At 61.5% G+C, this 57,671-nt stretch carries 42 protein-coding genes, 1 tRNA gene and 1 pseudogene (2 of these 44 running past the window's edge); 26 read left to right on the plus strand and 18 right to left on the minus strand.

What is annotated here, in order from left to right:
• Together AB4N73_RS08890 and AB4N73_RS08895 are read left to right on the plus strand one after the other, a co-directional pair.
• Positions 1 to 892, plus strand: the 3' portion of a protein-coding gene (locus AB4N73_RS08890; protein WP_122880591.1) for an alkene reductase. It extends 230 nt beyond the left edge of the window; only the last 892 of its 1,122 coding nucleotides appear in the window; its start codon lies beyond the left edge, outside the window; its stop codon occupies positions 890 to 892.
• A 195-nt stretch (positions 893 to 1,087) separates the two neighbouring features.
• Entirely contained in the window at positions 1,088 to 2,626 is a 1,539-nt protein-coding gene (locus tag AB4N73_RS08895) for a cryptochrome/photolyase family protein (protein WP_460143284.1), read from the plus strand.
• Between the two features lie 6 nt (positions 2,627 to 2,632).
• Here AB4N73_RS08895 and AB4N73_RS08900 read toward each other — a convergent pair whose 3' ends face one another.
• The 3 genes from AB4N73_RS08900 to AB4N73_RS08910 form a co-directional block, all read right to left on the minus strand.
• Entirely contained in the window at positions 2,633 to 4,135 is a 1,503-nt protein-coding gene (locus AB4N73_RS08900; RefSeq protein ID WP_256809843.1) for a sensor domain-containing diguanylate cyclase, read from the minus strand.
• Positions 4,136 to 4,265: 130 nt separating this feature from the next.
• Positions 4,266 to 5,180 (minus strand): LysR family transcriptional regulator, encoded by a 915-nt coding sequence (locus AB4N73_RS08905; RefSeq protein WP_041480316.1) that lies wholly within the window; start codon positions 5,178 to 5,180, stop codon positions 4,266 to 4,268.
• 94 nt (positions 5,181 to 5,274) lie between these two features.
• Complete coding sequence (locus AB4N73_RS08910) at positions 5,275 to 6,474, minus strand: MFS transporter (protein ID WP_076562840.1); 1,200 nt, start codon at positions 6,472 to 6,474, stop codon at positions 5,275 to 5,277.
• Positions 6,475 to 6,772: 298 nt separating this feature from the next.
• Here AB4N73_RS08910 and AB4N73_RS08915 point away from each other — a divergent pair, with 298 nt between their 5' ends.
• The 4 genes and pseudogenes from AB4N73_RS08915 (at position 6,773) to AB4N73_RS08930 (ending at position 12,026) form a co-directional block, all read left to right on the plus strand.
• Entirely contained in the window at positions 6,773 to 8,041 is a 1,269-nt protein-coding gene (locus AB4N73_RS08915; protein WP_460143285.1) for a c-type cytochrome, read from the plus strand.
• A pseudogene (locus tag AB4N73_RS08920) lies at positions 8,038 to 8,510 on the plus strand ((2Fe-2S)-binding protein). The gene AB4N73_RS08915 and the pseudogene AB4N73_RS08920 overlap by 4 nt, the downstream one beginning before the upstream one ends.
• Positions 8,507 to 10,741 carry a xanthine dehydrogenase family protein molybdopterin-binding subunit gene (locus tag AB4N73_RS08925; RefSeq protein ID WP_460143286.1) on the plus strand — a complete coding sequence of 745 codons (2,235 nt, stop codon included), beginning with the start codon at positions 8,507 to 8,509 and terminating at the stop codon, positions 10,739 to 10,741. Before AB4N73_RS08920 ends, AB4N73_RS08925 begins: the two are co-directional and overlap by 4 nt.
• 172 nt (positions 10,742 to 10,913) lie before the next feature.
• The gene (locus tag AB4N73_RS08930) at positions 10,914 to 12,026 is read left to right on the plus strand and encodes an alkene reductase (protein ID WP_431077998.1); all 1,113 of its coding nucleotides are present in this window, start codon (positions 10,914 to 10,916) and stop codon (positions 12,024 to 12,026) included.
• A gap of 180 nt (positions 12,027 to 12,206) precedes the next feature.
• On the opposite strand, the gene AB4N73_RS08935 is transcribed toward AB4N73_RS08930, so the two are convergent.
• Positions 12,207 to 12,794: a TetR/AcrR family transcriptional regulator gene (locus AB4N73_RS08935; RefSeq protein WP_095180066.1), complete on the minus strand. Its 588-nt coding sequence runs from the start codon at positions 12,792 to 12,794 to the stop codon at positions 12,207 to 12,209.
• Between the two features lie 138 nt (positions 12,795 to 12,932).
• Here AB4N73_RS08935 and AB4N73_RS08940 point away from each other — a divergent pair, with 138 nt between their 5' ends.
• The 14 genes from AB4N73_RS08940 (at position 12,933) to AB4N73_RS09005 (ending at position 30,566) form a co-directional block, all read left to right on the plus strand.
• The gene (locus AB4N73_RS08940) at positions 12,933 to 13,721 is read left to right on the plus strand and encodes an SDR family NAD(P)-dependent oxidoreductase (protein WP_460143287.1); all 789 of its coding nucleotides are present in this window, start codon (positions 12,933 to 12,935) and stop codon (positions 13,719 to 13,721) included.
• Positions 13,722 to 13,776: 55 nt separating this feature from the next.
• Positions 13,777 to 14,793 (plus strand): NADP-dependent oxidoreductase, encoded by a 1,017-nt coding sequence (locus tag AB4N73_RS08945; protein ID WP_460061443.1) that lies wholly within the window; start codon positions 13,777 to 13,779, stop codon positions 14,791 to 14,793.
• Positions 14,794 to 15,260: 467 nt separating this feature from the next.
• Positions 15,261 to 17,666 (plus strand): glucose/quinate/shikimate family membrane-bound PQQ-dependent dehydrogenase, encoded by a 2,406-nt coding sequence (locus AB4N73_RS08950; protein ID WP_431078001.1) that lies wholly within the window; start codon positions 15,261 to 15,263, stop codon positions 17,664 to 17,666.
• 97 nt (positions 17,667 to 17,763) lie between these two features.
• Complete coding sequence (locus AB4N73_RS08955; protein ID WP_375123746.1) at positions 17,764 to 19,062, plus strand: carbohydrate porin; 1,299 nt, start codon at positions 17,764 to 17,766, stop codon at positions 19,060 to 19,062.
• Between the two features lie 382 nt (positions 19,063 to 19,444).
• Positions 19,445 to 20,950 (plus strand): glycine betaine/L-proline transporter ProP, encoded by a 1,506-nt coding sequence (proP, locus tag AB4N73_RS08960; RefSeq protein ID WP_041480305.1) that lies wholly within the window; start codon positions 19,445 to 19,447, stop codon positions 20,948 to 20,950.
• Between the two features lie 165 nt (positions 20,951 to 21,115).
• Positions 21,116 to 22,819 (plus strand): amidase, encoded by a 1,704-nt coding sequence (locus tag AB4N73_RS08965; protein WP_460143288.1) that lies wholly within the window; start codon positions 21,116 to 21,118, stop codon positions 22,817 to 22,819.
• 200 nt (positions 22,820 to 23,019) lie between these two features.
• The gene (locus tag AB4N73_RS08970; RefSeq protein ID WP_460143289.1) at positions 23,020 to 24,315 is read left to right on the plus strand and encodes an OprD family porin; all 1,296 of its coding nucleotides are present in this window, start codon (positions 23,020 to 23,022) and stop codon (positions 24,313 to 24,315) included.
• A gap of 302 nt (positions 24,316 to 24,617) precedes the next feature.
• Positions 24,618 to 25,271, plus strand: a complete 654-nt coding sequence (locus tag AB4N73_RS08975; RefSeq protein WP_056786867.1) for a hypothetical protein — start codon at positions 24,618 to 24,620, stop codon at positions 25,269 to 25,271.
• On the plus strand, positions 25,268 to 25,783 hold the full coding sequence (locus tag AB4N73_RS08980) for a hypothetical protein (protein WP_460143290.1): 516 nt from the start codon (positions 25,268 to 25,270) through the stop codon (positions 25,781 to 25,783). The genes AB4N73_RS08975 and AB4N73_RS08980 overlap by 4 nt, the downstream gene beginning before the upstream one ends.
• Before the next feature lie 8 nt (positions 25,784 to 25,791).
• A complete protein-coding gene (locus AB4N73_RS08985; RefSeq protein ID WP_256584154.1) occupies positions 25,792 to 26,301 on the plus strand; it encodes a hypothetical protein in 510 nt (169 codons plus the stop codon).
• Positions 26,302 to 26,759: 458 nt separating this feature from the next.
• Positions 26,760 to 27,119 (plus strand): DUF6124 family protein, encoded by a 360-nt coding sequence (locus tag AB4N73_RS08990; protein WP_073476221.1) that lies wholly within the window; start codon positions 26,760 to 26,762, stop codon positions 27,117 to 27,119.
• Positions 27,120 to 27,459: 340 nt separating this feature from the next.
• Entirely contained in the window at positions 27,460 to 27,705 is a 246-nt protein-coding gene (locus AB4N73_RS08995; protein ID WP_016770738.1) for a type II toxin-antitoxin system ParD family antitoxin, read from the plus strand.
• Positions 27,698 to 27,988 (plus strand): type II toxin-antitoxin system RelE/ParE family toxin, encoded by a 291-nt coding sequence (locus AB4N73_RS09000; RefSeq protein ID WP_016770737.1) that lies wholly within the window; start codon positions 27,698 to 27,700, stop codon positions 27,986 to 27,988. Before AB4N73_RS08995 ends, AB4N73_RS09000 begins: the two co-directional genes overlap by 8 nt.
• A gap of 340 nt (positions 27,989 to 28,328) precedes the next feature.
• The gene (locus tag AB4N73_RS09005; RefSeq protein WP_460143291.1) at positions 28,329 to 30,566 is read left to right on the plus strand and encodes a hypothetical protein; all 2,238 of its coding nucleotides are present in this window, start codon (positions 28,329 to 28,331) and stop codon (positions 30,564 to 30,566) included.
• A 77-nt stretch (positions 30,567 to 30,643) separates the two neighbouring features.
• Here the strand turns inward: AB4N73_RS09005 and AB4N73_RS09010 are convergent.
• The 7 genes from AB4N73_RS09010 to fdnG form a co-directional block, all read right to left on the minus strand.
• Positions 30,644 to 30,739 (minus strand) — tRNA-Sec (locus tag AB4N73_RS09010).
• A gap of 5 nt (positions 30,740 to 30,744) precedes the next feature.
• Complete coding sequence (gene selB, locus AB4N73_RS09015) at positions 30,745 to 32,661, minus strand: selenocysteine-specific translation elongation factor (RefSeq protein WP_460143584.1); 1,917 nt, start codon at positions 32,659 to 32,661, stop codon at positions 30,745 to 30,747.
• Positions 32,658 to 34,070, minus strand: a complete 1,413-nt coding sequence (gene selA, locus AB4N73_RS09020) for an L-seryl-tRNA(Sec) selenium transferase (protein ID WP_460143292.1) — start codon at positions 34,068 to 34,070, stop codon at positions 32,658 to 32,660. The genes selB and selA overlap by 4 nt, the downstream gene beginning before the upstream one ends.
• 648 nt (positions 34,071 to 34,718) lie before the next feature.
• Positions 34,719 to 35,645 carry a formate dehydrogenase accessory protein FdhE gene (gene fdhE, locus AB4N73_RS09025; protein ID WP_460143293.1) on the minus strand — a complete coding sequence of 309 codons (927 nt, stop codon included), beginning with the start codon at positions 35,643 to 35,645 and terminating at the stop codon, positions 34,719 to 34,721.
• A gap of 3 nt (positions 35,646 to 35,648) precedes the next feature.
• Positions 35,649 to 36,314, minus strand: a complete 666-nt coding sequence (locus AB4N73_RS09030; protein WP_041480299.1) for a formate dehydrogenase subunit gamma — start codon at positions 36,312 to 36,314, stop codon at positions 35,649 to 35,651.
• The gene (gene fdxH, locus AB4N73_RS09035) at positions 36,311 to 37,246 is read right to left on the minus strand and encodes a formate dehydrogenase subunit beta (protein ID WP_353188567.1); all 936 of its coding nucleotides are present in this window, start codon (positions 37,244 to 37,246) and stop codon (positions 36,311 to 36,313) included. The genes AB4N73_RS09030 and fdxH overlap by 4 nt, the downstream gene beginning before the upstream one ends.
• Positions 37,247 to 40,312 (minus strand): formate dehydrogenase-N subunit alpha, encoded by a 3,066-nt coding sequence (gene fdnG, locus AB4N73_RS09040; protein WP_315435092.1) that lies wholly within the window; start codon positions 40,310 to 40,312, stop codon positions 37,247 to 37,249.
• Positions 40,313 to 40,630: 318 nt separating this feature from the next.
• Between fdnG and AB4N73_RS09045 the strand changes: the two genes are divergently transcribed.
• From AB4N73_RS09045 to AB4N73_RS09065, 5 genes are all read left to right on the plus strand, one after another.
• Entirely contained in the window at positions 40,631 to 41,785 is a 1,155-nt protein-coding gene (locus AB4N73_RS09045) for a MalY/PatB family protein (protein WP_353188570.1), read from the plus strand.
• A 230-nt stretch (positions 41,786 to 42,015) separates the two neighbouring features.
• Positions 42,016 to 42,873, plus strand: coding sequence for a glucose 1-dehydrogenase (locus AB4N73_RS09050; protein WP_016774822.1), 858 nt, complete (start codon positions 42,016 to 42,018; stop codon positions 42,871 to 42,873).
• An 87-nt stretch (positions 42,874 to 42,960) separates the two neighbouring features.
• A complete protein-coding gene (locus AB4N73_RS09055; protein ID WP_056786193.1) occupies positions 42,961 to 43,572 on the plus strand; it encodes a Yip1 family protein in 612 nt (203 codons plus the stop codon).
• A gap of 42 nt (positions 43,573 to 43,614) precedes the next feature.
• Positions 43,615 to 44,958: a cation:proton antiporter gene (locus AB4N73_RS09060; RefSeq protein WP_252886258.1), complete on the plus strand. Its 1,344-nt coding sequence runs from the start codon at positions 43,615 to 43,617 to the stop codon at positions 44,956 to 44,958.
• Positions 44,959 to 45,142: 184 nt separating this feature from the next.
• Entirely contained in the window at positions 45,143 to 45,436 is a 294-nt protein-coding gene (locus AB4N73_RS09065) for a hypothetical protein (RefSeq protein WP_039761510.1), read from the plus strand.
• Positions 45,437 to 45,669: 233 nt separating this feature from the next.
• Here AB4N73_RS09065 and AB4N73_RS09070 read toward each other — a convergent pair whose 3' ends face one another.
• The 4 genes from AB4N73_RS09070 to AB4N73_RS09085 form a co-directional block, all read right to left on the minus strand.
• Positions 45,670 to 46,203 (minus strand): hypothetical protein, encoded by a 534-nt coding sequence (locus AB4N73_RS09070; RefSeq protein WP_016774826.1) that lies wholly within the window; start codon positions 46,201 to 46,203, stop codon positions 45,670 to 45,672.
• Positions 46,204 to 46,281: 78 nt separating this feature from the next.
• Positions 46,282 to 48,201, minus strand: a complete 1,920-nt coding sequence (locus AB4N73_RS09075; protein WP_460143294.1) for a hybrid sensor histidine kinase/response regulator — start codon at positions 48,199 to 48,201, stop codon at positions 46,282 to 46,284.
• Positions 48,194 to 50,524 carry an ATP-dependent DNA helicase gene (locus tag AB4N73_RS09080; protein ID WP_460143295.1) on the minus strand — a complete coding sequence of 777 codons (2,331 nt, stop codon included), beginning with the start codon at positions 50,522 to 50,524 and terminating at the stop codon, positions 48,194 to 48,196. Before AB4N73_RS09080 ends, AB4N73_RS09075 begins: the two co-directional genes overlap by 8 nt.
• Positions 50,521 to 52,173: a VRR-NUC domain-containing protein gene (locus tag AB4N73_RS09085; RefSeq protein ID WP_256809956.1), complete on the minus strand. Its 1,653-nt coding sequence runs from the start codon at positions 52,171 to 52,173 to the stop codon at positions 50,521 to 50,523. The genes AB4N73_RS09080 and AB4N73_RS09085 overlap by 4 nt, the downstream gene beginning before the upstream one ends.
• A 195-nt stretch (positions 52,174 to 52,368) precedes the next feature.
• On the opposite strand from AB4N73_RS09085, the gene AB4N73_RS09090 reads away from it, so the two are divergent.
• Complete coding sequence (locus AB4N73_RS09090; protein WP_256809957.1) at positions 52,369 to 52,593, plus strand: YgdI/YgdR family lipoprotein; 225 nt, start codon at positions 52,369 to 52,371, stop codon at positions 52,591 to 52,593.
• Positions 52,594 to 52,715: 122 nt separating this feature from the next.
• Here the strand turns inward: AB4N73_RS09090 and AB4N73_RS09095 are convergent, their stop codons facing one another.
• From AB4N73_RS09095 to AB4N73_RS09105, 3 genes are all read right to left on the minus strand, one after another.
• A complete protein-coding gene (locus AB4N73_RS09095; RefSeq protein ID WP_460143585.1) occupies positions 52,716 to 54,569 on the minus strand; it encodes a polyurethane esterase in 1,854 nt (617 codons plus the stop codon).
• A gap of 303 nt (positions 54,570 to 54,872) precedes the next feature.
• Positions 54,873 to 56,561, minus strand: a complete 1,689-nt coding sequence (locus AB4N73_RS09100; protein ID WP_256809958.1) for a polyurethane esterase — start codon at positions 56,559 to 56,561, stop codon at positions 54,873 to 54,875.
• A 58-nt stretch (positions 56,562 to 56,619) separates the two neighbouring features.
• Positions 56,620 to 57,671: the 3' portion of an autotransporter domain-containing protein gene (locus AB4N73_RS09105; protein WP_460143296.1), read on the minus strand. 2,026 nt of this gene lie beyond the right edge of the window; the window shows 1,052 of its 3,078 coding nt (coding positions 2,027–3,078); the start codon falls outside the window, past its right edge; its stop codon occupies positions 56,620 to 56,622.

Genomic DNA, 57,671 nt, shown 5'->3' on the forward strand with positions numbered 1-57,671 from the left:
GGAGCAGATCGCCGGTTGGCGCAAAGTCACCGAGGCGGTGCATGCCGTGGATGGCGTAATCTTCGCCCAGCTCTGGCACGTCGGTCGGGTCTCGCACACGGCGTTGCAGCCTAATGGTGATGCGCCGGTGTCGGCCTCTGCGGTGGCGACGGACCGCGTCAGCGTGTTCATCGAAACCGCGCCTGGTGTCGGTGAACTGGTGCCACCGTCTGCTCCGCGCGCGCTGAGCACCGATGAAGTGCAGGAACTGATTCAGCTGTATATCCAGGCCGCGCGCAACGCGATGGATGCGGGTTTCGATGGCATCGAACTGCACTGCGCCAACGGTTATCTGGTCAACCAGTTCATCTCCGCCCACAGCAACCTGCGCACCGATCAGTACGGTGGCTCGCTGGACAATCGCTTGCGCTTCTTGCGCGAAGTGGTGGCCGGTGTTGCCGAATGCATCGGCAAGGACAAGGTCGGTGTGCGTTTCGCGCCGTTGTTCACTACAACCGATGAAGCGCGGACGTATCTGGGCCTGGTCGAGGAAGATCCGCACACAACTTACATTGCGGCGATCAAGATTCTTGAAGACGTCGGCATCGCCTACCTGTCGATCGCCGAAGCCGACTGGGACAACGCGCCAGCGATGCCGCAGACCTTTCGCCAGGCCGTGCGCGACACCTTCAGCGGCGCGATCATTTATGCCGGTCGCTACACCGCCAAAACCGGCGCGCAATTGCTTGAGTCAGGGCTGGCCGATCTCGTTGCGTTTGGCCGACCGTTCATGGCCAACCCGGACCTGCCGGCGCGGATTGCTCATGACTGGCCGTTGAACCAGTTGAATCCGGCGACAGTGTATGGCGGCGGTGCCGAGGGTTATATCGATTACCCGACCTACCCCGCCTAAGAACCCAAAACAAGTTCCTGTGGGAGCGAGCCTGCTCGCGAAGGCGGTGGGTCAGTCAGCACTTGTATTGACTGACAGGACGCTTTCGCGAGCAGGCTCGCTCCCACAATAGGATGTCAGTGGCCGCTAAAACCTATACATAACAAACAATCTGTATAACTATTGGAGTTCGAATCGTTCACCGGACTTAGCTCCATGCCCCCTGCCCACCGCTTGCTCCTGATCCTCGGTGACCAGCTGTCTTTCGACCTGGCCTCCCTGCAGCCACTCGATCCCCAGCAAGACCTGCTGCTGATGGTCGAGGTCATGGAGGAAGCGACCCACGTCGCCCATCATCCGCAAAAGATCGCTCTGATCTTCAGCGCCATGCGCCACTTTGCCGAGGCGTTACGCGATAAAGGCTTCCGCGTCCAGTACGTCAGCCTCGACGACCCGGACAACCGCGGCTCCATCCCCGGCGAATTGCAGCGCTGGCAAACCCTCACTGGTGCCGACGAAATCCACATCACCGAATGCGGCGACTGGCGCCTTGAGCAGTCAATCAAAGATTCGGGCTTGCCCGTGCACTGGCATTCAGACAGCCGCTTCCTCTGTTCTCGCGAAGAGTTCTCCAACTGGGCCAGCGGCAAGAAGCAGCTGCGAATGGAGTTTTTCTACCGCGAGATGCGGCGCAAGAGTCGGCTGCTGCTGAACGGGGACGGTACGCCGGTCGGCGGTGCGTGGAATTTCGATGCGGAGAATCGCAAGGCGCTGCCCAAACACGCCAAACCGCCCTACCCGGCACGTTTCGCCAATGACGCAATCACCCAAGAGGTGCTGGCGTTGGTCGGCGAGCGCTTCGCCAGCCATTACGGCACGCTGGACGACTTCAACTACCCGGTGACCCACGCCGACGCAAAGGCCTTGTGGCAATACTTTCTCGACTATGCGCTGGCCGGCTTCGGTGATTACCAGGACGCCATGGCCAGTGATGAACCGTTTCTGTTTCATGCGCGGATCAGTGCCGCGCTGAACATCGGCCTGCTCGATTTGCGCCAGCTGTGCAGCGATGTCGAGGCGGCTTACTGGTCGGGGAGCATCGGCCTCAACGCTGCCGAAGGCTTCATTCGGCAGTTGATCGGCTGGCGCGAATACGTGCGCGGTGTGTACTGGCTGAAGATGCCGGATTACGCCGAGGGCAACGTGTTTGCTAACACGCGCCCGCTGCCGGAGTTCTACTGGACGGGTGAAACGCAGATGAACTGCATGCGCCAGGCCATCGGCCAAAGCCTGCAACATGCCTATGCGCACCACATCCAGCGGCTGATGGTCACCGGCAACTTTGCCTTGCTCGCCGGGATTGCGCCGAAGGAAATCTGTGAGTGGTATCTGGCGATCTACATGGACGCCTTCGACTGGGTCGAACTGCCCAACACCCTGGGCATGGTCATGCATGCCGACGGCGGGTATCTCGGCTCCAAGCCTTACTGCGCCAGCGGCCAGTACATCAATCGAATGTCGGATTACTGCGGCGACTGCGCCTACAAGGTCAAGGAAAGCAGCGCGGACGATGCCTGCCCGTTCAATGCGCTGTACTGGCATTTCCTCATGCGCCACGGCGACATTCTGCGTGGCAATCAGCGCATGGGCATGATGTACAAGAACCTTGATCGCATGCCGCTGGCCAAGCAGGATGCGCTGTGGCAACGCGGGCAGACGCTGTTGGCGAAACTGGATAACGGCGAAGCTTTCTAGTGCGCCTCAGGCCTGCCCGGCCATCCCGTTGCGCCCCGCCGCTTTGGCGCGGTACAGCGCCTGATCGGCGGTCTGGATCAACGCCGGCAGCGAATCCAGCTGAGCGCCCGTCCCCACCGCCATACCGATACTCACCGTGATCCGAGCAAACGGACTGCCCGGGTGGGCGATGTTCGCTTGCTGCAAACGCTCGAGCATCAGTTGCGCCACCACCGTCGCACCGGCGCTGTCGGTGGCTGGCATGATCACCGCCATTTCCTCGCCACCGTAGCGCGCGACCAGATCCGAGGGGCGTCGCACGCAGCCTTCAAGAATCTTGCTGACCGCTTGCAGGCAGGCATCGCCGGCGACGTGGCCCAAGGCATCGTTGAACAATTTGAAGTGGTCGATATCGATCATCAGCAACGCCAGCGAAGTCCCGTCACGCTGCGCGCGCCGCGCTTCCACCGTCAGGGTTTCATCGAAACAGCGGCGGTTGGCCAGGCCGGTCAGCGCATCCTTCAGCGCCAGTAACTCCAGCTGCCGATTAGACGCGAGCAATTGCTGCTGGGCATCGCGCAAGGCTTCTTCGGCCTCGGTGCGGCGGCGGATATCAAGGATCAGGAACCAGCCGATCAACCCGGTCAGCCCCAGCAGCCCGATCACCACCACCGCCGACAGCGCCGCTTCGATGCGCCACGCCGCCAGCGCTTCGTCCTTGCCCAGGGCCACGGTGGTGATCAGCGGTAGCGTTTCGCTTTTGCGGAACGCGTAGAGCCGCTCGACACCGTCGAGGCTGGAGGTGTAGGAGGCAGTGCCGACCGAGCGGTCAACGAGGTATTTGGCGTAGATCGGCGATTTGGAGAAGTTGCGGCCCATGTCCTGCTCGCGGAACGGATAGCGGACCAGCAGCGTGCCATCGGTGTACGACAGGCCTATCGCGCCGTCCTGGCCAACGTCGAGTTTGCCGAACACCCGCAGGAAGTTTTCCACCCCCAGCGTCACCGCTACCACGCCAGCGAACTGGCCACCGGCGTCATTGAAGCGCCGACTGATGGTCACCACCCATTCATGATTGGCACGGCTCTGGATCGGCGGGCCAATGAACGGCTCGCGGCTCCGGTTTTCACGGTGGTGAATGAAATAGGCGCGGTCGCTGCTGTTGGCGCCCTCCGGAATCGGTCGGTTGGAGGACATCAGCCAATGCCCGTTCCGGTCATAGATGATGATGCCGCTGAGCTGTGGCATCAGCGGCTGCTGGCGGTCGATCAGGCTCTGGATGCGCTGAATCTGCGCCGGGCCGTTGCCCTCGGTTTCCAGACGTTCGACCAGTCCGAGCAAGAGCAGCGAGCTTTGCCGGACGATGCCTTCGGTGTAGGTATTGAGCGCCTGGGTCAGGTTCAGGCCATGCACGTCGACTTCCGCCAGCGCACGCTCGCGCGAAGACCAGACCTTCCAGATCGTCAGTGAAGTCAGGGAACAGCCAATCACCAGCAGCAGGAGCATTACAAGGCGAGTATCACGCTTCACGTCAGTACCTTAAGGAAGTCCGGGATCCATTCCAGCCATCATTCGAACGTCGGCACTCACGGCGGCCACGTGTTCCGGGGCGCAAGCATACAAGCAGTGTGCAGCGGCTGCAGCAACAGAGTGTGCAGCGCTAAGCGGCAGGTGCGGCGGGTTTGAGGATTTCCACGAGAAAATCGATGAACACGTTGATCCGGCTCGATCCACGGTGGTTGGGCAGGTACAGCGCGTTGATGCAACTGCTGGCACTGCCGGGATTGACCTCGTAGTGCTCAAGCAAGCGCGTCAGGCGCCCGGCGGCGACGTCGTCGCGCACCAGCCAGTCGGCCAGCAGCGCCACCCCGCCACCGCCAATCGCCGCTTCGCGCAGGATGTCGGCGTTATTGCTTTGCAGGCGGCCCGCAACGTTGAGCTGAATCGGCTCTTCGTCGCCCTGAAAGGTCCAGTGATGATGGCTGCCGCCGTAATCGAAACGCAGGCATTGGTGCTCAAGCAGATCCCGCGGATGTTCGAGCACGCCGCTGCGCGCGAGATAATCCGGGCTGGCGACAATCCAACGCTGAAACTGCCCGACGCGTTTGCTGACGATGTCTTCACTGACCACCGTCGAGCCGAGCCGCACTGAAACGTCGATCTGCTCGCTGAGCAAATCGCTGACCTGATCGCTCAGCGACAGGCTGATCTCCAGCCCCGGATGACGTTCGAGCAAGCGGCTCAGGTGCGGCGCGATCAGCCGGCGGCCAAACTCCACCGGCACGCTGATGCGCAAGCGGCCCTGGGCATCACTGCCACGATCGGCGACCACCGCATCGGCTTCGTCGATGGCATCGAGAATGGCCACGGCCTTCTCGAAATAGGTTTGACCGGCGACGGTCACGCTGGTGTTGCGCGTGGTGCGATTGAGCAGGCTGGCGCCCAACTCGTTCTCCAGCCCCGCCACTTGCCGTGTCACCGAAGACGTCGAAATCCCAAGCTTGCGCGCCGCCGAGGAATAGCCCCCGCAGCGCACGGTTTCAACAAACATCTTCAAGGCCAGCAACTTGTCCATAAGCGGGATCCGGTGGTGAGGGAACGCCGCTGATTGTGCATCAGTGCTCGCCACACGTCTTGTATCGTCGTGCTTGCCGGGCCTCATCGCGACCTCAGCCATCAGCCTTGCGGCTCAGGAACAACGCCAGCGCCAGCGCCGGCAACACCGCTACGGCGACGGCAGAGAGGTTCCAGCCGAAGTGTTCGTACAGCGGGCTGGCGACCAGTGAACCGAGGGCGCCGCCGACGAAGATGCTGGTCATGTACACCGCATTCAGGCGTGCGCGGCTGTGCGGGTCGAGGGCGTAGACCTCGCGCTGGCCGAGGACCATGTTCAACTGCACGGCAAAATCCAGCAGCACCGCACACACCACCAGCCACACGTAACCACTGCCCGGCAACGCGGCGATCAACAGTGACAGCGGCGCCAGCAGCAACGCCACCAAGGTACCGCGACGACCGTGCCCGGCATCGGCCAGACGCCCGGCAATCGGCGCAGCAATCGCACCCACCGCGCCGACCAGAGCGAAGATCGCCACCTGCGCCTGGCTGAAACCGTGGTGACGCATCAGCTCAATCGGCGCGAGCGTCCAGAACAGGCTGAAACTGGCGAACAGCAAACCCTGATACAGCGAACGCTGGCGCAACACAGGAAAGCGTCGGGCCAAGGCAAACACCGAACCGATCAACGCGACATAGGTGGCTTTGTGCGTCGGCACCCGGCGCGGCAGTGCCACAGCGGTAATCAGCGCGATTACCGCCATCAGTGCCGCCGCGCTGTAAAACACCCCGCGCCAGCCGAACACTTCAACCAACAGGCTCGACAGCGGCCGCGACAGCAGAATCCCCAACAACAGGCCGCTCATGATGTTGCCGACCACGCGGCCCCGGCTGGCTTCCGGCGCCAGGTGCGCGGCCAGCGGCACGAGAATCTGCACTGCCACCGAAGTCAGGCCGATCAGCAAAGAGAGCAGCAGAAACAGCGACGGCGAATGAGTCAGGCCAGCGCACAACAGCGTCACGCTGGCGGCGAGGGTGAAGCCGACCACCAGACGGCGGTTTTCCATCAGGTCGGCCAGCGGCACCAGCAGCAACAAGCCCAGCGCGTATCCGAACTGCGTCAGCGACACGATCAGGCTGGCATTGGCGCTGGACAGGCCGATCTGCGGCGCGATCAGTTCGACGATGGGTTGTGCGTAATACAGGTTGGCGACGACCGCGCCGCAGCAAAATGCCAGAAACGCGACCATCAGGCCGGAGAGTGAAGCAGGCTGTTCGGCGGGGGCCGCAACGGCAGGGTTGCCCGTAAGCATGGTGACACCTCGTTGAGTTCGGGAAAGTTGTGCCAAGGCTACGGTGAGCCGGCGGGGGCGAGAATCCGTGCCACTGGCAACGCACTGATGCGCGGCGCGCAACGTTGCTTGTGGCGCAACGCGCTGTTGCGCGGGCCAGTGATTCTCCGCTGCAAGGGTCTTCTCTACGCTTTGGCCCTGGCGCAGACGTCCGCATCGGCGCCCTTCCCCCGGCTGCTACAAGGAGCGTTTCCATGACCCGCACTGCACTCGTCCTGCCACTGTCCGCCGCGTTTTTCTGCCGACCATGAACAGCCATTTGCTCAAATCCAGAACCCTGTGGATCAGCGTCGCCGTGCTCGCGGTACTCGGCCTGATCGTCGCCGTCGCGCTGATGTGGCGCCCGGCGATCGCGCCAATCAAACGGCCGACGTCATTCGATACTGCGCAATTGCAACGCGGCGCACGGGTGGTCGAGGCCGGCGACTGCGCGGTGTGCCATACCCGCCCCGGCGGCGAATACCTGGCCGGCGGGCTGCCGCTGGTGACGCCGTTCGGCACGCTATACAGCACCAACATCACCCCGGATGCGCAGACCGGCATCGGCGAATGGTCACTGCCGGCCTTCGAGCGGGCGATGCGCGAAGGCATTGCCCGCGACGGCCACTTTCTCTACCCGGCGTTTCCTTACGTGCACTACCGGCGCATGAGCTCCGAAGACATCGCCGACGCCTATGCCTACTTGATGAGCGGCCCCGCCGTACATGCGCCCGCCATGCAGAACCAGATGAATTTCCCGATGAACATCCGCCCGCTGGTGTCGTTCTGGAATCTGCTGTTTCTGCATGGCGAGCCGCTCACGCCGCAGGCCGAACACAGCGCGGCATGGAATCGCGGACGCTATCTGGTCGACGGCCCGGGCCACTGCGCCGGCTGCCATTCGCCGCTGAACCTGATCGGCGCGGAGAAATCCTCGGAGTATTTGAAGGGCGGCAGCGTCGATGGCTGGGAAGCGCCAGCACTGGTCGGCCTCGGCCAACGCGCCAATCCGTGGAATCGCGAGCAATTGGTCGGCTATCTGCGCGCCGATGTCGTCGATGGCCACGGCACACCGGCCGGCCCGATGCGCCCGGTCAGCCTGAGTCTGGCGCGCTTGCCGGCCAGTGAAGCCGAAGCGATTGCCGACTACCTGCTGAGCCTGAAAAGCCCGCACGCGTTGAGCGAAATCACTGCGCAAAAGCCGCCGAGCAGTCCAGCGGATCACAGCAGCGGCGCCCTGCTCTTCAGCAGCGCCTGCGCCGGATGTCACGCACCCGCCGCGCCGATGCGTGAAATCGACGGCCGCCCAGGCCTGCAAAGCACTTCGGCGCTGCAAGCGGCCAGCTCGCGCAACTTTCTCAAGACCGTACTCGAAGGCGTGCCCGCCATTCCCGGCGCCCCCGGCCCGGTGATGCCGCCGTTCGCCGCGAGCCTCGACAACGCCCAGCTCGGCGCCCTCGCCGCGTATCTGCGCGAGCAAGCCAGACCCGAGCAGCCATGGACTGACCTTTCTTCCACTATTGAAGCGTTACGTCAGGAGACGAAATGAGCCAGATCACTCTCACCGTCAATGGAGCCACCCAAGCGCTGGAGCTGGAAGCGGACATGCCGCTGCTGTATGCGCTGCGCAACCACTTGAACCTCAACGGCGCCAAGTACGGCTGTGGCCTGGGCCAGTGCGGCGCGTGCACGGTGATCGTCGACGACCAGCCGGTGTTCGCCTGCCTCACGCCCTGCGCAGGCCTTGAAGGGAAAAGATCCGCACCGTGGAGAGCCTCGGCAGCGCAGAAAAACCCGGCCCGTTGCAAGCGGCATTCATCGACAAGCAAGCGGCGCAATGCGGTTACTGCATCGCCGGCATGCTGATGCGCGCGCAGGCGTTGCTCGAACGTGATCCGCACCCGGACGAACAAACCATCCGCGAGCACATGGCCGGCAATCTGTGCCGTTGCGGCACGCACTTGCGCATCATCGAGGCGATCAAGCAGGTGGCCGGGCACAACGGGAGCCGGACATGAGCGAAACAAACGGCTTGAACCCCAGCCGCCGGGCCTTCCTGCGCGGCGGCGCGTTGCTCATGGCTTTTACCCTGATGCCAATGGCGCGGCGGGCCTTGGCCGACACCGAAGTCGACACCCTCGGCACCGTAGTGCTGGCCCCCGATCTGCCCGGCAGCCTGCGCACCAACCCTTACCTGGACGCGTGGATTCGCATCGGTGCCGACGGCATCACCGTGTACACCGGCAAGGTCGAACTGGGCACTGGAGTGAAAACCGCGTTGCTGCAAATCGCTGCCGAGCGTTTGCAGGTGCCGGCCAGCGCGATCAACTTGCTCACCGCCGACACCGCGCTGACGCCCAACGAAGGCTACACCGCCGGCAGCCACAGTGTTTTCGACAGCGGCACCGCGCTGTACAACGCTGCCGCGCAGGTGCGGGAAATGCTCGTCGATGCCGCTGCGCGCAGTTGGCAAGTTGATGCTGCGCAACTGAGCACCCGCGACGGCATCATCGAAGGACCGAATGGTCAGCGCATGGCTTATGCCGAAGCAGTCCAGCATGTCGATGTGCACCAATACGCCAAGGTGCAATCACCGACGATGGCGGCGGCCGACTTCAAGCTGATCGGGCACAACCTGCCGCGTCTGGACATTCCGGCCAAGGTCAGCGGCGGCGCGGCGTTCGTGCAAGACATGCGCCTGCCGGGCATGCTGCATGCGCGGGTGATTCGCCCGCCGCGTCCCGGCTGCACGCTTCAGGCGTTCGATGCCGCGTCCATCGAGGCGTTGAACGGCGTGGTCAAAGTGATTCGCGACGGCAACTATCTGGCCGTGGTCGCCGGTGATGAGTGGCAAGCGATCAAGGCCATGCGCGCCGGCATGGAAAGTGCCAAGTGGAGTGGTGGCGAGGCGATTCCCGAAGCCGCCGGGATTCACGATTTGCTCAAGCAATTGCCCTCCAAGCGCTATCCGATCAGCAACACCGACAATCCCGGCGGCGCGACCGAAACGCGCTTCAAGGCGCGGGTCACCAAGCAGTATTTGATGCACGGCTCTATCGGCCCGTCCTGTGCGGTGGCCTGGTTTAACGATGGCGTGCTCACGGTGTGGACCCACACCCAGGGCGTCTATCCACTGCGCGCCGGTATCGCCGAAATGCTGCGGCTGCCGCCGGACCGTGTGCGCTGCATTCATACCGAAGGCTCGGGTTGCTACGGCCACAACGGCGCCGATGATGCCGCCGCCGATGCTGCGCTGATCGCGATGCGCCTGCCGGGCACGCCGGTGCGCGTGCAATGGATGCGCGAGCAGGAAAATCTCTGGGAGCCGTACAGTTCGGCGATGGTCACCGAAGTCGATGCCGGCCTCAGTCAGGGCCGTTTGCAGGACTGGAACTACGAGCTGTGGACCACGCCGCACAACGAACGCATCGTCAATGCCGGGCGTTTGCTGCCGGCACGTCTATTGGCCAGACCCTTCGCCTCGGCGCCGTCGGTGCCAATCGCTCAGCCCGAAGGTGACGGTGATCGCAACGCGGTGCCGCTGTATGAACTGGGCGCGACGCGGATCAACATGAATTTCGTCACCACCATGCCGTTCCGCACTTCGGCCATGCGCTCGCTGGGTGCGCACATCAACATCTTCGCCATTGAGGCGGGTATCGATGAGTTGGCGATCAAGGCTGGCCTTGATCCGGTGGCGTTGCGTCTGGCGCATCTGCGCGACCCGCGTGCCCGTGCCGTGATCGAGCGCGTGCGTGATGAAATCGGCTGGCCACACAAGAGCAACGAGCCCAGTGCTGGGATCGGTTTTGCCTTCGCTCGCTACAAGAACATCATGGGTTACTGCGCCCTCGCGGTGAAATTGCGGGTGCATCCGCAGACCGGTGAAATCCGCGTTGACCATGTGGTGACGGCGGTCGACGTCGGCCAGATCGTCAGCCCCGATGGCCTGCGCAATCAGGTCGAGGGCGGCATTGTCCAGTCGGCCAGCTGGACGCTCTACGAACAAGTCGCCTACGACGCGGGCGGCATTCGCAGCTACGACTGGAGCAGTTATCCGATTCTGCGTTTCACCCAATTGCCGAAAAAAGTCGATGTGCATTTGCTTGATCAACCGGGCGAACCCTTCCTCGGCGCTGCCGAAATCGTCCAAGGGCCAATGGCTGCTGCCCTCGGCAACGCGGTCAGCAATGCCACCGGCCGGCGCTGGCTGAATCTGCCGCTGACTCGCTCGACCCAACCCGCCTGAACCACGCCCGCGCCCGTCATGGATGGGCGCGGGTTGCCGTTGCGTTGCGCGCAAAACTGCGTAGCGCCGGCCACGGATTATCAGCCCCGCCACCCCCGGTTAAGTTACCTGCACAGCACGCGGCAGCTGGCTGCCGCGCTTGAACCTTACTCATCGACATCCGGAGCTACCCATGACCCGTCGCCTGTTCCAACCGATCGCCCTTGGCCCTTACACCCTTGCCCACCGCGTAGCGATGGCGCCCCTGACGCGCTCGCGCGCTGGCCAGCCGGGCGACGTTCCGACCACGATGAACGCCGAGTACTACCGCCAACGCGCCAGTGCTGCGCTGATCATTACCGAGGCCACGCAGATTTCTCAGCAAGGCCAAGGTTATGCGTGGACGCCGGGGATCTACACCGATGCGCAAGTCCAGGCGTGGCGCGAAGTCAGCACGGCGGTGCACGCAGCGAACGGTCTGATCTTCATGCAGCTGTGGCACGTCGGCCGGGTCTCGCACCCCAGCTTTCAGCCGGACGCCGGCTTGCCGGTGGCGCCAAGCGCCCTGCCAGTGCCGGGCAAGACCTTTATCGTCGATGAACAAGGCAACGGCGTGTGGGGTGATGTGCCGGTACCGCGCGCCCTCGAAACAGCGGAAATTGCCGACATCGTCGAAGACTATCGCCGCGCTGCGCGTAACGCGTTGAACGCTGGCATGGACGGCGTGGAAATCCATGCCGGCAACGGTTATCTGCTCGACCAGTTCCTCAACAGCAACAGCAACCAGCGCGACGACGCCTATGGCGGCAGCGTAGAAAACCGCGCGCGCTTCCTGCTCGAAGTGGTCGCCGCCGTGGCTGATGAAGTCGGTGCCGAGCGCGTCGGCGTACGACTGACGCCGATGGGTCGCTTCATGGGCATGGGCGATGACACGCCCGAAGCGACCTTCGGTTATCTGGTCGAAGCGCTCAACCAGTGGAATCTGGCCTACCTGCACCTGGTCGAGCCGGCCATGGTCGGCACGGTCAAGGACGAAAACTTTGATCCGCGCTGGGACGCGATCATCGCCCAGTTGCGCCAGACCTGGAACGGCGTGCTGATCCTCGCCGGCGGTTATGACGCTGAATCTGCCGAACAGGCGTTGAACGCCGATCGCGCCGACATCATTGCCTTTGGCCGGCCATTCCTGGCCAACCCGGATCTGCCGCGTCGGCTGCACGATGGCCTTGAGCTGAACACGCCGGATCCGAGCAGTTTCTTCGGCGGCGACCAGCGTGGTTATGTCGATTATCCGTTTCACGCTTGAGTTTCTGAGGCGAAGTGCTGGCGTTCGGCTTTGGTATCGCGCCGGATTCACCCCTCACCCCAGCCCTCTCCCCAGGGAGAGGGAGCTGATCTATGGAGCATTCAGAGCCGGAGTTCGACCCGATATCAGCGCCTGGCGTAAATCGCCCAAACAACTCGGTCAGTCCCCTCTGGGAGAGGGTTAGGGTGAGGGCGCCTCGATGACTGGCAACGATGCCGTCATCGAAGCGTGACACACCGCCAGAATCTCATCGGCCAGCGCCGAGTCATCCGGACAGGCCCGCGACAGCATGATCGCCCCGACCGCGCGGGCCAGCAGATCGATCATCCGGGTTCGGCCCTCACCTTGCGGTGCATCCGCTGCCGTCGGGTATTTCTCGCCGAGCGTCCGTAACGTGCGCTCGATGCCTTCAGCGAACGCCGCTTTTACGTCCCCGGACTGTCGCGCCGCATCGCCGCACAGCGCCGCCATAGTGCAACCGGTGGAACGGCCGTCGCGATGGTCGCGCGACACGTACACGTCGATGAAATCCTGCACGCTCATGCTTTCGGCGGCGGCCGTGGACTGCGCCAGGCTATTGGCCGAGGCTTCGGCCATCAGGTCGGCCTTGGAGCCGAAGTGTTTGTAGAAACCGCCGTGAGTAAAACCGGCGGCCGCCATCAGGTCAGCCACGCCGACCCCGTCATAACCGCGTTCGCGGAACATCACTGATGCCGTTTCGACAATGTGCTCGCGATTGGCCTGAGCCTGAGCTTTGGATACGCGCATGTTGAATCCTCCAGCGCTGAAAAATCATGGCTCGATGATACATAGATGTTAGCCATAATCAAAACCGTTGACAGTTTAGATTTGGATCATCATCCTAAAAGCCCGCAATCAGTCTTCACCTGAAAAAGAGCCAACACCATGACTACTCGCCCTACTGTTCTGATCACTGGCGCCTCCACCGGCATAGGCGCCGTCTACGCCGCACGTTTCGCCCAGCGCGGGCACGATCTGCTGCTGGTCGCCCGTGACCAGTCGCGCCTGGACACCCTTGCTGCCGGTTTGCGCGCTGAGCACAACGTCAATGTCGAAGTGCTACAGGCCGACCTGACGCAACTGAGCGACCTGCAAACCGTCGAGGCGCGTCTGCGTGACGACGCGCGCATCGGCATTCTCGTCAACAATGCCGGCGCAGCGCAGTCCGGCACCTTCATCGAGCAGAGCACCGACAGCGTGGCGCAACTGGTCGCGCTTAACACCACCGCGTTGGTGCGGCTGGCTAGCGCCATCGCCCCGCGCTTGGCCAAGGCCGGCGACGGCGCGATCATCAACATCGGCTCGGTGGTGGGCCTGGCGCCGGAGTTCGGCATGTCGGTGTATGGCGCGACCAAGGCGTTCGTGCTGTTCCTCTCTCAAGGCCTGAGCCTGGAACTGTCGCCACAAGGCGTGTATGTGCAAGCGGTCCTGCCCGCCGCCACCCGCACGGAAATCTGGGACCGCGCCGGTATCGACATCAACACCCTCACCGACATCATGGAAGTCGGCGACATGGTCGATGCAGCGCTGGTCGGCTTCGACCGTCGCGAAGTCGTGACCATCCCGCCGCTGCACGAGGGCGAGCGCTGGGATGCCCTGCAAACCGCGCGGCAGGGCCTGTTGGGGCAGATCCGCCAGTCGGCTGTTGCGCAACGTTATCTGACTCAGGCCTGACCTCATTCAAACCCGCCGCTATGCCGGCGGGTTTCTACCGACAAGAGCATCCGCAATGAAGGCATTTTTCATCGAGCGCTACGGCAAGCAGAACGGCCGGATTGGCGACCTGCCCGAACCGCTGGTTGGCGCTCACGACGTGCTGATCCAAGTGCGCGCGAGTAGCGTCAACCCGCTGGATCTGAAGATTCGCAGCGGCGAATTCAAGATGATCCTGCCCTATCAAATGCCTTTGATATTGGGCAACGATGTCGCCGGTGTGGTGCTCAGCACCGGTGCGGCGGTCAAGCGTTTCAAGCCGGGCGATGAGGTTTATGCGCGTGCGCCTGATAACAGGATTGGCACGTTTGCCGAACGCATCGCTGTCGATGAAACAGCGGTCGCGTTAAAACCCGCCAATCTCGCCATGACCGAGGCGGCTTGCATGCCGCTGGTGGCGTTGACGGCGTGGCAGGCACTGGTCGAAGTCGCCAACGTGCAAAAAGGCCAGAAGGTACTGATTCACGCCGGCTCCGGTGGCGTTGGCACGGTTGCCATCCAACTGGCCAAACACCTCGGCGCTTTTGTTGCGACTACGACCAGCACGGCGAATGTTGCGTGGGTCAAAGCGCTGGGCGCCGATGTGGTGATTGATTACAAACAGCAGGATTTCGCCATTGAGCTGCGCGACTACGACGTGGTGCTCAACAGCCTCGGCGGCGATGTGCTGGAAAAATCGTTGAGGGTGTTGAAACCGGGCGGGCAACTGATTTCCCTGTCAGGGCCGCCGACTGCGCAGTTCGCTCAGGAGCAAGGTTTGTCGTGGCTGCTCGGGGTGCTGATGCGCCTGCTCAGCAGTGGTATTCGCCGTAAAGCACGCAAACACGGGGTGGGTTATTCGTTTCTGTTCATGCGTGCCGACGGCATCCAGTTGCAGAAAATCACTGCGTTGATTGAGGCCGGGGTGATCAAACCGGTGATCGATCGTACTTTTCCGTTCGATCAGATAGCTGACGCCTTGCACTACGTAGAAAAAGGCCGGGCAAAGGGCAAGGTTGCCATCGCGGCCAACCTCAAAAGCCCCTCACCCTAGCCCTCTCCCAGAGGGAGAGGGAACTGACCGAGTTGAATGCGCGAGTTACACCGACCTGAGATACCGAGGCGAACACAGGTCTCAAAAAGCCCACGAATCGGCTCCCTCTCCCAGAGGGAGAGAGGACTGACCGAGTTGAATGCGCGAGTTACACCGACCTGAGATACCGAGGCGAACACAGGTCTCAAAAAGCCCACAAATCAGCTCCCTCTCCTCGGGGAGAGGGCTGGGCGGGCGGCGTTCCGATGAGGGGTGAATCCAGCGCGGTGTCCAAGCATGTGCATTGCAATACCACGCTCAATCCGCCCCTCCTGCTGAAACCTCGAGAAACCCCTCTCAACTTGCGTTTTGCTAATCCTGCACCACGCTTGATTCACAGAAGTGCACGTTTTCATGGCAAAACTGCGGTTAACTGAATGGTTAGTTACCGCTATAATCCCGCGCTTCATTCAAACGGGACTTTCAATGTGAACCACAGTCAACGCGTCTCAGGCGTTTCAACGTTCATCCTGGTCGGCCTTGGCGTGATCATCGCCCTGCTCGGTCTGGCGCTCGCGGCCGGCGGTGTGAAGCTGGTCAGCCTGGGCGGTTCCTGGTACTTCCTGGTCGGCGGTCTGGCGATGACCGTTTCCGGTGTGCTGATCGCACTGAAGAAAACTGCAGGCGCCTGGCTGTTCGCCGCGTTTCTCGTGGCCACCGCGATCTGGGCCGTGGCTGACGCCGGGCTGGTGTTCTGGCCGGTGTTCTCGCGGCTGTTCATGTTCAGCGCCATCGGTATGGTCGTCGCGCTGGTCTACCCGCTGCTGGCGCGCGCCAATGGCCGCGTGGCCGGTCGTGGTGCGTATGCCGTGGCCGCTGTGCTCGCGGTCGGTGTCGCGGTTGCCGCCGGCAACATGTTTGTCGCTCACCCAACCGTTGCCGCCACTGGCACTGGCCCGGGCCTGACTCCGGTCGAGCCGGCCAAGGCGCAGAAAGACTGGGCGCACTACGGCAACACCGAAGGTGGCAGCCGCTTCGCCGCGCTCGACCAGATCAACCGCAACAACGTCGACAAGTTGAAAGTCGCGTGGACCTACCATACCGGGGACGTCGCCGAGAGCGATGGCAACGGCGCCGAAGACCAGCTCACCCCGCTGCAGGTCGGCAACAAAGTATTCATCTGCACCCCGCACAACAACCTGATCGCCCTCGATGCCGACACCGGTAAAGAGCTTTGGAAGAACGCGATCAACGCGCAATCGAAAGTCTGGCAGCGCTGCCGTGGCATGGCCTATTTCGACGCCACCGCGACCATCGCTCAGCCGAGCAACTCTTCGATCATCGAAGCCAAACCGGCGCCGGCTGCCAACTGCCAGCGTCGTCTGCTGACCAATACCATCGATGCTCGCCTGATCGCGGTCGACGCTGACACTGGCGAGTTCTGCCAGGGTTTCGGCAACAACGGCCAAGTCGATCTGAAGGCCGGTCTGGGTGATGTTCCGGACAGCTACTATCAGTTGTCGTCCGCGCCATTGATGGCTGGCACCACCGTAGTGGTTGGCGGTCGTGTTGCCGACAACGTGCAGAGCGACATGCCGGGCGGTGTGATTCGCGGTTTTGACGTGATCACCGGCGCCATGCGCTGGGCGTTCGACCCGGGCAACCCGCAGGACCGCAACGCACCGGCCGACGGCAGCACCTATGTGCGCAGCACGCCGAACAGCTGGGCGCCGATGTCCTACGACGCGGCGACCAACACCGTATTCCTGCCGATGGGCAGCTCGTCCACCGACATCTATGGCGTCGAGCGCAGCGAACTGGACCACAAGTACGGCGCCTCGATCCTCGCGCTGGACGCCAGCACCGGTGAAGAACGCTGGGTGTTCCAGACCGTGCACAACGATCTGTGGGACTTCGACCTGCCGATGCAGCCGAGCCTGATCGATTTCGACAAGGACGGCCAAAGCGTTCCGGCGCTGGTCATCGGCACCAAGGCCGGGCAGATCTATGTGCTCGACCGCGCCACTGGCAAGCCGCTGACCGAGGTCAAGGAAGTACCGGTGAAAGCCGCGAACATCCCTAACGAGCCGTACTCGCCGACCCAGCCGAAATCCGTGGGCATGCCGCAGATCGGCGCGCAGCACCTGACCGAATCGGACATGTGGGGCGCCACGCCGTACGACCAGTTGCTCTGCCGTATCGACTTCAAGAGCATGCGCTACGACGGTCTGTACACCGCGCCGGGTACCGACAAATCGCTGAGCTTCCCGGGTTCGCTGGGTGGCATGAACTGGGGCAGCATCTCCACTGACCCGGTGCACGGTTTCATCTTCGTCAACGACATGCGCCTGGGTCTGTGGATCCAGATGATCCCGTCGCAGAACAAAGGCCAGGCCGCTGGCGGTGGCGAAGCGCTGAACACCGGCATGGGCGCTGTTCCGCTCAAAGGCACGCCGTACGCGGTGAACAAGAACCGCTTCCTGTCGGTGGCCGGCATTCCGTGCCAGGCGCCGCCGTTCGGCACCTTGACCGCGATCGACATGAAGACCCAGAAAGTCGCATGGCAGGTTCCGGTCGGCACCGTTGAAGACACCGGTCCCCTGGGCATTCGCATGCACTTGCCGATCAAGATCGGTCTGCCAACCCTCGGCGGCACCCTGTCGACCCAGGGCGGCCTGATCTTCATTGCCGGCACCCAGGACTTCTACCTGCGCGCCTTCAACAGCGGCAACGGCGAAGAAGTCTGGAAAGCCCGTCTGCCAGTCGGCAGCCAGGGCGGCCCGATGACGTACGTTTCGCCGAAGACCGGCAAGCAGTACATCGTCGTCACCGCTGGCGGCGCACGCCAGTCGACCGATCGTGGCGATTACGTGATGGCCTACGCCCTGCCGTAACTCATTGCCGCACAACCAACCTCCTCCAAGCGCGCGGTGCCCCAAAGCACCGCGTCGCCGTTTTATTGCGTTAAAGATTTCAGCAGGAAGGATTCACATGTCATCGGCTGTTCGCTTTTCTCGTACCAAGCTTTCCACTGGCCTGTTGCTGGGCCTGAGCTGCGCTACTGCCCTACCCGCGCTGGCCGCCAGCGATTCCGGTCTGCTGACCCGCAGCACCCTGACCGGTGACTGGGGCGGCTTGCGTCATCAACTCGATGAAGACGGCATCAAGTTCACTGGCGATTACAGCGGCGAAACCGCTTACAACGCCGACGGCGGCCTGCACCGTTCGGCGCGCTACTCGCAGAACATCAAACTCGGCGTGCAGTTTGATCTGAGCAAACTCTACGGCGTCGATAACGCCGGCAAAGTGCAACTGACCATCAACGACCGGCGCGGCAACAGCGCGTCGGAAGATCTGGTCGGCAACCGGCTGCCGATTCAGGAGAACTACGGCGGCCTGTACACGCGCCTGACTGAACTGAGTTACGAGCGCAGCCTGTTCACCCCGGCGCTGAATGTGAAGCTCGGTTACATGGCCATGGGCAACGACCTCGGCGGTCTCGACAGCGGCATTCTGTGCAACTTCATGAACGCCGGTTTCTGCGGTCACCCGCTGAACATGTCCGGCGGCAGCGGCTGGACCAACTACCCCAACGCGCGTCTGGGCGTGCGGGTCAAATACGACCTGTCGCCGTCCTGGCAACTGCGTGTGGCGGCGTTCAACGTCGACCCCGAGAGCAACGGCAATTCCAGCCGCGCCTGGCATCTGGGGCCGAAGCACACCACCGGCACCGTCGTGCCGATCGAGTTGGTGTACAAGCACGCCGGCGAGCTGCCGGGTGAATACAAGCTCGGCTATTACTACGACAGCTCTGACGTCAAACGCATTGGCAGCGACGATGAAGTCTCCGGTCGCGGTGGGCATTATCTGCTGATCGATCAGGCGGTTTGGCGCTCGTCGACTTCCGAGGGCCGCAGCCTGCATGCCTTCGGTCAATACTCGGCGGCCAGCGAAGCGGCCTCGCCGTTCAGCAAGTGGTACGGCACCGGCGTGGTTTTGTACAAACCGTTCGAAGGCCGCCCGCGAGACACCGTGGCCCTGGGCTATGGCCGCGCCGTGCCGAACCCGCGCAGCCGCGATTTGCAACAGGATGCCGCGCTGGCCAATGGTGCTGCGTTTCCGAACCTCGATAGCGCCGAGCAGTTGATCGAGTTGGGCTACGGCTACCAGGCCACCCCATGGCTGACGCTGCGCCCGAACCTGCAATACATCATCGAACCGGGCGCGTTTTCCGGGCAGGACATCGACAATGCGTTGGTGGTGGGTTTGCAGGTGAAGGCTGCGCTATAAGTCCCTGCGAAACACAAAACCACTGTGGGAGCGAGCCTGCTCGCGAAAGCGCCGGGTCAGGCGACTGCGATGTTGAATGTGTCGCCGCCTTCGCGAGCAGGCTCGCTCCCACAGGGGATTTGTGTTGGATCAGGGAATTGTGATTCGCCGCGCGAAACTGTAGGAGTGAGCCTGCTCGCGATGGCATTGGTTCAGACAACCGCTATCTTGAATGCTCCAACCAAGCCCTTCAGAGCACCGACCACCAGCCCCACCTGTCGAAATTAATTCCAGCCCATCGGTGAATTATTTCGTGTCCGCATGTATCTGAGCCAGAAGAGCCGGCGCCATCATGGAGATGGCATCGCAGCGGTAATCTGGATCAGCGAGCGGGAACAGCGCAATGAAATCACGCAAGAACACCGTCAAACCGATCGGTTTGAAAGACATCACCATTGTCGACGACGCCAAGATGCGCAAGGCGATTACCGCCGCCGCACTGGGCAACGCCATGGAGTGGTTCGACTTTGGCGTCTACGGCTTTGTCGCCTATGTGCTCGGCAAGGTCTTCTTCCCCGGCGCCGATCCCGGCGTGCAAATGATCGCCGCGCTGGCGACCTTCTCCGTGCCCTTCCTCATCCGTCCGCTTGGCGGTTTGTTCTTCGGTGCGCTCGGCGACAAATACGGACGACAGAAAGTCCTCGCCGCGACCATCGTCATCATGTCCCTGAGCACCTTCGCCATCGGCCTGATTCCGTCCTATGCCTCGATCGGCATCTGGGCGCCGATCCTGCTGTTGCTGGCGAAAATGGCGCAGGGTTTCTCGGTCGGTGGCGAATACACCGGCGCCTCGATCTTCGTTGCTGAATACGCGCCGGACCGCAAACGCGGCTTCCTCGGCAGCTGGCTGGACTTCGGCTCGATCGCCGGTTTCGTTTTCGGCGCCGGCGTGGTGGTGCTGATTTCGACCATCCTCGGTGAACAGCGCTTCGAAGAATGGGGCTGGCGGATTCCGTTCTTCCTCGCCCTGCCGCTGGGCATGATCGGCCTGTATCTGCGCCACGCCCTGGAAGAAACCCCGGCGTTCCAGCAACACGTGGAAAAACTCGAACAAGGCGACCGCGAAGGCCTAGCCGGTGGCCCGAAAGTGTCGTTCAAGGAAGTCGCGACCAAACACTGGCGCAGCCTGATGACCTGCATCGGTGTGGTGGCGGCGACCAACGTCACCTATTACATGCTGCTCACCTACATGCCGAGTTACCTGACGCACAACCTGCACTACAGCGAAAACCACGGTGTACTGATCATCATCGCGATCATGGTCGGCATGCTCTTCGTGCAGCCGCTGATCGGTTTCATCAGCGACAAGATCGGCCGCAAGCCTTTCATCGTCGTCGGCAGCATTGGCCTGTTCATCTTCGCCATTCCGGCGTTCATGCTGATCAACAGCGGCAGCATCGCCTTGATCTTCTCCGGCCTGCTGATCCTCGCGGTGCTGCTCAACTTCTTCATCGGCGTGATGGCCTCGACCCTGCCGGCGATGTTCCCCACGCACATCCGCTACAGCGCGCTGGCCAGTGCCTTCAACGTCTCGGTGCTGATCGCCGGTTTGACCCCGACTGCCGTGGCCTGGCTGGTGGAAAGCACCAACGATCTGTACATGCCTGCGTATTACCTGATGGTCATCGCCGTGGTTGGGCTGGTCACTGGTGTGACCATGAAGGAAACCGCCAACAAACCTCTGCGCGGCGCGGCCCCGGCGGCTTCCGATCTCGAGGAGGCCAAGGAACTGTTGCAGGAACACCACGACAACATCGAGCAAAAAATCGAAGACATTGATGCTGAGATCGCCGAGCTGGAGGCCAAGCGCAAAGTGCTGGTCCAGCAGCATCCGCGCATCAATGAATGATCCGCTGGACGCAGAAAAAATCGGCGGGGCCGTCACCCCGCCGATTACTCGAAGCGCGGCTTGGTGTTAAATAGGCGCCAGTCTTGACCTTGTCGCTTAAAGCCGTGCAACGAGAACCGCTATGAATACTCCTGCCCCAAACAACCACGCTCAACAGGTGACCCCATGATCGAAGTCACCGAAGTCTCCATTGCCCAACTGCGCGCCGCCCTCGAATCCGGCCAGACCACTGCCGTGGAGCTGGTGCAGGCCTATCTGGCGCGCATTGATGCCTACGATGGCGCCGACACTTCGACGGCACTCAACGCCGTCGTCGTGCGCAACCCTGAAGCGCTGAACGAAGCCCGCGCCTCCGACGCCCGCCGCGCCAACGGTGAAACCCTCGGCCCGCTCGATGGCATCCCCTACACCGCCAAAGACAGTTATCTGGTCAAGGGCCTGACCGCCGCTTCCGGCAGTCCGGCATTTGCCGATCTGGTCGCCCATCGCGACGCCTTCACCATCGAGCGCCTGCGCGCTGCCGGGGCGATCTGTCTGGGCAAGACCAACATGCCGCCAATGGCCAATGGCGGCATGCAACGCGGCGTCTATGGCCGCGCCGAAAGCCCGTACAACGCCGCTTACCTCACTGCACCGTTCGCCTCCGGCTCGTCCAACGGTGCCGGCACCGCTACCGCTGCGAGTTTCGCTGCGTTCGGCCTGGCTGAGGAAACCTGGTCGAGCGGACGCGGCCCTGCGTCGAACAACGGCCTGTGCGCCTACACCCCGTCGCGCGGGGTGATTTCGGTGCGCGGCAACTGGCCGTTGACCCCGACCATGGACGTCGTCGTGCCGTTCGCGCGGACCATGGCCGACCTGCTCGAAGTGCTCGACGTGGTCGTCGCCGAAGACCCGGACACCCGTGGCGACCTCTGGCGCTTGCAACCGTGGGTGCCGATCCCGCGCGTCAGCGAAGTGCGCCCGGCTGCGTACAGTGAACTGGCCGCCGATGCCAAAGCCCTGGCTGGCAAACGCTTCGCCATCCCGCGCATGTACATCAACGCCGACCCCGACGCCGGCACCAGCGAAGCCCCCGGCATCGGCGGCCCGACCGGCCAGCGCATCAACACCCGCGCGTCCGTGATTGATTTGTGGAAGCAGGCGCGCCAAGCCCTCGAGGCCGCTGGCGCCGAAGTCGTCGAAACCGACTTCCCGCTGGTCTCCAACTGCGAAGGTGACCGCCCCGGCGCACCAACCGTGTTCACCCGTGGGCTGGTGTCGAAAGAGTTTCTCCATCATGAATTGTGGGATCTGACCGCGTGGGCGTTCGACGACTTCCTGCAAGCCAACGGCGACCCGAAGCTTAATCGTCTGGTAGATGTCGACGGGCCGAAGATCTTCCCGCACGACCCCGGCACCCTGCCCAACCGCGAAGGTGATCTGGCCGCAGGCATGGACGAATACGTGCGCATGGCCGAACGCGGCATCACGCCGTGGAATGAAATCCCTACCGTGCCTGATGGCCTGCGCGGTCTGGAGCAGACCCGACGCATCGACCTCGAGGACTGGATGGACCGCCTCGGCCTCGACGCCGTGCTGTTCCCGACTGTCGCTGACGTCGGCCCGGCCGACGCGGATGTCAATCCTGCTTCGGCCGACATCGCTTGGAGCAACGGCGTCTGGGTGGCCAACGGCAACCTCGCGATCCGCCACCTCGGCGTTCCGACCGTCACCGTGCCCATGGGCGTGATGGCCGACATCGGCATGCCCGTCGGCCTGACCTTCGCCGGCCGCGCCTACGACGACTCGAACCTGCTGCGCTTCGCCGCCGCTTTCGAATCCACCGGCAGCAAACGCCAGATCCCACCGCGTACACCGCCGCTGGCTTAATGCACTGTGTCAGCTCCCACAAACCCTGTGGGAGCTGGCTTGCCAGCGATGGCGGCCTGACGGCCGCCACAGTTCTAATTGACTACCCCCGACTCCCACAGGTTTTGTGGTGAAAGCTGCCAACTCAGCACATCAACCCAATCCTCTTTGTTCCCAATCTTCGATCATCAGCGCCATTCGAATCACCACCGGCACTGACCATGATCAACCGCGCGCCCTCCCGCCTCACCCTGCTTGCCATGCTCTGCGGTCTGACCGGCACCGCCCATGCCAGCGGCTTTTTCGACGACGCCAAAAGTGATGTCCTGCTGCGCAACTTCTACCTCAGCAACGACTACCGCTCGCCCACGCCCTCCGGAAAAAACTACAAACAGGAGTGGGCACAGGGCTTTATCGGCAACTTCTCATCCGGTTTCACCGAGGGCACAATCGGTTTCGGCATTGACGCCCACGCTTTCGCCGGCCTGAAACTCGACGGTGGCAAGGGCCACTCCGGTACTGGTCTGCTACCGGTCGACAGCGATGGTCGCAGTGAACACGACTATTCCAGCGCTGGCGGTGCGTTCAAGCTCAAGGTCTCGCGCACCACTTTGGCCTTCGGTGAAATGACCGTAGAAACCCCGGTCTTCGACACCTCCGACAAACGCCTGCAACCGGAATACGCCACAGGCTTTTTGCTCAACAGCGCCGAGCTCGACAACGTCAATCTGGTCGCCGGGCACTTCACCGCGTTCAAGAATCAGGACAGCTCTTCCGGCCAAGGCGATTTCTACGGTTACGGCGCCAACACCGAAGCGGGTGGCATCAGCTTCGTCGGTGCCGATCTGTTCAGCTCAAGCCCGATCGGCGGCGCGTTGTATGCCTCAGAACTGAGCGACACCTGGCATCAGTATTACGGCAACCTGCATTTTAAACAGTCCGGCGTGCTGCTCGACGCCAACCTCTACCATACCCGCGACACCGGCCGCGCATTGGCCGGCGAGATCGACAACACCGCCTTCAGCCTCTCCGGCAAATACAGCTTCGGCCCGCATGCGGTGATGCTCGGCTGGCAGCGGATCAATGGCGACACGCCGTTCGATTTCGTCGGCGGCGACTCGATCTACCTCGCCAACTCGATCAAATACGCCGACTTCAACGGCGCCAACGAACGCTCCTGGCAAGCCCGCTACGACCTCGACCTCGGCGCCTTCGGCATCCCCGGCCTGAACTTCATGACCCGCTACGTCAGCGGCAGCCACATCGACGGTACGCACGCGCCCAAGGGCGGCGCCTACAACCCGTTCGACGCCGACAGCGGCGACTATCAACCGCAACAAGGCAGCGGCGGCAAACACTGGGAACGCGATATCGACCTGAAGTATGTCGTGCAATCCGGCGCCGCGAAGGATCTGTCGGTGCAGCTGTCGCACGTCACCCACCGCGCCAACGAAGCACAGGCGGGGGATGACATTGACCGGATTTACGTGGTCGTTCAGTACCCACTTGGGTTCTGAAAAAATCACTCACGTCCTTCTGAAATACGGCTCCCTGTAGGAGTGAGCCTGCTCGCGATGGCGGTGTGTCAATCAACACCAATTTTTCGCAAGGACGCCATCGCGAGCAGGCTCACTCCTACATGGGGTGCGTTTCCCATCCAAACAGTAGCCGAATCCACCCTTGCAGCACGGCCATCAACGCTAGCCAAATGCCATTACCTCCCTTATCCTGCGCACCCGCGAAAAAAGCCAAGCCAGGAAGGCATTGATTTGACCTTCCTGTTTGTAGTCAATCAACGCAAGCAGATTCAGGGATGTACATGTTTCAGCTATTCAAACTCGGAGCGGCCGTCGTGCTCGCCGCGACGCTCAGCGGCTGCATTACCGAAAGCGCTTCCTGGGTCAGCGAACCCTTGCAACCCAAGGCAAGCGAGCCAGTCAGTTATCTCGTTGGCTCAATCGGGCCGCAATCACTCAAGCAATCAGCCGCTGACAACCAGCGAATCTTTTTCCGCAAACGCGGTTCCGAATACGGTGCGGCCGGCGTCTGGAAAATGGCCGGCGCTTACTCCACGCCGCAGGATGTTCAGGACGGTGTCGGCGCAGCGAGCGTATTCGTGCTTCCCCTGAAGCCGGGCGATTACGAGTTCTATGATTTCCAGTTCTTTTCCGCACGTTATCAACCTGGGCTAGGCACTGTTTTCACCTCGAGAGAAGCGCGGGAGAAGTTCAACCTGCCGATGCGCCTGGAACCCGGCAAGGCCTATTACATCGGCGAGTTCCGTTCGTTCTGCCTGACCGCCGGTTTCTGCGCGTTCCGCTGGAGTGATCAGAACGCCCGCGATGCGCTGATTGCGCAACGTCTGGCGCCAGGATTGCCAACGCTGCAACCGCTGAAACTCGACCTGAACAGTGCTCAGCCCTACATCTTCACCGGCCCCATTCCGGGTATTGCCGTGGACGCCAAACCATGAAAAAAATCACCGCCCTCACCGCCGCCGTTCTGTTGACCGGTTGCGCGGCGACCAACACCTTGCCCGAGCGCACGCTTACGGACGGTCAGGATTATCTGCAGCCGATTCACGTTATGGTCGATGATCCGGAAAATGGCTCCAGCCTGCGCAACCACCTGCGTCAGACCGGTGTGTTCCGCACCATCGAAACCGGCAGCGGTAAAGCTGACGAGTACAACGTGCAGGTCAAACTCAATGTGGAACGTCATCTGCCGCCGTTTCCGGTGATTCTGCTGAGCACCGCGACGTTGTTCTTGCTGCCGCTGTCGAACGAATTCGATACGCAAACCGAATTCACCGTGTACCAGGGTGACAAGCGACTGAAGCAATACACCTATCGCAACATCACTCAAAAATACGTCTGGCTACTGGATCAGGGCGGCGAGATGCGCGAACAGAACCTCGGCCGCATCGCCCGCGCCTTCGCGCAGGATGTGCAGCAGGACCGGCTGATCCCGGCAGTCGCGCAATGAACCGCGCGATGATAAAAGTCGCCGGCCTGCTCTGTGCCTCACTGATGCTGGGCGGCTGCGCCAACACCTTGCAACCGCTCGATTACCATGCCGATCAGGCCTACGTGCCGGTCACGCTCGGCATGGGGCCGGCGTATACGCGCATCGACGAGCAGCATCAGCGCGAAACCGTCAGCGTCCTGAAAAAGACCGGCGCGTTCTCGATGCTCGACGGCGGTTACACCCGCAATGGCTACAGCCTGTTGATCACCGAACCCAGCGACGGCAAGGTCAACTGGCTGGCGCTGGTCAACATCTTCACCCTGTTCACCTTTCCGATGCCCTACCACTACCAGGACAACCTGCGCGGCTCGGTCTTCAAGGATGGCCAACTGCTCAAAACCTACAACTACTCGCGCGAAGGCTGGAGCGTGATGACGTGGTATGTGCCGATTCCCGGGGTCGAGAACAAACGGCAGATGCTCGATCAGTTGTTGGTTGAAATGGACCGGGACAAGTTGATTCCGTATCAGCCATAAGGTTGGGTTTTGGGCTGGTGCGGTGGACTGCGGCGCAATGAATTGCAATGTGGGAGCGAGCCTGCTCGCGAAGAGGCCATCAGGTTCGGCGCAATTCTTTGATTTAAACGAATCTGTTTAAAAGACACCTCCAGACACGGTCTCAAGGCTACAAATCCTTGCGCCGTTGCCTACAGCCAAGCCAGAATCCGCCGGCTTGTGCGCCTTGGGGGCGGGTTCTATTGTGGTGCGGTCGCTGACGAATCAGCGATCGGGTTTAGCGACCCGGATCTTGAATAGGTGCATCAGCGTTCCATGCTTTGTCGCGGGTTCAATGTCTGCGACTGCGCCATGGTGGCTGTATGTGGGAGACCTTCGGGTCTGCCGGGTGCCTATAACCGGTTCGCTAACCTGCGTACAGCCGCCACCTCACTGTTTAGCGACAGTGCCTGACGGCTCCACCTAATAGGAGCTTCACCATGATCAAACCAACACCAAACCCACCAGAATCCGATCCCACCTCCCCCTACGAATCCCTCGATTCGAAAAAACTTCACCAAGCCGCCGACCGCGCCCTCGACCATTACCTCTGCCCACCCGGCTCTACCCCGCCACCCTTCAGCCCCCGCGCGATGTATGCCGTCACCGCCGACACCAAAAACGAAGACTTGCTGGCCAATGCCTGCGAAACCCTCGCCTCCGCCAAAACCATCGCCCAGGAATTCGCCGGATTGGTCAAGCCATCGCAACGCCGAACGTTGATGGGGATTGCGCAGCTGATCATGCTCGGGGAACTGGCGGTGAATCGGGTGCTGGATAATCTGGAATTGCCGGGGTAATGCGGGCCGGCTGAGTTATGCGATGCCCGTGCCGGCCTCTTCGCGAGCAGGCTCGCTCCCACATTGATCCTGGTCGGACGCAAACTTTGCGACCACTGAAGGAACCTGGGGTAGCGAGCCTGCTCGCGATCACAAAGGGACGGATTATTTAACCCGATGGATGTGCTCGGGCAGCAGATTCGGTTGCGGGTCTGAAAATGCAGCCTGCGGCAGTTCGAGTGATATACGCATGAGCTGCCGAAGGCTGTGATTCGTTCTTGTAACGGCTAGGCTCATACTCGCTAGCGCACCATTAGTATGATAATTTGCGCAAAGCTCCCCATCCGCAAAAGGCCCGACCATGGCTACCGTAAGAAAAACCATAACCGTGACTGACCAGCAAGACCATTGGATCAAAGCTCAAATAGAAGCGGGACATTACACCAACGACAGCGAATATATCCGCGATTTGATCCGTCGAGAGCAAGAGCGAAACGCTGAACTGGAAACCGTCCGCGCAGCCCTTCGAGAAGGAGAATCCAGTGGTGCCCCCCGGCCATTCGATGCTGATGCTTTCAAAAAGAGAATGTTGAGGGCGCATGGCTGAATACCGACTTACCCCCGCCGCCGAAGCGGATCTTGAGGCTATCTGGACCTATACAGCTCAACAATGGGGTTTGGATCAGGCCAATCGCTACATCGACATCCTGACTGCGTCTTTCGAGCAGTTGGCTGATCGTCCCAAAACAGCACCCGCATGCGACGCGATCCGCCCCGGTTACCGACGCTGCAGCGTGGAGAGTCACGTGATTTATTTTCGAATCACCGCCTATGGGATCGCGATAATCAGAATTTTGCATGACCGGATGGAAGCGCAGCGTAATCTCTAACCTTCTCGTATCACCGAAAATCAAAAGATCGCAGCCTTCGGCAGCTCCTACAAATCGATGGAGCTGCCGAAGGCTGCGATCTTTGCTTTGGAAAACTGGCGGAAGACAGCCGGAGTCGAACCTGCCCGGGAACGGATGCCGTCCCCAACCGGGTTTGAAGCCCGGCCGCGCCTCTGGTCGTGCGCCGGCAAGGGGCAGCGTATCGTCGAAAACAAACCAACCGTCCGTCGCAAATCCGCCCTCCACTGTCAGATCTGACAGTAGCCAACTTCCCCCACCCGGTATCTGATATCTCCATCCCGGCCAGCCCTCCCTGGCCGTCTCATCAGGAAGGTGTGCGATGGACAATGCTCAATCCGACAACGACGTCATGACACTGCATCCCGTGAAAATATACCTGGCGACCGAGGGGGTTATCAGCGACCCGCCGGCGCCGGAAGGCGTGCCGGTATTGGGCGTGCCGTTGGGGATTTTTGGAGAAGTCACACGCAGTGGTGTCCGCGCGCCGGCTGTGCAAGTGGTGGTCGACCCGCCTCTGGACATTGGCCAATTTGTCGACATCAGGCTCTACGTCAACGGGGTTCAGAGCGGCAATGCGCAGCCAGTCGTCAACGAGCGAATGACTTTTACCGTGTTTCAGAGCGAATTTCGCGACGGCATCATTAATGTCATCAAATACGTGCTGAAAACCATCAGCGGCAATGACAGCGAATCCATCGAAACGTGGGTGCTCTACAACGACAACTTACCCGGCGGCAACAATGTGCCTGGCACCGGTGATCACCCGGGACTAATGATCAGCCTGCCAGAGCGGCTTGGCGATCCGGCGGTGATTGACAAGGATGAGGCTGAGAAAGGCGTACTCCTGAAGTTCGATTACCCTTATTGCCGAGCCTACGATGCGGTGGAATACGAGATCAATCGCCAGCGTTTCACTCACAGGGTGACGCCGGAAGAAGCCGGCAAGCCGTTCTCGGTGCTGATTGATTACGACAGGCTGAAAGAAATCGGCAGTATCAACAACTGTCCGTTCTCCTACACCGTGATTGATCAACTGAAAAATCCGACCCACAAAAGCCGCTGGTCGAAGTTCATTTTTGCCAACATTGATCTTGAGCGCACATTTCTGCCCAAGCCACTCTTGCGCGAAATTGCGGACGATGACATGGACAATCCTGCGCTTGTGGACCTCGAAAAACTCGACGGTCGGCCGCTATTGATCGTCATTTCTCCCACTACCTCGCATTTTCAAAAGGGCGACACGGTCAAGGCGTTTTATCGACTGAACGAAGCGACCGAGAAATCGACTCAACCGGGCGTGATCACCGACAGGTTCGGGGTACTGCAACCCTGCATTCTGGAACTACCCAACGATCAGCTGACTTCCGGCGCACGCTTGCAGGTGCGGTTTGAACTGGAACGGCCGGCGGGCAGCGTCATTGGTCATTCCGGAACGGCTGAGGCCGAGATCATTGGCGAAGCGGCGCCGGATCTGGTAGCGCCCATAATCAAACAGGCACCAGGCAACAGCCTGGATCCGCTTGCAGCGAAAGATGCGCTGACCGCCCTGGTCTTCGATCCTTCCATTCAGCTCAATGATGTACTCGTCGTGCGCTGGACCGCCGCCCCGGGCGTTCCCGCCGATGGCTCCGATACCTCGCCGCCTCACGTGGTCAGAGCACTGGGAACGCAGGAGATTGCGCTGGACAACAAGGTGCTTGCGTACAGTTTCGGCAGGAACGTCACTGTGGATTACAGCAAGACAACCGGATCTGAAACACGGGATTCCCTGCCACTGACACTGGGTGTGCAGGACATTGCCGACGGCCATCCCGGATTACCCACTCCGGCGATTGATCGGGTGACGGGAGATGTGCTGGATCCGGCGGATTTGTTGCCGACGGATCATACGCGGACGGCGGCTTGGCCGTTGATTGCCGTTGGGCAAAGAGTTTGGCTGACATATACCGAAATCAAAAGTGATGGCAGTACGGGAATTGTTGAAGAGGCTTATAAAGGGAAAGAAGTTACGGCGGAAGATCTGGGAGGGTTAAAACATCCGGTACCTGTAGAAAAGCTGGCTTTAATAGCGGACGGTTCGACCTTGAAAGTCGAGGTTCAAATCATTTTCGATGGAAATGAAACAGGCAGAAAAATCAGGCTTCCAACACGCAATTATAATATTAGCAAAGGATTTGACGACCTGACGACATTCACAAATTCGAACTTGAATGGCTGGGAGATAAGCGCAGGCACCATAATTCAAACAAATGAAGATTTTTTTCTAAGATCAAAAACTGTACAGAGCGGATACTTCATCACTTTGCGCAAACAATATAGCAATGGAAAAAAGGGTGAGCCTTGCGAATTAAGTTTCGATCATCGCGGCGGAAGCGGTGTATTCACAATTTATCTCAACACGCAAGACAAACAGCCTATTGCAACGCTTTATGGGCCTAACTTAGCTAACAATGGCGCTTGGAAAAACTATGCATACAGGTTATATCTGGACTCACCTGCATACGTCGAATTCCCACACCGGGTTTTAGCATACAGAGTAATAACTTATGCGAGATAGATAACATACGAGTCAGAACTATCAGTCGCACCACGACGACCAACATTAAGGAACAAAAAATTTGAATGCGTTACAGGTGGCGGAAGACAGCCGGAGTCGAACCTGCCCGGGAACGGATGCCGTCCCCAACCGGGTTTGAAGCCCGGCCGCGCCACCGGGCGCGATTGTCTTCCTGAACTCAGGGTCCGCAGGCGTCAGCCAGCGCGTTGTCGGGGCGGATCTGGCGGGATTCGCCGAGGCGGCGGGTCAGGCCGAGTCGGTCGAAATATTCCAGATACTGAATACAGCGTTTGCGTCCCAAGCCTAGCGCATCGCGGAAGGTTGTCACTTGAATCGACGGATTTTCTTCGGCGAGTTTCAGCAGTAGCGCCGCCATTTGCCGCAGGACGATGTCGCTGATAAACAGGTCGCGCACCACCTGGTGCATCAGGCCCAGCCGTGCGAGTTTGCGCAGCACCAGGCGGACGCTGGCGTCGTCTTCGCCGAGCATTTTCGCGGCGTCGCGTACCCACGGTGGGTCGAAACCGGCCTGTTCGAACAACGGCTGTAATTGCTGCCAGAGGATTTCGTCGTCGGCATTCAGGCGCACCTGATGGTCGGGCAGGTGCAGCCAGGGGCCGCTGGCGCGGATCGAGCCGGCGTTGAGCAGTTCGTCGAGCAGGCTGATGAACGTCGAGCGTTCCAGTGCCAGCGCGCTGAAGCGGCGCAGGCGATCACGGTCCGGCCCCATCTGGTCGGGTTCCTGTTCGTGGAATCGCGCCAGTTGCTCGAGCAAAGTGAATTTCAACTGGCCCCAGCGCTGCACGTTGAACAGCAGCGGACCTTGGCGGGTGTCGATCAGGCGGATGTTTTCTGCCAGCGTCCACTGCGGGCGCGGGCGGTTGAACTGGCGTTCGAGGCGTTGCGGGTCGAGGCCGCCGGGGCTGTGATTGAGCAGTGCCGGCAGGGCCTGTTCGAGGCTGACGCTGAGGCCGAGGGTTTGCAGTTGCGCGAGGCGTTCCGGGCTGCGGCGTTGGCGCGCCGGAGCGAATGGGTCGAGCACTGTGCCGCCGCCGAGGGTTCGCTGGGCGCTGGCGTCGCGCAGGATCAATCGATCGCCATTCATTGCGTGCACCGGCGCGTTGATCAGCAGTTGCGCGAACATGCGCTCGCCGGGGCTCAGGCGCGGGCCTTGTAGCAAAGCGACGCGGGCGATGACATCTTGGGTGCCGAGGTGCAGATGCACCGGGTGAAAATGTTCAAAGGTGCGCTCGCCCGGCAACAGCTGAAAGTCGATGTCGACGCGCTGGGTCGGGGCGTGCAGCCAGTCCGCCAGCAGCCATTGGCCACGGTGGATCTGCGTCAGTTCCAGACGTTCGCCGCTGAGGTTCAGCGCCACGCGCTGGCCGGCGAAGGCCTGTTCGGCGGCCTGGTTTTGCGCGTGCAGGCCACGGATGCGCACCGATTTGCCGGCAGGCGCCAGAACCAGTTTGTCGCCCACTGCAACCGTGCCCGATAGCGCCGTGCCCGTGACCACAATCCCCGCACCCGCGACGCTGAACGCCCGATCAATCGCCAGACGAAAGCCGCCTTCGCAACCGCGCGCCTGCACCTCGTTGTGTGACTGCAATAACGCCGCGCGCAACTCATCGACGCCCTGCCCGTTCAAGCTCGACACGGTAAAAATCGGCGCATCAGCAAATGGCCCGGGCGCCAGCAAATCGAGCACCTGACGCTGCACCTCTTCCACCCTGCCCGCTCCCGCCCGGTCGCATTTAGTGATCGCCACCAGCGCGCGGGGAATGCCGAGCAGTTCGACGATCGCCAGATGCTCTCGCGTCTGCGGCATCACGCCGTCGTCGGCCGCGACCACCAGCAACACCAGATCGATGCCCTGCGCGCCGGCGAGCATGTTGTGGGTGAATTTTTCGTGGCCGGGCACGTCGATGAAGCCGGTCAGCCCGGCGCCCGCTGCGAGTTCGGCGTAGAGATAACCGAGGTCGATGGTCATGCCGCGTTCGCGCTCCTGCGGGCGGCGGTCGCCGGTTTGCCCGGTCAGCGCCTGCAACAGCGAGGTCTTGCCGTGGTCGATGTGCCCCGCCGTGCCGACGATCACCGGTCGACCTGCAATTGCGGCAACTGCGCCAGCCACGCTGGCTCATCGTCGAGCTGGCGTAGATCCAGCCACAGCGCATCGTCGCCGATTCGCCCAAGCACAGGGATCGGCAATCCGCGCAACGCCGCTTCAAGATTGAGCAGATAGCGCCCGCGCCAGCGCCTGGACACTTGCGGGCGACAACACAGCGCTGCACTCGGCAAGCGCGCCACCGGTTGGCTGCCGCTGCCGATCATGCCCAGCACCTCGACAGCGCTGACCTGCCAGACCTCGCCCAACACATCGGCGAGCAACGGTTGCAAACGCAGAGCCTGAGCATGAATCTCGGCTTGCGGCCGGGTCAGCAGGCGCAGGCTCGGCAGACGCTCGGCGAGGCGATCCGGATCGCGGTACAGACCGAGCACCGCCTCCAGCGCGGCCAAGGTCAATTTGTCGACCCGCAGTGCGCGCTTCAGTGGATTCTTCTTGATCTTCGCGATCAGTTCTTTGCGCCCGACGATCAACCCGGCCTGCGGCCCGCCGAGCAATTTGTCGCCGCTGAAGGTGACGATGTCAGCGCCATCGAGCAGCGCTTGCCGCACGGTCGGTTCCGCCGGCAGCCCCCAGCGCGTCAGGTCGAGCAGACTGCCGCTGCCCAGGTCCTCCAGCAACGGCAAGCCATGGGCGTGCGCCAACTCGGCCAGTTCAGCAGTCGCCACCCGCGCGGTGAAGCCTTCGATGCTGTAGTTGCTGGCATGTACGCGCATGATCAAACCGCTGCGCGGACCGATTGCCGCTTGGTAATCCCGGGCATGGGTGCGGTTGGTGGTGCCGACTTCGTGCAGGCGCACGCCGGCCCGGGCCATGATGTCGGGGATGCGGAAAGCGCCGCCGATTTCGATCAGCTCGCCACGGGAAATGATGCCTTCCTTGCGCGCGCCGAGGCTGTTGAGCGTGAGCAGCACGGCAGCGGCATTGTTGTTGACCACGGTCACGGCTTCGGCGCCGGTCAGTTCGCGGATCAGGCCTTCGATCAGGTCGTCACGATCACCGCGCTTGCCGCTCGCCAGATCGAACTCGAGATTGAGCGGATAGCGTGCAGCCATCTCCACCGCTTCAATGGCTTCTTCGGGCAGCAAGGCGCGGCCGAGATTGGTGTGCAGCACCGTGCCGGTCAGATTGAACACCCGACGGACCTGACTGCGCTGCTGTTGCGCCAAGCGTTCGCCGACGCGGCCGGCGAGCACTTCGGGGCCGATCTCCACGGCCGCCAATTGCCCGCTCAATACGCCGGGCCGCAGCTCATCAAGCAACTGACGCAGGCCAGTCAGCAACGAATCCCGGCCGTAACGCTCGGCCAACGGCGCGCACGCCGGATGACGCAACAACCCATCAATGGACGGCAACCGCAGGGCAACGCTGGAAGACATCAGCCACTCCTGATTTCACTGAAACAATCCCTTTTGAGAGCAAGCTTGCTCCCAAAAGGGTTTCAGAAGTGTAGACGCACTGCCGGAGCTAGCCTGCTCGCGAATGCGGTGTGTCAGTTGGTGTGGATGTGGCTGACCTGACGCCTTCGCGAGCAGGCTCGCTCCCACAGAGAAATCCGGGGCTGACCGGGCTTTGTGATTCGGCACATAGACTTGTGGGAGCTGGCTTGCCAGCGATTGCGGTGGGTCAGTCAAAGAAGGCGGTGGATGTGCCGACCGAATCGCTGGCAAGCCAGCTCCCACAGGGATTCGGGGCGGAATGAACATTGTTGGTCACCACAAAAACCTGTGGGAGCGAGCCTGCTCGCGAATGCGGTAAGTCAGTCAAAGATGATGTGTCTGAAACGACGCCTTCGCGAGCAGGCTCGCTCCCACAGGGAAATCCGGGGCTGACCGGGCTTTGTGATTCGGCACATAGACTTGTGGGAGCTGGCTTGCCAGCGATTGCGGTGGGTCCGTCAAAGAAGGTGGTGGATGTGCCGACCAATCGCTGGCAAGCCAGCTCCCACAGGGATTCGGGGTGGAATGAACATTGTTGGTCACCACAAAACCTGTGGGAGCACACCCCCTTCCACAGTTTCGCTCTGGTCATTCGTCTCCCGGCGCCAGCAACAGATTGGGCGCCAGACGCTGATAGCCGTCCTGGGCCAGACGCATGTCCAGCAGCAAACTGCCGAGATCCGCCGACAACGCCTCGGCTTCGGCGTCGTTCTCCAGATAGAGCAATTTCAGGTAGCTGTTGCAACTCGGGCAGACTTCGGCGCGCAGCGGCGCCTGTTCGGCGCTGTGCCGGTCGTCTTCCTGGCTCAGATACTCAAGGCCTTTGCTTTGCTCGCAATACACGCACTTGACCCGCACCACATGCCATTCGCAGGCGCACAGCGAACACACCAGATAGCGCAAACCGTTGTGCTTGCCGCGATGGCGAATCACCCCGGCCATGGCCGGCGAACCACAGGCCGGGCATTGGCTGAGGCTGTCGCCAGGCTTGAGTTGCAGATTTGGCACACTGAGCAGCCAGTGGCTCCAGGCGGTTTGCAGCGCGGCGCCGAGAAACGGCACCAGCGCCGCCGGCACCAGCGAATACTGCCCACTGACCAGCGCCACCGCCCACGCGCGCAACTGGCCGGAACTGGCCCCGCGCAGAGTGTCCAGCGCGTCGATCACTGCAGGTTGATCCGCTGGCGCACAGCGCTGCAGCAAGGCGTCCAGCCACGGCTGCCAGGCATCTTCGCGCACCAAGGTATCTGCCGCGAATGGTGGCAGACCGTGTTGCTGACAGGCTTCGAAACGCTGCGCATCAAACGGCGCGGTGAGCGGCGGATCGTCGAAGACCTGCTGCTGCGCCCGGCACAACCCGGCCATCAGCCGCAGATAATCCGCCAACCCATTGCCCTCGGCCAGACGCTCGAGGCGCTCAGCGCGCAGGACAAACAGGTTACGTGGCGGCAGATACAGAAACGGCGGCGAACTGGCCGCCGCCTCGATTTCCCCAGGTTCGAGAATGCTTGGCAAAAGTCAGCCCTTTTTTGTCAGCGGTCGCTCGGGCACGTCCCGAGGCTGTTCGTCGCGGGTCACCTCGCGGTACCACAGTTCATGGTGTTTTCTCGCCCACGGCCGGCTGACCCAGCCATGCAACATGGCGTCGACCGAACCCTTGATCCACAAGCCGGCGTAGATGTGCACGATGATGCTCAGCACCAGCACGAATCCAGCCAGCGCATGCAGCAGCATGGCCCAGCGGATCGTGGTGATGCCGAAGTACGCGCTGAACCACGCGCGCCAGATCACCAGCCCGGTGAACAGCAACGCGAGCATGCACAGCAGTAAAGTCCAGAACAGCAACTTTTGCCCGGCGTTGTACTTGCCCACCGGCGGCACGCTTTCCTCATCGTTGACCATCACCCGGTTGATCCGCCGCAGCCACTGGCGGTCATTGGCGATGAAGAAATTGGTGCGCCAGAAGCTGAACACCAGGCCGAGGAACAGCACAAACATGGCGATGCCCATGTACGGGTGCAGAATCCGCGTCCAGGTGCCGCCGCCGAACAGATTACTGAGCCAGAACAGCGACGGATGAAACAACGCCAGCCCGGACAACCCGGCCATGAAAAACAGGATCGCCACCAGCCAGTGATTGGTGCGCTGGTTGGCGCTGTAACGCAGGATCGTCTTGTTGCTCATGGCCGCTCCTCCCCGCGTGGATCGAAGGTGTGCACCGTCGGATCGACCACGTGCACCGAGTTGTCGGGTGGCGTCGGATGTTCATCCTCCTCGACGCGATTCGGCCCGATGCGCACGTAGTGGAAGAACCCGGCCAGCACCGCCGCACCCATCGCCAACAGGCCGAGGGGTTTGCTGATGCCTTTCCACAAGCCCACCAGCGGACTGATCGCCGGATGGTCCGGCAAACCTGCATAGATTTTTGGCGTGTCGGCGTGATGCAGCACGTACATCACGTGGGTGCCACCAACGCCTGCCGGGTCGTACAAACCGGCGTTTTCAAAGCCACGGCTTTTCAGGTCGACGATGCGTTCGGCGGCGTGTTCTTTCATGTCTTCCTTGGTGCCGAAGACGATCGCGCCGGTCGGGCAGGTTTTCACGCAGGCCGGCTCCAGCCCGACCGCCACCCGGTCGGAACACAGTGTGCATTTGTAGGCCTTGTGATCCTTCTGCGAAATGCGCGGAATGTTGAACGGGCAACCGGTGATGCAATAGCCACAACCGATGCAGTGGTCCTGATCGAAATCGACGATGCCGTTGGCATGCTGAATGATCGCCCCGGGGCTCGGGCACGCGGCCAGACAACCGGGCTCGGCGCAGTGCATACAGCCGTCCTTGCGGATCAGCCATTCGAGGTTGCCGGCGTCGGTTTCGTGCTCGGTGAAGCGCATCAGCGTCCACGAATCCGCCGTCAGGTCCTGCGGATTGTCGTAGGTGCCGTGGTTGTGGCCGACCTCGTCGCGCAGCTCGTTCCATTCCGAGCAGGCGACCTGGCAGGCCTTGCAACCGATGCACTTGGTCGTGTCGATCAGCTTGGCAACGCCCTGCTGAGTCCTTACCGACGGCGGCACGGTGGTGGTGGCCGAGCGGGCAATGATGTCTTGGCTGGCCATTTACAGTTTCTCCACGTTGACCAGGAATGACTTGGATTCCGGGGTCTGAGTGTTGCCATCGCCGAGGAACGGCACCAGGGTGTTGGTCAGGTAACCGTGGCGCGTCAGGCCGGTGAAACCCCAGTGCAGCGGGATGCCGATCTGATGCACGACCTGGCCGTTGACCTGCAGCGGCCGGATCCTTTTCGTCACCACCGCCACCGCTTCGATAAACCCGCGCTTGCAGCTGACACGCACGCGATCACCGGCAGCGATGCCCTTCTCGTTCGCCAGCACCTCACCGATTTCCACGAACTGCTCGGGCTGAGCAATCGCATTCAACTTGCAGTGTTTGCTCCAGAAGTGGAAGTGCTCGGTAAGCCGGTAGCTGGTGCCGGCGTACGGGAAGTCCTTGGCTTCGCCGAGGGTTTCCCAGACCGAATCGAAGATCCGCGCCGCCGGGTTGCTGGTGGCCTTCTTGTTTTGCGGGTGCAGCGGGTTGATGCCGATCGGCGTTTCGAACGGCTCGTAGTGCTCAGGGAATGGGCCTTCGTTCATCTTGTCGACGGCGAAGAACCGGGCCACGCCTTCGGGGTTCATGATGAACGGATTCATCCCGGCTTCCGGCGGCACGTCGGCCTTGTAGTCCGGCACATCGGTGCCGGTCCAGGTCTTGCCGTTCCACCACACCAGCCGCTTTTTCGGGTCCCACGGTTTGCCCGCCGGGTCCGCCGAGGCGCGGTTGTAGAGAATCCGCCGATTGGCCGGCCACGCCCACGCCCAGCCCTGATGCTGGTGCATGCCGAACGGGTCGGCGTTATCGCGCCGGGCCATCTGGTTGCCGGCCTCGGTCCAGCTGCCGGCGAAAATCCAGCAACCGGACGCGGTGCTGCCGTCATCCTTGAGCAAACCGAAGCCTGCCAGTTGCGTACCGGCCTTGACCGTGACGCCGCTGGCATCGGTGAAATCGCTGACAGCGGTGCCGTTGATTTCCCGCGCCAGTTCTTCCGGCGAAGGCTCGTCGGGGATCTTGTACGGCCACGACAGTTTCAGCAGCGGATCAGGAAACTTGCCGCCTTCGGTCTGATAACGCTGGCGCAGGCGCAGGAACAGTTCGCTCATGATGCGAATGTCAGTCTGCGCTTCGCCGGGGCCGTCGGCGCCTTTCCAGTGCCATTGCAGCCAGCGGCTGCTGTTGACCAGCGAGCCGTCTTCCTCGGCAAAACAGGTGGTCGGCAGGCGAATGACTTCGGTCTGGATTTCGGCGGTTTTCACATCGTTGTACGGCCCGACGTTCTGCCAGAACTCCGAGGTCTCCGTGGCCAGCGGGTCCATTACCACCAGCCACTTGAGCTTGGCCAATGCGCCCATCACGCGGTTCTTGTCCGGTAACGCAGCGATCGGATTGAAGCCTTGGCAAAAGTAGCCGTTGACCTTGCCCTGGCTCATCAGATCGAACATTTTCAGCACGTCGTAGTTGGGGATGTCGAGCTTCGGCAAATGATCGAACAGCCAGTTGTTCTCGGCGGTGGCATTGGCGCCGTACCAGGATTTCATCAGGCTGACGTGGAATTTGCTGTAGTTCTGCCAGTACGAAAGCTGCCCCGGTCTGAGCGGAACCTGTGTGCGTTTGAAGATGAACTGGCCATAGTCCTGCTCGCTGTCGCTGGGCAGCGTGAGGTAGCCGGGCAAGGCGTTGGACAGCAGGCCGAGATCGGTCAGACCCTGGATGTTCGAGTGCCCGCGCAGCGCATTGACGCCACCGCCGGGCATGCCGACGTTGCCCAGCAGCAATTGCACCATCGCCGCGCTGCGAATGATCTGCGCGCCAATCGAGTGCTGCGTCCAGCCGAGCGCGTAGAGAATCGTCATGGTCTTGCCCGGTGTCGAGCAGGTGGCGATCTCTTCCCAGATTTTCTGCATCGCGTCGACCGGCATGCCGCAGATCTGGCTGGCCAGGTCGATGTTGTAGCGGCTGTAATGCTGCTTCATCAGTTGATAGACGCAGCGCGGGTCTTGCAGGGTCGGGTCGACGCGGACGAAACCGTCCTCGGCGAATTCGTAACCCCAGCCGGACTTGTCGGTATAGCTGCGTTTTTCCGCGTCATAGCCGCTGAACAGGCCGTCTTCGAAGCCATAGCCGGCTTTGACGATGAACGACACGTCGGTGTAATTGCGCACGTATTCGTGCTGGATCTTGTCCTCGGTCAGCAGGTAATTGATCAATCCGCCCATGAAGGCGATGTCGGTACCGGTGCGGATCGGCGCGTAATAGTCGGCCACCGAAGCGGTCCGGGTAAAACGCGGGTCAACCACGATCAGCCGCGCGGCGTTGTGCGCCTTGGCCTCGGTCACCCATTTGAAGCCGCACGGATGCGCTTCTGCTGCGTTGCCACCCATCACCAGGATCAGATTCGCGTTGGCGATATCGGTCCAGGTGTTGGTCATGGCACCACGGCCGTACGTCGGGGCAAGACTTGCCACCGTCGGGCCGTGTCAGACACGCGCCTGGTTATCGAACCCCAGCAGACCGAGGCTGCGAATCACCTTCTGAGTGATGTAGCCGGCTTCGTTGGATGCCGCCGATGCCGCGAGAAAACCGGTGGTCAGCCAGCGATTCACCGTTTGCCCGTTGGCATTTTTCTCGATGAAGTTGGCGTCGCGGTCGGCCTTCATCAGGTCGGCGATGCGATCGAGGGCTTCGTCCCAGCCGATGCGCGTCCATTCATTGCTGCCGGGCTTGCGCACTTGCGGGTACTGCAAGCGGCCGGGGCTGTGAATGAAGTCGAGCAGGCCCGCGCCTTTCGGGCACAGCGTGCCGCGATTGACCGGGTGGTCGGCATCGCCTTCGATGTGAATGATGTTTTGCGCCACGTTCTTGCCGGCATCGCCCTGGCTGTACATGATCAAACCGCAACCGACCGAGCAATACGGGCAGGTGTTGCGGGTTTCACGGGTGTGGGCGAGCTTGAAGTGACGCACCTGCTCGGCGAAGGCCGCCGTCGGGGCCATGCCCAACGCGCCCAGGCTTGAGCCTGCAAGGCCGATACCGGCGACCTTGAAGAACTGACGACGGCTGAGATCCATCGTGCACTCCTGATCAGGTGGAACCCGGTACTTGCGCCGGGCTTTATCTGGACAATCACGGTTGCGACGCCTTGACGCCGACTTTTTCACTGTAGACAAAGACCTTGCCGATTGTGTGAAAACCGACCGTCGGGTGTCTGGCCCGGATTTCCAGCCAGTGCACACCCCCCTGTGGGAGCGAGCCTGCTCGCGAAAGCGCTGGGTCATCCAACTCGATGCTGCCTGACCCGACGTATTCGCGAGCAGGCTCGCTCCCACACAGGTCGCGTTGCGCATAGAATGTCCGGCAGAACCAAACCCGCCTCGACGAGACCGCGCATGACTTTCGATTTTGATCAGCTGTTCGACCGCCACCACACTGGCAGTACCAAGTGGAGCCGCTACCCGGCCGATGTGTTGCCGATGTGGGTCGCTGACATGGATTTCGCCGCGCCGCCGGTCATCGTTCAAGCCTTGCAACAGCGCCTGCTGCACCCGCTGCTCGGTTACAGCGTGGCCCAGGACAACCTGCGCGACGCCATCGTCGCCGACCTGTGGAACAAGTACGCATGGCAGGTCAAACCGCAGGAGCTGATTTTCCTGCCGGGCGTGGAATCGGGCTTCAACATGGCGCTCAAGGCGTTGGTCCAGGCGCAGCAGAATGTCGTCGTGCAAGTGCCGAACTATCCGCCGCTGCGCCATGCGCCGGGGCATTGGGGCCTGAACAAGGTCGAGCTGCAATTCGAAGCCCAGGCCGATGGCACTTACGCCACGCCATTGGACGCACTGCGCGAGTCACTGAAAGGCGGCGGCGCCCTGCTGTTGAGCAACCCGCACAACCCGATCGGCAAGGTCTTCGCCCGCGAAGAATTGCAGGCAGTCGCGGACATCTGCGCAGCGCAGGACGCGTGGATCATCTCCGACGAAATTCACGCCGAACTGTGCTTCGACGGCCGCGTGCACATTCCCACCGCATCGCTGAGTCCGGAAATTTCCAAACGCACGATCACCCTGATGTCGGCGAGCAAGGCCTACAACATCGCCGGTCTGAAGACCTCGTTCATGATCATTCAGGACGCCGCGCTGCGTGAACGCGTCAACCACGCCCGCTGCGGCATGGTCGACAGCGTCAACCCGCTGGGCATGGAAGCCACCCGCGTCGCCTACAGCGAAGCCGGGCCTTGGCTCGCGGAATTGAAAATCTACCTGCAGGCCAACCGCGACTGGCTGGTGAACGCCGTACGCACGCGGTTGCCGGGCGTGACCATCAATGTGCCGCAGGGCACGTATCTGGCGTGGCTCGATTGCACCGCGCTGGACCTGCCGGATCCGCAGCGGTTCTTCCTCGAACAGGGCAAGGTCGGCCTGAGTGCCGGGCTCGATTTTGGCGACCGGCATCAGCAGTTCGTGCGCTTGAACTTCGGTTGCCCGAGGGCGTTGCTCGAAGAAGGGATTGCGCGGATGGAGCGGGCTTTGGCTAACCGCAATCTCTGATCCTGCCCCGAGATTCCCCTTTGTAAGTGATCCCCTGTGGGAGCGAGCCTGCTCGCGAAAGCGCAGTGTCAGTCGACATATTTATCGTCTGACAGACCGCTTTCGCGAGCAGGCTCGCTCCCACATTGGTTTTGCATCGCCAACCAGAATCCAGCGCAAATCCGATCGAACTCAAGGCAAAGCCACCGGGTCAACCCGGAACACTGGACTTGAAATCAGGAGACCCTGCGATGACTGACTATCCAAAACCACCCTTCCCGAAACAAGCCCAACCGGTGCCCGGCTCGCAACGCAAGATGGAACCGTATCCAGACTGCGGCGAGCAAAGTTACGTCGGTTCCGGCCGCCTCGCCGGCAAGATTGCGTTGATCACCGGTGCCGACAGCGGCATTGGTCGCGCGGTGGCGATTGCCTTCGCCCGTGAAGGCGCCGACGTCGCCGTGGCTTACCTGAATGAACACGAAGACGCCAAGGAAACCGCACGCTGGGTCGAGCAGGCCGGGCGTCAGTGCATCCTGCTGCCGGGCGATATCGCCGAGAAGGCTCAGTGCCAGGCGCTGGTCGACAAGACCGTCGAGCGCTTTGGCCGCATCGACATTCTGGTCAACAACGCCGCGTTCCAGATGACCCACGAAAACTTCGAAGAAATCCCCGATGACGAATGGGTGATGACCTTCGACGTGAATATCACTGCCATGTTCAGGATCTGCCAGGCGGCGATCAAACACATGCGCCCCGGTTCGTCGATTATCAACACCAGCTCGGTCAACTCGGACATGCCCAAGCCGACTCTGCTGGCGTACGCCACCACCAAAGGCGCAATCGCCAATTTCACCGGTGGCCTGGCGCAGATGCTCGGGCCGAAGGAAATTCGCGTCAACAGCGTCGCCCCTGGCCCGATCTGGACGCCGCTGATCGTCTCGACCATGCCCGACGAAGAAGTACAGAACTTCGGCGGCAGCACCCCGCTCGGCCGTCCGGGCCAACCGGTGGAAGTCGCACCGATTTACGTGCTGCTGGCCTCCGACGAAGCCAGCTATATCACCGGCCAGCGCTACGGCGTGACCGGCGGCAAACCGATGCTGTAACCGTGCAGCAGAAAAACTGAACCCGAGCGGCATGGCATCTCTCCATACCTTTAAGCGCCTACGGGCCAACTGGAACAGGAGGTTGTCATGTCCGCCCCCCTCGTCAGACTCTTCACCCAACCCAACTTCGCCTGGACCGATATCCGCCGCGAAGAAGAAACCCATCCCCGCCACTACCTCGCGCATTTGCTGCTGCTCGCGTTGATTCCGGCCGTGTGCCTGTTCATCGGCACCACTCAAGTCGGTTGGAGCCTCGCCGCGGGTGAGAACGTGCGCCTGAGCACGGCCAGCGCCCTGCAGTTGAGCGTGCTGCTGTACGTGACGATTGTCGCCGGTGTGGCGGTTATCGGCGGGTTTATCAGATGGATGTCGCGTTCATTTGACGCGCGGCCAACGCTGAATCAATGCATCGGTTTTGCCGCTTACACGGTGACGCCGTTTTTCCTCGCCGGGATCGCCGGGCTGTACCCGAGCCGCTGGCTGGCGATTCTGGTGCTCGGCGCGGCGTCAATCTATTCGACGTTTTTGCTGTTCGTCGGCCTGCCGACCTTCATGCATGAGCGCAAGGAGCAAGGCCTGTTGTATTCGGCGTGCGTGTGGGGCGTCGGCCTGCTGGTGCTGGTGACCATGCTGGTGTCGATGATTCTGCTGTGGTTCAACGTGCTCATCCCCGAGTACCTGCGCACGACCGTGAGCTGACCCGGTGCGCCTGTCCTTGAGAATTCACCGAAGTGAGCGGTCATGAGTTTCGGCGTATGGGTCGCGGTGCTCGGCGCCGTGCTGCTGACGCTGGCCCTGACGTCGTCTTGGTTGCGCTGGATGCCGGTCACCACCTCGGCGGTGTGCCTGCTGCTCGGCATCGCCATCGGCCCCAGCGGCCTCGACCTGCTGCAATTGCCGCTGGAAGAATCATCATTGTGGATGGAGCACCTGACTGAAGTCGCGGTGCTCTTTTCCTTGTTCGTCTGCGGTCTGAAGCTGCGGTTGCCGTTGGCCCACAAGACCTGGCGTATCGCTTTTGGTCTGGCCGGGCCGGTAATGATTCTGACGATTATCGGCGTGTGCCTGCTATTGCATTGGGGCCTGCAATTGCCGTGGGGACCGTCGTTGCTGATCGGCGCGATTCTGGCCCCGACCGACCCGGTGCTCGCCGCACTGGTGCAGGTCAATGATGCGCAGGACGTCGACAGCGTGCGCTTCGGCCTCTCCGGTGAAGCCGGGCTCAATGATGGCGTGGCTTTCCCTTTCGTGATTCTCGGTCTGCTGTTGCTGCACGGTGACGGCAGCGCTGGCGAATGGCAGCACTGGGTGCTTCGCAGTCTGTTGTGGGCGGTGCCGGCGGGTTTGCTCACCGGTTACTGGATGGGGCGCGGCATTGGCCGCATCGCTCTGTTACTACGCATTCACAACGAGGACAGCACCCTCGGCCCGAACGATTACCTGACCCTCGCGCTGATCGCACTGTCCTACGTGGTGGCCGACGCCATTGGCGGCTACGGCTTTCTTGCGGTCTTCGCTGCTGGCCTGGGTCTGCGTCAGGAGGAAGTCAAATCCACGGGCATCACCCAGGCACCTGCCGAGCATCTGGTGCAGCCGGTGGTCGGTCATCAGAACGTCGAACCACAGAACGCCGTGCACGGCGACACGGAGCAGTTGGAAGACAGCCAGGTCGCGGCGGGAATCATGATGGGCGACATGCTCGCATTCGGCAGTCTGGTCGAGCGGGCGATGGAAGTGTTTCTGGTGACCCTGCTCGGCGTCGTGCTGATTGCGCATTGGGACTGGCGGGCGTTGTGGATCGGCGCCGTGCTGTTCTGTCTGATCCGACCGCTGAGCGTGGCGCTGATGCCGTGGGGCAATCTGCTCAGCGGGCCGCAGCGTTTGTTGATCGGCTGGTTTGGCATTCGTGGCATCGGCAGCCTGTTCTATCTGTTCTTCGCCCTGAACCATGGCCTCGATTCCGACGTGGCCAAGGTCTGTACCGACATCACGTTGTCGGTGGTGGCCCTGAGTATCCTGCTGCATGGCATCAGCACACAGCCGATGCTGGCGCGCTATGAAAGTCTGAAGCAACGAAAAAGCTGATTCTTCAACCGCTGCGCTTTGACGAAAATCATCGAAGATTTTTCTACAAAAAAATGGATCGCCGGGCGCGACCCAAGGGTCACACCTTTAACCGCGCCAACCATCCAGCGCGACCCGGCAGGTTCGGTTCCCCTGCGGTGAACAGCCTATCAAACGGAACCCCGACACAAACAAGGTCACAGTCATGAACGAATGCTCGACTCCTGCGCAAATCAAGGCTTGCAGAGCACTGGCTCTGGAACGCAATCGTCAACTGTTCGAAGAAGCCCACGAACTGAACCGAGCGGCCAACGCGCTGCTGGAACAGACCCCGACCGACTTCGAACGCTTTGAGCAATACCGGGCACTGCGCAAGAAAGCCGATGCGAAATTTGAAGATGCGATTGATCATCTGTGTGTGCTGAATGAGGATTTTCCGCCGATTCCGGCAGCGGTGCAGAATGCTGTTACGCCGCGGCGTGAGCTGGAAACCGCGTGATAAAAGTCAAAAGCCCCTCACCCTAGCCCTCTCCCCGAGGGAGAGGGGACTGACCGAGGTGTTCTCACGTGCTACACCGACCTGGCATACCGCGCCGAATGTAGATTTTGAAAAGCATGAAGATCTGCTCCCTTTCCCCCTCGCCCCCTTGGGGAGAGGGCTGGGGTGAGGGGGTAAGATCTCACAGACACCACAAAATCCAGCACCTGTCCCCTGCCCCCGACCAATCCACCTCAAGGATTGGTCACCTGAATAAACACCGCATACACCCCCAACATCACCCAGAACGTCGCAAAAATCCAAGGCGTGCGCACTGAGAACAGCAGCGACTTGCGATAGCCCTTGTGGCTCGATTCCATTTCGCTGAACAGTGGAGACTCGTCATACGCCGCGCCCATCACCGGCTCGCTGTGCAGCAACTGGCTCTGTTTGAAGTGCCAGTGATCGATGATGTCGTACGCCGCACGAATCCCCGGCCAGGCATTCAGCGAACTGAGCACGCCAAGCAGCGCCAGAAACGGCGGCACGACAAGAGTGAACATCTTGCCCCACTCGGGATTTAGGTTGGCCATGCACGAGGCGAAAGCGATCACCAGAAACGACTGCGCCGCCAGGTAGGCGTCTGTGCGGTTGGCGAGGATGCTGGTTTCGTACTGGATTTCCCGGCGATAGAAATCCAGCCGCTCCTTGGGTGAGCCAAACATCTTGGCGTCGTGCTCGGCCAAGGCTTCTTCAACAGCGCTTGGCTGGGTCAATATGCGAGACAAGAGACGTGCCCTCCAAAAGTGAACAAGACTTTTGGAAAGGCACGCGTCAGCACTAGTTCAGCCGGATCGACCAGCGCATCACTTCATCGACTGGGCGATGATCTGGACCAGATTCAACTGAGTGAACGGTTTCGGCAGACGCGGCAGATCGGCGGCGAAGCCTTCCAAACGTTCGGCGTATCCAGTGGCGAGAATGATCGGCAAATCCGGCTTGAGCATACGCAAGGCGTGAGCCAGTTGCGCGCCGCTCATTTTTGGCATGGCCATGTCGGTGATCACCAGATCGATGACTTCGCCCTGATCGAAAAGCGCCAGCGCCTGGGCGCCGGAGGTCGCGCCGATGACGCGGTGGCCGAGGTCTTCCAGCAGCAGGCTGGTGCTGGTCAGCACCAGCGAATCGTCATCGACCACCAGCACGCTGAGCCTTGGGACCGCAATGGGCGCGGCGTTGCTGTACGCCGGGCGACTGGCCGTTTGCTCTAGCGCCACCGGAATCCACAGTTCGGCCGCCGTGCCGTGGCCCTTCTCGCTTTTGAGAGTAAAGCGCCCGCCCAACTGCTCGATGAAGCCATGCACCATCGACAAACCGAGCCCGGTGCCTTTGCCCAGGCCTTTGGTGGTGAAGAACGGATCGCGGGCGCAGGCCAGCGTGGCTTCGTCCATGCCTTCGCCGCTGTCGATCAGGCTCAGGCACACGTAACGCCCCGCCGCCAGGGTCGAATGAGTTTGTTCCAGCACCACTTCGGCTTGCGCCTGAATGATCACCGTGCCGCCCTGGGGCATGGCATCGCGGGCGTTGGTCGCCAGATTGAGGATCGCCAGTTCCAGCTGATTGCTATCGGCCAGCACTGGCTGCAGGTCGTCGGGAAAGCGTGTTTCGATACGAATGCCCGGTCCGAGCGAACTGCGCAGCAGCCCGGTGATGCCTTGCACCAATTGCGGGATATCCACCGATTCGGTCTTGAGTTCCTGACGCCGGGCGAAGGCCAGCATGCGCTGGGTCAGCGAGACACCGCGCAAGGCCCCTTGGGTGGCGTTCTCCAGCAGACGGGCGATTTTCGGCGCGTCGCCGATGCGTTTCTGCACGATCTCGAGATTGCCGAGAATCACCGTCAACAGGTTGTTGAAGTCATGGGCGATGCCGCCGCTGAGTTGGCCGATCGCCTGCATCTTCTGCGCCTGGAACAACGCCTCGCGGGTCTTTTCCAGGGCCTGCTGCGCCTCGTGCGCCTCGGTCACATCACGGGTGATCTTGGCAAAGCCGAGCAGCGTGCCGGTGTCGCCGCGAATCGCATCGACGACCACGTGGGCAAGAAACCGCGTGCCGTCCTTGCGCATCCGCCAACTGCGGCTCTCGAACCGGCCTTCGCGGGTGGCAATCTCCAGCGAGCGCTGCGGCTCGCCGAGTTCGCGGTCTTCGGGGGTGTAGAAAATCGAAAAATGCTGGCCGATGATTTCTTCCGGCAAGTAACCCTTGATGCGCTGCGCGCCCTGGTTCCAGTTGCTGACGCAACCTTCGGGGCTGAGCATGTAGATCGCGTAGTCGGTAACGCCCTGCACCAGCAGGCGGAACTGCTGTTCGCTTTGCTTGAGGGTTTCCTCGGCCATCTTGCGGTCGGTGAGGTCGCGAGTGATCTTGGCGAAACCGAGCAGTTCGCCGTTGGGGTCGATGATCGGGTCGATCACCACGTGCGACCAGAAGTGCGTGCCGTCCTTGCGCACGCGCCAGCCCTCGCCTTCGAAGCGACCTTCACGGATCGCAGTGTCCAGCGCCCGTTGCGGCATGCCGTTGGCGCGGTCTTCCGGGGTATAGAAGCGCGAGAAGTGCTCGCCGATGATTTCCGCTTCTTCGTAGCCCTTGAAGCGTTTGGCGCCGGAGTTCCAACTGGTGATGGTACCGTCGGGGTCGATCATGTAGATCGCATAGTCGACAACCGCGTCGATCAATAGCCGGAAACGGCTGTCTTCGATCGCTGCGGTACTGTTGTTTTCACTCATCACACTCACCAGCCACTGTCATGGGCTGAAGTATGCGTGAATCCACTGATTTGGAAAGTGCCGGCTCGCTTTTGATTGCCCACCACTGCGGCAGCAGTTGCTGGATGCGGCTTTCGGCAAAGCGGTCATCAATGAGCATGACCGTGCCGCGATCCTCACGGGTGCGAATCACCCGCCCGGCGGCTTGTACGACTTTTTGCATGCCCGGGTACAGATATGTGTAATCGTAGCCGGCGCCAAAAATCGCCGCCATGCGCCGCTTCATCTGCTCGTTGACCGGGTTGAGCTGCGCCAGCCCCAGCGTGGCGATGAACGCGCCGATCAGCCGCGCGCCGGGCAAATCGATGCCCTCGCCAAACGCCCCGCCCAGCACCGCAAACCCGACGCCCTGGCTGTCGGCGCTGAACTGGTCGAGAAACGCCTGCCGCGCGCCCTCGGCCATGCCCCGCGATTGCAGCCACTGGGTGATGTGCGGATGGCGCTCGGCCAATAAGGTCGCGACCTGTTGCAGGTAATCGAAACTGCTGAAGAACGCCAGGTAATTGCCCGGGCGCTCGCTGAACTGGCGCGCGATCAGCTCGACGATAGGCTCCAGCGAGGCCTGGCGATGGTTAAAACGGGTGGAGATCTGGCTGACGATGTGCACCTGCAACTGCTCGGCGCTGAACGGCGATTCGACGTCGATGCACACCGTGTCGGCGGGCGTGCCGAGCAGGTCGGCGTAGTAGTTGCGCGGGCTCAGCGTGGCCGAGAACAGCACGCTGCTGCGCGCCGCGCTCAGGCGCGGGCCGATGAACGCCGCCGGCACCACGTTGCGCAGGCACAGTTGCGACAGTGGACGTTTGCGGTCGAGGTCGCGTTTGCTGATATCGAACAGGTAATGCTCGTCGTACAGCTCGGCGACCCGGGCGAATTGCAGCAGATCGAAATAGAAATTCTGCAAGCTGCTGTCGAGGCCTTGCGGATGCTCGTTGAGGTAATCACCAATGGCCGCGCAACACAGCGAGATGGCGTGCAGGAGCTTGTCCGGCGCCTTGTCGTACGCCTGATACGCCGCCAGTTGCGGCGCATGCAGCGCGTTCCATTCGCGGTTGACCCGTTGCAGGGAATTCTTCAGCGCTGCCGGCGCGGTTTTGCGCACGCTGGCGAGGGTGAACTGGTCGAGACTGGCGCTGTACATTTGCCGGCCGCGTTCGACCAGGTTGTGCGCCTCGTCGGCCAGCACCGCGACTTTCCATTGATTGAGCTGGGCCAGGCCGAACAGCAGCGCGCTGAAGTCGAAGTAATAGTTGTAGTCGGCAACCACCACATCCGCCCAACGGGCCATTTCCTGACTCAGGTAATACGGGCATACGCTGTGCTGCGCGGCAACTTCACGCATCGCCGCCTGATCCAGCAGATTGATATGGCTGGCAGATTCGCGGGCAGCCGGCAGGCGATCATAAAAACCCTGGGCCAACGGACAGGATTCACCGTGGCAGGCTTTGTCCGGATGTTCGCAGGCCTTGTCGCGAGCAACCATTTCCATCACTCGCAGCGGCAAGTCCGGCGCTTGCCTGAACAACACTTGACTGGCATCGAGCGCCAGTTTGCGTCCGGGAGTCTTGGCGGTGAGAAAGAACACCTTGTCCAGTTGCTGCGGCGCCAGGGCCTTGAGCATCGGAAACAGCGTGCCAAGGGTTTTGCCAATCCCGGTCGGTGCCTGGGCCATCAGACAGCGGCCGGTGCTGACGGCTTTGAACACTGATTCGGCCAGATGCCGTTGGCCGGGACGAAAATCCGCATGCGGGAACGCCAGTTGCTGCGCGGCCAGATTGCGCGCTTCGCGATGGGCCATTTCCTGCTCGGCCCATTGCAGGAACAAGCCGCACTGCTGCGTGAAAAACGTCTGGAGTGACTCGGCGCTGTGGGATTCGACCAGGCAGGTTTCCTTTTCGCTGACGACGTCGAAATACACCAGCGCCAGATTGATCTGCTGCAATTGCAGTTTCTGGCACATCAACCAGCCGTAGATTTTCGCCTGCGCCCAGTGCAACTGGCGGTGATTGGCCGGTTGCCTGCTCAGGTCGCCGCGATAGGTTTTGACTTCTTCCAGGCAGTTTTGCGCCGGGTCGTAGCCATCCGCCCTGCCCTTGACCTTCAGCTCGCCGAATTCGCCTTGCAGAGCCACTTCGCTCTGGTACTGCTCACTGCGCCGCGACGCCACGGTGCGATGGCCGACGATGCCTTCGAGCGCGGTTGGTGACGGGGTGAAGCGCAGGTCGAGATCACCGGTCTTGGCGGTGAACTCGCACAGTGCACGCACGGCAACGCTGTAACTCAAGCGCTCTGCTCCGCCCATTGCACGTAACACACCGCCACCGGCATCTGGTGCTCGTGGCAGAATTCCAGCCAGCGCAGCTGATTGTCCTGCAAGCGGTCGCCGGGGCCTTTGACTTCGATCATCCGGTAGGTCTTGTGCTGCGGCCAGAACTGGATCAGGTCCGGCATGCCGGCGCGGTTGGCCTTGATGTCGAGCAACAGGCGATTGAACCAGTGTTTCAGGTGTTCGGCGGGCAGACAGGCCAGCGCCTGCTCCAGCAAGTCTTCGTTGAGCGCGCCCCAGAACACGAAAGGCGACTGAATGCCCCACTTGTCGACAAAACGCTGGCGAATGGTCTCGGCGTAGCGGCCGTCATCGAGTTCGCCCAGGCACGCCTGGAACAGCTCGGCGCGGCGCTCGAGGAAGTCTTCACTGAGCAGATCCACCGGGCCGCGCTGGAACGGGTGGAAGAACGCGCCCGGCAACGGCGCGAAGATCGCTGGCCAGCACAACAGGCCGAACAGTGAATTGATCAGGCTGTTCTCGACGTAATGCACCGGGCCGTCATCGGCGTGCAAGTGCGCTTGTACGTGAAATTCCACCGACCGCGCCGGATCGCTGCGCGGCAAATGCAAATCGAGGCGCTCGACCTCTCTGGCCTTGGCACGCTTGAGCGGCGGGCCACCGAGTTTACGCCGCAGACGCGGGACGATGCGCTGCAAGCCTTGCTGCTCGGCGGCACTTTGCGGCGCCTGTTCGGCCAGCGTGCCGAGTTCCAGCGCCAATGCATATTCGCCGCAACGTTCAAGCACACGGATCATGCGCAGCCGTGCGCCCGGATAAGCGCAGTCGCGGTAAACACTCAGGGCCAGCGCAAAGTCGCCGATGCGCTCGGCGTACTGGCCGATCTGGAACAACGCCTTGGCTTGTCGGCGGCGCAGCCACGGGTTGTCGAATTGCACGGCGTTGATCTGTTCGACGATCTCGTCCAGCGCTTCACCGGCTTCGAAGCGCAACTGGCATTGATGCAGGAACAGGCAGGCGTCGACGTCTTCGCGACTGCGCAGGCCTCGGGAGTCAGCGCAGAACTCGACTTTTTCATAAGTGAAGATGCCGAGGTCGGCCAGCACGAACTCCGACCAGTCCTGATACAGATTGCCGAAGAACATCAGGCGCAGGCGATCGCACAGGTCCATCAGGGTGAGGCTGAACAGCCGATCGGCCAGTTGCGGTGCCCAGACGCGCAGGGTTTGCGCCTCGCTGAACTGTTCGGCCAGCACGGGCAGCCATTCGTCCTTGCGCCCTTTCGGTTGATCGATAAAGGTGCCGAACGCTTGCAGCAGCTCGGCCTTGAGCAGGACATCAAACAACTCTGCCAGGGTCAGCGCCGCGTGTTCATCGAGCCAGCCGCGATCAAGCAACGGCTGCGCCGCCTCAGCGATGTCGCCGATTTCCAGATAATTGAGTTTGCTCGCGCGAAAGTGAATGCCCTTGCGCATGACCATGCGCACCAGCAATCCCTGCGAGGCTTGCGGCAGCGTATTGAAGTCGCGGATGAAGCCGTGTTCGCTTGCGCTCATCACATCGGCATAGCGAAGCCCAAGCCAATCAAGCACTTGCCGGAAGTTGTTGAGGTAATAGAACGGATCGTCGAGAGGGTTGGAGGTCACGGGAATTCAAAGCCACGGCAAGCGAACACTGGTTATGCGTACAGATAACAGCTCAGCCCCGCCCGGCGCAAACGGAAAAAGATCAATGGCATTTTTTCGTGCCGCCATCGAACTTTTCCGCCGCTGCTGGCACCAACCGCGTTACAGGGCCGACAATGCCCGCAATCACATTCAAGCAAGGAGTCAGAGGTGGGTATGAAAATCAAGATGCTGGGCATTCCTGTAGCGGTCGCAGCCCTGTTGGCGCTGGGCGGCTGTTCGACCCAGACCGTGGTGACGTTGCAGAACGGCACCCAGTACCTGACTGAGGACATGCCGAAGACCGAGACCAAAGATGGTTTCTATGAGTTCGAGGATATTTCCGGCGCCAAGGTCAAGGTCCGCGCTGATGAAGTCGCGACCGTGCGCAAGGAAGACTGACTTTGCCTGAATGATCGTTTTTCGCGAGCAGGCTCGCTCCCACACTGGATCTGCGTTGTTCACAAATCCCCTGTGGGAGCGAGCCTGCTCGCGAAGGGGCCGGCACAGGCCCCGCATCAACCTCAGGCGATAACCACCCCGTCGTCGCTCAAACTCCCCAGCGCCACCCCCACCAACGTCACCGAATCCCCACCAAATGTCAGCACGGTATCCTGCCCGACCGCCGACGCGTGGGCACGGAAATCATCCCCCGGCAACACACCCTGTACGCCGAGAAACACCAGTTTGTCATCGGCCGTATAGCCAACGACCCGATCCTGGCCGAACGCGCCGTGGAACAGAAACGTATCCGCCCCGCCGCCCGATTCCAGCAGGTCATTGCCAGCGCCGCCGACAAACACATCATTGCCCGCGCCGCCGAGCAAATGATCATTGCCCTCAAGGCCAAACAGCCAATCGCCGCCGGCATGCGCCTTTAGCGTGTCAGCACCCGCCGTGCCTTTCACACTGGCCTCATAAGCGGTGAGGTTGCTGCCGACTTTCAGCCCCGTGGCCGTGACGCTGTGCAACACGTCGTCCTTGAACACGCCCCAGAGAAACCCCGGCTCTTTGCTGACAATGCTGCCGATGTCGCGGGTAATGCTGATCCCGCCGTTGGCATCGCGGATGTACAGGTTGCCGGCACCGTCGTTGGCGAAATCAAAGTTCTTCACGGTTTGCTGCAAGTCGAGCATGTTGTTGCCCTGCCCGCCCAGAATGACGTTGTAGCCGCCGATGTCGCGGAAACTGTCGTTGCCGGCGCGTCCCTCCAGATAGTCGTTGCCGCTGCCGCCCTGGATCAGGTCATTGCCGTCACTGCCAATAATGAACGTGCTGCCCTTGTGGGTTTCGGCGTTACGGTTGAGGTCCTGTACCCAAGTGTTTGCCCGCGCCGGGTCGGAGAGGTTGGCGACGATGATCGTCGAGTCGCGGCTGGTCAGGTCGTAGAACTTCGATTCCAGCACGCGGGTCATGCCGTCGCCGTAGCCAGTGGGCAGGTGCGAAATCCAGGTCGGGATATTCAGGATCGAATACGGCAGCACGTTCCAGGCGTTCGAGGCGTAGTGGTCGTTGAAGCTGACGATGTTGTCGGTGGTCGAGGCATGCGACGCGTCGTGCACGCCCACCGAAGCACTGCTGAAGGTCGAACCGTCAAGGGCACGAAACACCGGGTCGTTTTCGTAGCCGATATTCAGCACCTTGTCGGTGCTGCTTTGCGTCGGTGAGGCGTAGGCGATGTAGTTGGAATCGGCGAAAAACCCGCCCCACTTGCCAGCGCTCAAGTCAGCCATGCTGTTCACCGCCAGACCGCCCAGGCTGTGGCCGCTGACCAGCACGTCCTTGCCGCTGAGGCCGTTGGCCCGGGCGAATGCGACGACATCGTTGAGCAGATTGCCGAAAGCTTCGCCGACGTAGTTTTTTGCGTAATCGGCCGGGCCGAACGCTGCGAGCAGATCGTTGATCACGTCGCCAATCGAATCACCAATGAGGATTTCGCGCGGGCCGCTGGTGCCGCGAAAGGCGATCCCCAGTTCGGTGAGGTGACCCTGGGCATCGTACTTGCCGAGGATTTCCACCTGCGCGCTGGTGTAGCCAGCCTTCTCGCCGAAGAACGTCCCGCGTGCATCGGTCTTGCCGTCGTAGCCCAATTGCGCAGCGGTGATGGGCGTCCAGCCGGCCTTTTGCACGGCATCGAGGGCGAGTTTTTCCGAGTCGGGATTCCACGGGATACCGGGGATCACCCCTTGCGAATCGGTGCCGCCAATCAGTGCGGTGACCAGCGTTGCCGGCAGGCCCAGGCCGAAGCCGTTGTGCCGATAACCGGCGGCGAAGCCGTTATCGAGGTTGTGATAGGAATACAGCGTGATCGCCATGGCATCGCTGAACAGCGCCGCGGAATCGGCTGTGCCGAAGCTCTTGTAGTCGTATACACCCATTGCCATTGCCTCTCTTGTTGTTGGAATTGTCAGAGATAGCTCACAGCCAGAGCGCGGGGCTCTGGAGCATTCGTTACATCTTGCACATCCTCTGTAGGAGCTGCCGAAGGCTGCGTTCTTTTGGGACGCAGAGCGCCCCCGGCTGCATTCCCACACAGAGCGTGGGAACGATCATGTGTACGCCGTACCTGTGGGAGCGAGCCTGCTCGCGAAGGCGGCAGCACATTCAACATCACAATCGCCTGACCCACCGTTTTCGCGAGCAGGCTCGCTCCCACAATGAGATCTTCTGGAACTTCGGAATCAGGCAAAGACGAAACTCGAATCCGTCAGGTCAGTCACGCCGACGCCAACCAGCGTCACGGCAAAATCGCCGACCTTAAGCACGGTATCCGCGCCGGACTGCGCGGCATGCTGCTTGTAGTCATAACCCTGTCCAGCGCCCGCGACGCCCATGAACAGCAGTTTGTCGCTGCCCTGATAACCATTGATCGCATCGAAACCAAACGCGCCGCTGAACAGGAAGGTGTTGCCGCCACCCACCGCCGTCATCACGTCGTTGCCGGCGCCACCCACAAAAGTCACCTGCGACTTGTCGCTGATCAGTTGATCATCGCCACCAAGGCCAAACAGCCAGTCGCCATCGGCCGTGGCATGCAGGGCATTGCCGTAGCCATCACCGCTGAGCGAATGGTTGTACTGGGTCAGTTCGCTGCCGTTGCTCAGGCCCTTGGCGGTGACGCCCCAGGTGATTTCCTTGCTGCCCCACCACGAACCGGCCTCTTTACTGACCAGCGCGCCGATGTCGCGGGTCAGGCTGACGCCGCCGTAGGCGTCGCGCACGTACAGCGTGCCGTCGCCGTCGTTGGCGAAGCTGAAGTTCTGTAACGGCTTTTGCAGTTCGAAGGTGTTATGGCCCTGGCCGCCAAAAATGACGTTGTAGCCGCCGTCATCGCGGAAACGATCATCGCCGCCCAGTCCTTCAAGAAAGTCGTTACCCGCCCCGCCCTTGAGCCAGTCGCTGCTCTGCGTGCCGATGATGAAGGTGCTGCCGCTGTGCGGCTCGCCGCTGCGGCCCAGATCCTCGACCCAGGTCTTGCTCCGCGATGCCTCTTCGAGATTGGCGACGATGATTGTCGAGTCGCGCTCGGTCAGGTTGTAGAACGCCGAATCGATCACCCGATTCAAGCCATCGGCGTAGCCCAGCGAACTGTGCGCCGACCAGTTCAGCGGATTGGCGATGCTGAACGGCACCAGGTTCTGCGCCGTGGAAGCGTAGTTATCGGTGAAGTTGACGAGGTTGTCGGTGGTCGATTCGTGCGGCTTGTCGTGCTTGCCCATCGACGCCGTGCTGAATGTGGTGCCGTCAAGCACGCGGAATACCGGATCGTTTTCGAAACCGATATTGAGCACCTGGTTGCCGGAGTTGCTCTGGGTCGGCGAGGCGAAGGCGATGTAATTGGCATCCTTGTAGAAGCCGCCCCAGTTGTCCCCGCTCAATTCAGCAACACTATTTACCCCAAGCCCGCCGAGGCTGTGGCCGCTGATCAATACGTCCTTGGCAGCAACACCGTTGGCAATCGCGAAAGCGGCGACGGCCTTGAGCAGATTGTCGAACGCGTTTTTCGCGTAATTGCTCGCGTAATCCGACGGCCCGACCGCCGCGAGCAGATTGTTTTTCAGATCACCGAAAGTGTCGCTGTAACCCAGCCCGCCAGTGCCGCGAAAGGCAATGCCAAGGCCGATCAACTTGCCAGCAGCGTCATACTTGCCGAGCACTTCGGCCTCGGCGCTGGTGAAGCCATCCTGTTCCCCGAAGAACGTGCCTTGCACGCCGACCTTGCCCTGATAGCCCAGCGCCGTCGCCGTGACCGGTGCCCACGCCGTGGCCGGCAACGGTTTGCCGGTGGGCGTGTAGGCATACAGCGTCAGTGCGATGGCGTCGCTGTACAACCCTTTGCCGTCGGCATTTTTGTAATCGAACAATCCCATGTGCAGCGCTCCTTTTCCTTGAAAAACCGGCAGCCCGAGAAGCGCTGCCGGTTACGCCTCAGAACTGCCAGTCGAGGGTCAGACCGACGCCGTGATCCTTCTCGTTCGAGCCGATCAGGCCGTTGTAGTCAAGGTTGACCCGCACGTCGCGATTGAGCGCCAGCCCGGCGCGCACTCCGACCACAGCAGCGTCACGATCCATCGACACGCTCTGCACGGTGAACGCGCTATTGCCGTTGGCGAAGGCCAGATGGCTGTCGGCATCGACGCTGCTCAGGTTGTGCTGCCAGCCGAGACTGGCGCCCAGTTCCAACTGATGCTTGTCCGACACAGCGAAGCTGCGCTTGGCGCGCACGCCGAGGGTCGACAGCACCACGTCGCGGTTGTCTTCACCACCCTTGAGCGCGGCAGCGTCACCCTTCTCGGTGAAGCTGTCGGTGTTGAGGTGCACGTAGGACAGATTGGCGAACGGCTCCAGGTTCATCGGTTGCAGGCCCAGATCGTATGCGGCCTCGGTGAACACTTGCGCGGTGGTCGCGTCGCGTTTGGTTTTCTGTTTGCCGCTGACGTCGCCGAACTGCAGATCACGTTTGACGTCGATGCGATGCCAGCTGTAGGCGCCGCCGACGGTCAGGCGCAACGCGTCGATTTCATGGCCCAGATACGCACCCAAGTGGTAGCTGTCGACCGACGCCGACGAATGCGTGCCGCTGCCCATGCTCAACGAACTGTCGCTGTAACCGGTGACGAAACCGAGACGGGTATCTTCAGCAATCAGACCGTCGACACCAGCCAGCAGCCCACCGATGGAGCTATTGGAATCGGCATTGTCGTGTCCGCCGTCACTCTCGCCCCACGAGCCGAGGACCTTGACCCAGACGTTGCTGCGATCATCAGTCGGCGCATCGGCATTGAACAGATCACGCTCACGCAGGCGCTCGCCGACGGCTTCGCGCAGGTAGCGGCTGTCGTTGATCAGCAGCGTGCCGATGGCCGGGTGAATCTCGCCGGACAACTGTTGAAAGGCCTGCTGCGCCGACGCCGCGTTGGGCGACAGCAACAGGGTTTCGAACAGCGCGTTGCCCGCACCCAGACGTTCGGCAGCCGCAC

The sequence above is a fragment of the Pseudomonas sp. S3_B08 genome (assembly GCF_054667725.1).

Bases quoted from the DNA above. Each gene is read 5' to 3' on its own strand.
- AB4N73_RS08895 (WP_460143284.1), top strand. From the start codon at position 1,088: ATGCCCCCTGCCCACCGCTTGCTCCTGATCCTCGGTGACCAGCTGTCT.
- AB4N73_RS08905 (WP_041480316.1), bottom strand. From the start codon at position 5,180: ATGGACAAGTTGCTGGCCTTGAAGATGTTTGTTGAAACCGTGCGCTGC.
- AB4N73_RS08910 (WP_076562840.1), bottom strand. From the start codon at position 6,474: ATGCTTACGGGCAACCCTGCCGTTGCGGCCCCCGCCGAACAGCCTGCT.
- AB4N73_RS08925 (WP_460143286.1), top strand. From the start codon at position 8,507: ATGAGCGAAACAAACGGCTTGAACCCCAGCCGCCGGGCCTTCCTGCGC.
- AB4N73_RS08930 (WP_431077998.1), top strand. From the start codon at position 10,914: ATGACCCGTCGCCTGTTCCAACCGATCGCCCTTGGCCCTTACACCCTT.
- AB4N73_RS08935 (WP_095180066.1), bottom strand. From the start codon at position 12,794: ATGCGCGTATCCAAAGCTCAGGCTCAGGCCAATCGCGAGCACATTGTC.
- AB4N73_RS08940 (WP_460143287.1), top strand. From the start codon at position 12,933: ATGACTACTCGCCCTACTGTTCTGATCACTGGCGCCTCCACCGGCATA.
- AB4N73_RS08945 (WP_460061443.1), top strand. From the start codon at position 13,777: ATGAAGGCATTTTTCATCGAGCGCTACGGCAAGCAGAACGGCCGGATT.
- AB4N73_RS08955 (WP_375123746.1), top strand. From the start codon at position 17,764: ATGTCATCGGCTGTTCGCTTTTCTCGTACCAAGCTTTCCACTGGCCTG.
- proP (WP_041480305.1), top strand. From the start codon at position 19,445: ATGAAATCACGCAAGAACACCGTCAAACCGATCGGTTTGAAAGACATC.
- AB4N73_RS08965 (WP_460143288.1), top strand. From the start codon at position 21,116: ATGATCGAAGTCACCGAAGTCTCCATTGCCCAACTGCGCGCCGCCCTC.
- AB4N73_RS08970 (WP_460143289.1), top strand. From the start codon at position 23,020: ATGATCAACCGCGCGCCCTCCCGCCTCACCCTGCTTGCCATGCTCTGC.
- AB4N73_RS08975 (WP_056786867.1), top strand. From the start codon at position 24,618: ATGTTTCAGCTATTCAAACTCGGAGCGGCCGTCGTGCTCGCCGCGACG.
- AB4N73_RS08980 (WP_460143290.1), top strand. From the start codon at position 25,268: ATGAAAAAAATCACCGCCCTCACCGCCGCCGTTCTGTTGACCGGTTGC.
- AB4N73_RS08985 (WP_256584154.1), top strand. From the start codon at position 25,792: ATGATAAAAGTCGCCGGCCTGCTCTGTGCCTCACTGATGCTGGGCGGC.
- AB4N73_RS08990 (WP_073476221.1), top strand. From the start codon at position 26,760: ATGATCAAACCAACACCAAACCCACCAGAATCCGATCCCACCTCCCCC.
- AB4N73_RS08995 (WP_016770738.1), top strand. From the start codon at position 27,460: ATGGCTACCGTAAGAAAAACCATAACCGTGACTGACCAGCAAGACCAT.
- AB4N73_RS09000 (WP_016770737.1), top strand. From the start codon at position 27,698: ATGGCTGAATACCGACTTACCCCCGCCGCCGAAGCGGATCTTGAGGCT.
- AB4N73_RS09005 (WP_460143291.1), top strand. From the start codon at position 28,329: ATGGACAATGCTCAATCCGACAACGACGTCATGACACTGCATCCCGTG.
- selA (WP_460143292.1), bottom strand. From the start codon at position 34,070: ATGTCTTCCAGCGTTGCCCTGCGGTTGCCGTCCATTGATGGGTTGTTG.
- AB4N73_RS09030 (WP_041480299.1), bottom strand. From the start codon at position 36,314: ATGAGCAACAAGACGATCCTGCGTTACAGCGCCAACCAGCGCACCAAT.
- fdxH (WP_353188567.1), bottom strand. From the start codon at position 37,246: ATGGCCAGCCAAGACATCATTGCCCGCTCGGCCACCACCACCGTGCCG.
- AB4N73_RS09045 (WP_353188570.1), top strand. From the start codon at position 40,631: ATGACTTTCGATTTTGATCAGCTGTTCGACCGCCACCACACTGGCAGT.
- AB4N73_RS09050 (WP_016774822.1), top strand. From the start codon at position 42,016: ATGACTGACTATCCAAAACCACCCTTCCCGAAACAAGCCCAACCGGTG.
- AB4N73_RS09055 (WP_056786193.1), top strand. From the start codon at position 42,961: ATGTCCGCCCCCCTCGTCAGACTCTTCACCCAACCCAACTTCGCCTGG.
- AB4N73_RS09060 (WP_252886258.1), top strand. From the start codon at position 43,615: ATGAGTTTCGGCGTATGGGTCGCGGTGCTCGGCGCCGTGCTGCTGACG.
- AB4N73_RS09065 (WP_039761510.1), top strand. From the start codon at position 45,143: ATGAACGAATGCTCGACTCCTGCGCAAATCAAGGCTTGCAGAGCACTG.
- AB4N73_RS09075 (WP_460143294.1), bottom strand. From the start codon at position 48,201: ATGAGTGAAAACAACAGTACCGCAGCGATCGAAGACAGCCGTTTCCGG.
- AB4N73_RS09090 (WP_256809957.1), top strand. From the start codon at position 52,369: ATGAAAATCAAGATGCTGGGCATTCCTGTAGCGGTCGCAGCCCTGTTG.
- AB4N73_RS09095 (WP_460143585.1), bottom strand. From the start codon at position 54,569: ATGGGTGTATACGACTACAAGAGCTTCGGCACAGCCGATTCCGCGGCG.
- AB4N73_RS09100 (WP_256809958.1), bottom strand. From the start codon at position 56,561: ATGGGATTGTTCGATTACAAAAATGCCGACGGCAAAGGGTTGTACAGC.